Origin of the sequence: Actinomycetospora aeridis (genome assembly GCF_037400275.1) — a bacterium.
In the GTDB taxonomy this organism is placed as follows: domain Bacteria; phylum Actinomycetota; class Actinomycetes; order Mycobacteriales; family Pseudonocardiaceae; genus Actinomycetospora; species Actinomycetospora aeridis.
The window spans coordinates 112,806-162,238 of record NZ_JBBEGL010000009.1 but is presented as its reverse complement, the minus strand read 5'-3'; the positions used below and the strand labels follow the sequence as shown (position 1 = coordinate 162,238).

The window sequence follows — 49,433 nt, the reverse complement described above, 5'->3', positions numbered from 1 at the left end:
CGGCCGGACGCCGCGGATGGAGGCGTCGACGAGCTGGATCGGGTGGAGCATCGGGAGCTCGCCCTCCAGGTACTTCCGGATCTGCAGCAGGCAGCCCGGGTTGGCGGTGACGAGGACGTCGGCGCCGGTGCCCCGGATGTTGTCGGCCTTGCGCCGGCCCAGGTCGCCCGCGGCCTCGGGCTGGAGCATGTTGTAGATCCCCGCCGAGCCGCAGCAGATCTCCGCCTCGGGCAGCTCGGTGAGCTCGACGCCCGGGATCGCGCGCAGCACCCGCCGCGGCTCGGACCGGATCTTCTGGGCGTGCCCGAGGTGGCAGGCGTCGTGGTAGACCACCTTCGCCTCGACGGGGTGTCGGCGTGCCCGCGGGTCGGCGAGCGTCTCGTCGACGACCTCGGAGATGTCGCGGACCTTCGCGGCGAAGGCGGACGCCCGCTCCGCCCACTCGGGGTCGTCGGCGAGCAGCTCGCCGTACTCCTTCATCGACGACCCGCACCCGGCGACGTTCGTCGCGACGGTGTCGACCCCGGCGCGCTCGAACGTCGCGATGAGCTTCTTCGCCCGCGCGATCGCCTCGGACTCGCGCCCCGCGTGCAGGCCCAGCGCCCCGCAGCACGTCTGCTCCCGCGGCGCGATCACGTCCCAGCCCTCGGCGGCGAGGACACGCACGGTCGCCTCGTTGACCGGGTGGAAGAACACGTCCTGCACGCAGCCGGTGAGCAGGCCGACCCGGCCGCGACGGGGACCGACCGCCGGGGTCCGGGCCGGGATGCGGGCGAACGCCTCGCGCACCTTCACCGGCGGCAGCAGCGACTCCATGGCGGCGAGCCGGGACGGCAGCTTCGCCATCACCTTGTCCATGCTCTTCGGCCGCAGCTTCTGGTAGAGCGCGCCGCCGATCGACGCCGCGCGCAGCCGGCGCTTGTAGGGGAACAAGGCGAAGATCGCCTCGCGGAAGAGCCGGTCCGCCCGCGAGCGCGGCACGTTGCGCTCGATCTGCGGTCGCGTCGCCTCGAGCAACCGGTCGTACTGGACGCCCGACGGGCACGCCGTCACGCACGCCATGCAGCCCAGGCACCGGTCCATGTGCGTGGTGAACGCGCCCTCGAGCGGGATCTCGCCCTTCTCGGCCATCTCCATGAGGTAGATGCGCCCGCGCGGGGAGTCCATCTCCTCGCCCCAGAGCGCGTAGGTCGGGCACGTCGGCAGGCAGAAGCCGCAGTGCACGCAGTCGTCGAGCAGCTCCTGCGCCGGCGGGTGGTGGTCGTCGAAGGAGCCGTGGTCGCCCGTCGCCAGGACGTCGGCCCGCTCCGGCGCGGCCTTCTCCCCGCGCTCGGAGGAGAAGTCGGGCCCCGGGCCGGTGGTGGGGTGGGTGGTCATGCGCTCACTCCGGTCGACTCGGGGGTGGGGACCCACGGGGCCAGGCGGCCGCGGCCCAGGCGCTGGTCGGGGTCCAGGGAGGCGGCGACGGCGCGCAGCACCACCGCCGACGCGGGCGCAGGCCCGAACGCGGGGAGGTCGGCCCCGGTCGGGCGCTGGCGCAGGGTCGACGTGCCGCCGGCCGCGGCGACGCGCCGGTGGGCGGCCGCGACGACGTCGGCGTCGGCGGGCAGCGCGACCGTCGCGACGCCCGTCCGCGGGGATGCGGTGACGTCGCCCAGGTCGCCGGCGTCGGCCTCGAGCCCGTCCAGCACGCCCGTCAGGGCCGAGGGGACGACGCCGAACCGCAGCACGGCGCGGCCGTCGGGACGGGCGCGGACCGCCACCGCGTGCGCCTCCCACGCCGCGGCCGCGTCGTCGGGGGCGAGGAGCTCGCCGCCGACGGCGTCGGCGAGGCGCCGGGCCCGGGCGTCGGCACCGCTCTCCGAGCCCTCGACGTCGGCGAGCAGGCGGCCTCCCTGACCAGCGACACCGTGCCATTGGACCGCGACCGCCTCGGCCGGGCTGTCGGCGATCCGGCGGGCGAGGTCGGCCGACGCGGCCCGGTCGCACGGCACGGCCACGGTGGCGGTGGCCTGCGGGGAGGGGTGCAGGCGCAGCACGAGCCCGGCGATCACGCCGAGCGTGCCGTGGGCGCCGTGCAGCACCTTGGTGAGGTCGTAGCCCGCGACGTTCTTGATCACGTGCCCGCCCGAGCGGGCGACGGTGCCGTCGGCGAGCACGATCGTCGCGCCGATCACGAGGTCGCGCAGCGACCCGTACTGCAGCGCGCGCGGTCCGGAGTCGGCGGTGGCGAACAGCCCGCCGAGGGTGGCGCCCTCCGCGGCCCGCGCCGGGTCGACCGCGACACGCTGGTGGTGCTCGCCCAGCTCGGCCTGCAGCGCGGCGAAGGGCGTGCCCGCGCGGACCTCGACGGTCATGTCGCCGGGGTTGTGCGTGACGATCCCGGAGAGCCCGGTGAGGTCGAGGACCGTGTCGGCGGGGGCAGGGGTCCCGGCCCAGTCGGCGGCGGTGCCCGCCCCGGCGACACGGAGGGTGCCGGGACGGTCGAGGACGGCGTCGCGCAGGTCGTCAACGGTGGTGGGCGTGACGGTGGTGCTCACAGGCGCTCGATCACTCCGGCTTCCTCGAGGGGATGGGGCGCGTACTTGCCCGGGCGCTCGCCGCACAGCCGGGGCGTCGGGAAGAGCTTGCCGGGGTTGCACCGCGAGTCCGGGTCGAACGCCAGCCGCACGCGGTGCATGACGCCGAGGTCGTCCGCGGAGAACATCGTGGGCATCGAGCAGGCCTTGTCGGTGCCGATGCCGTGCTCGCCCGACAGCGACCCGCCCAGCTCGACGCAGAGCTCGGCGATGTCGGTGGAGAGCTTCTCCGCGGCGTCGTGCTCGCCGGCGGACTCCGAGTACAGCACCAGCGGGTGCAGGTTGCCGTCGCCCGCGTGGAAGACGTTGGCGACGCGCAGGCCGGCGTCGCGGCCCATCTCGGCGATGCGGGTGAGCACCTCCGCCAGCCGGGTCCGCGGGACGACGCCGTCCTGGACGATGTAGTCGGGGCTGATCCGCCCGACCGCGGCGAACGCGGCCTTGCGTCCCTTCCAGACCTTCTGGCGCTCCTCGGCCTCGGTCGGCACGTGCAGGCGGGTGGCGCCGTGCCGCTCGCAGATGGCCGTGAGGTGCTCGAACTCCGCCTCGACCTCGTCGGCGGGCCCGTCCAGCTCGATGATCAGCGCGGCGGGGGAGTCGACGGTGAGTCCGGCGCCGGTGGCGGCCTCGGACGCCTCCATCGCCAGCGAGTCCATCATCTCGACCGCGGCCGGGATGATCGCCGCGTCGACGATGTCGCCGACGGTGTCGCCCGCCGCCTCGATCGACGGGAAGTCGGCGAGCACGGTGCGCACCGTCTCCGGGGTCTGCAGCAGCCGCACCGTGACCTTGGTGCAGACGCCGAGGGTGCCCTCCGAGCCGATGAAGAGCCCCCGCAGGTCGGGGCCGGCCTGCTCGCCGGTCGGGCCCCCGAGGGTGGCCACCGAGCCGTCGGCCAGCACGACCTCCATCTCCAGCACGTGGTTGGTGGTGAAGCCGTACTTCAGGCAGTGCGCCCCGCCGGAGTTCTCGGCGACGTTGCCGCCGATCGTGCAGACCTGCTGGCTCGACGGGTCGGGCGCGTAGTACAGCCCGTAGGGCGCGGCGGCCTTGGAGATCTCGAGGTTGTAGACGCCGGGCTCGAGCACCGCGCGCCGGTTTTCGACGTCGATCTCGAGGATGCGGCGCAGCTTCTGCAGCGAGATCACCACGCCGTCGGCGACGGGCATCGCGCCGCCGGACAGGCCGGTGCCCGCCCCCCGCGCGACGAACGGCATCCCGTACTTCGCGCAGAGCCGTACCGCGCCGGCGACCTCCTGCGCGTCGCGCGGCAGCACGACCAGCGCCGGGACCTGCCGGAAGCCGGTGAGCCCGTCGCACTCGTAGCTGCGCAGGCCCACCTCGTCGGTGATGACCCCGTTGTCCGACAGGAGATCCGTGAACTCCCGGACCATGGCGGCGTCGAGCATGGCTACCTCCCCGCTTCCGCTGCGGGACGATCCTCGCCCGCGGAGCGCACGACCGCCACCAGACGGGCGGGGTCGGCGAGGTCGTCGAAGATGTGCTCGGCGCCCGCGGCCCGCAGCTCCCCGACCGACGAGCGGCCCGTGGCGACACCCACCGCGATCGCGCCGGCCCCGTGCGCGGCCTCGACGTCCCGCGGGGTGTCGCCGACGACGACCATGGTCGGCACCCGTCCGAAGCGGGCGGCCAGGGCGTCGCGGGCCTGCTCGACGACGCGGACCCGCAGGCCGGGACCTTCGCCGTAGCCGCCGAGCCCGAGGTCGATCGGGCCGTCGGCGAGACCCACCGCGGACAGCTTCGCGGTCGCGCCGACGCGCACGTTGCCCGTCGTGAGGGTCTGGACGACCCCCGGCTCGGCGGCGAGCGCGGCGACGGTCTCGGGGACGCCGGGCAGGGTGTGCGCGACGGCGGGGAGGTCGCCGGCTCGGCGGCGCCAGCCCTCGCTGACCGCGGCGATCATGGCGTGGCCGAAGTCGTCGCCCCGCGCGGTGACCGCGTCGGCGTCCTCGGCGTCCAGCGCGTCGCGCAGCGCCTCGCCGATGAGCCAGTCGGTGTGCCCACCCATCCGGATCGCGTCGAACCGGGCCGGGTGGCCGGTGACCTGCGTGAACGCGGCGCCGAGCACCTCGACCCCGATCGTTCCGCCGAGCAGCAGCGTCCCGTCGACGTCCCAGCAGACGGCGACACGGGGGGTCGGGGTCACGTCATGTCCTCCTCGGCAGCTCGACGACGGCCAGAGGGTGACCGCCGACCACGTCGAGTTCCTCATCCTGCCCGCCGACGAGCTGATCGACCGATCACGCCGTCTGGTACGAAGCGGGCGTGGCGTTCGAGCGCGGAGAAGCAGCGAACGCCACGGTCGCTCCGTCGGGTGGGGCGGTCACCTTCCGCGTCGCCGCGTACGACGACCCCGACAGCGTGCGGTTCGTCGACGCCGTGCAGGCGTTCTACGTCGAGCGCTACGGCGGGGCCGACCGCACGCCCGTCGACCCCGCCGAGTTCGCGCCGCCCCGCGGGATCTTCCTGCTCGGCAGCCTGCCCGGCGTCGGTCCCGTGTGCTGCGGCGTCACGACGCCGCGACGATCGACGCCCGCGACGAGGGCGTGCTGCGTCCGGGCGACGCGGAGATCAAGCGCATGTGGGTCGACCCCGCGCACCGGCGCCGGGGGGTCGCCACCGCGGTGCTCGCCGAGCTCGAGGGCACCGCGCGCGCCGCGGGCTGCGGGCGGACCGTGCTCGAGACGGGCACCGAGCAGCCGGAGGCGCTCGCGTTCTACGGCGCCCGCGGCTACGTGGCGATCCCGCGCTACGGGACGTACCGCGACGAGCCCTCGAGCCTCTGCTTCGCCCGCGGGCTCGCCCCACCTCCGTGACCACCGGGTGGGGTGCGGGGCACCGGCCCGGTGGGCGCTAGCGTCGCGGACGCCCGTCACCCGTGTCGTCCGGAGGCTCCCACCGTGGCCCGACCCCTGTCCGAATCCGTCGAGGCCGGCTGGGCCGAGGCGCTCGAGCCGGTCGCGGACACGGTGTCGGCGATGGGCGACTTCCTGCGTACCGAGGTCGCCGAGGGCCGCAGGTACCTCCCGGCGGGCGCGAACGTCCTGCGCGCGTTCCAGCAGCCGTTCGAGAGCGTGCGCGTGCTGATCATGGGCCAGGACCCGTACCCGACACCCGGGCACGCCGTCGGCCTGTCGTTCTCCGTGGCCCCCGACGTGCGGCCGCTGCCGAAGAGCCTGCAGAACATCTTCCGCGAGTACTCCAGCGACCTCGGCCACCCGCCACCCGGCAACGGCGATCTCTCGCCGTGGGCGGCGAACGGCGTGCTGCTGCTCAACAGGGTGCTCACCGTCGGGCCCGGCGCACCCGGGTCGCACCGCAACAAGGGCTGGGAGAAGGTCACCGAGGCGGCCGTCGCGGCGCTCGTCGCGCGCCCCGACCAGCCGCTCGTCGCCGTGCTGTGGGGCCGCGACGCCCAGACGGTCAAGCCGCTGCTGGGCGAGGAGGTGCCGACCGTCGAGTCCGCGCACCCCAGCCCGATGTCCGCGGACCGCGGGTTCTTCGGCTCGCGCCCGTTCAGCCGCGTCGACGAGTACCTGAGCGAGCTCGGGGACGAGCCCGTCGACTGGCGCCTGCCCTAGGGGCGGCGCTCAGCGCCGACCCCAGCGACGGCGGCGCCGACGCTGCGGAGAGATCATGCCCCAGCTGTGGGGCGGCGTGGTCTCCGGACGGTGACGCCCGGCGCGACGGCGCGCGAACACGAGGCGCCACAGGTCGGAGAACCGTCGCCGGGGGTGCGGGGCCACCACCGGCAGCGGTGCCCGCGGGGCGAGGACCGGCACGGCGGAGGCGGGGACCGCCACGGGCACGGCAGCCGGCATCGCAGCCGGCATCGCGGACGGCATCGCGGTCGACGGCGGACCCCAGCCGGCGACCGACGACGGAGGGCCCCACCCGGATGTCGCGGCGGCGGGTCGCCGGGGCGTCGGGAGCGGACCGGTCGGGGCAGCGGGTGGTGCCGCGGCGGGGGGCGCCGGCGCGGCGGCCACCGACCGGGCCTCGTCCTCGGTGAGACGTTCGGAGACGACCTTGAGCGGCTCAGGAGTTCGCCCAGGGGATCCTGGGCGTCCCGGCTGGCTCACGCGGACCTCCGTTCGTCGCTCTCCCCGACGTCGGCGACGAGGTCGATCCTGACCGACGTACTGTGCAGATGCAAGAACATCTGCACCGCCGAGAGCCGTTGCACGACCCCGGGGGAGGTCGCATGCCCGAGCCGACGCCAGCCCGCGGCGCGAGGTCCGACGACGTCGCGTGGCGCAAGAGCCGCCGCAGCAACCCCAAGGGGAACTGTGTCGAGGTGGCCCCGCTGCCCGACGGCGGGGTCGCGGTGCGCAACTCCCGCCACCGCGACGGGCCCGTCCTGGTCTACACGCGGGCGGAGATGACCGCCTTCCTCCTGGGCGCGAAGGACGGCGACTTCGACGACCTCCTGGCCGAAGGCGCCTGAGACACACCGCTCGTCCCGTCCGGACGGAGACCGACTGTTACGGTCGTCTCACTGTCCGGGCGCGCTCCCGCGCGCCGCGCCGCAGGCTGGTGGAGGTACGGGCGTGGCCCCATCCGGGGAACCCGCGGACGCCGAGCTCCCGCAGGGTCCGGCACCGCGCGACATCCGTGACGCCCCCGGCGGCGGGCCGACCGTGCTGCGCATCATGCTCGGGCACCAGCTGCGTGCCCTGCGTGAGCGCGCCGGGATCACCCGGGAGGCCGCGGGCGACCGCATCCGCGGCTCCCACGCCAAGATCAGCAGGCTGGAGAACGGGCGCACCGGGTTCAAGGAGCGCGACGTCGACGACCTGCTGACGCTCTACGGCGTCGAGGAGGCCGACGAGCGCGACGCCCTGCTCGGGCTCGCCCGCCGGGCCAACACGCCGGGGTGGTGGCACCGGTACTCCGACCTCCTGCCGTCGTGGTTCGAGACCTACGTCGGCCTCGAGCAGGCCGCGAGCCAGATCCGCACCTACGAGCCCCAGTTCGTGCCCGGACTGCTGCAGACCGAGGCCATGGTGCGCCACGTGACCGCCCTGGGGCACGTGTCGATGGCCGACGAGGAGGTCGAGCGGCGCGTCGAGCTGCGGCTGCGGCGCCAGCAGGTGCTCGACGGCGAGGACGCGCCGCGCCTGTGGGCGGTGCTCGACGAGGCGGCCCTGCGCCGGCTCACCGGGGGGCCCGCGGTGATGCGCGAGCAGCTCGACCACCTGCTCGCGGTCTCCGAGCGCCGTGGCGTCGTCGTGCAGATGGTGCCGTTCGGGCACGGCGGCCACGCCGGGGCGGGCGGCCCGTTCAGCATCCTGCGGTTCCCGCGGGAGTCCGCGGTGCCGGACGTGGTGTACCTCGAGCAGCTGACCAGCGCGCTCTACCTGGACAAGCGCTCCGACGTGGATGACTACCTCGCCACGATGGAGCTCCTGTGCGTCCAGGCGCTGCCGCCCGACGAGACCCGGGACGCGCTACGCGCGATGCGCGCCGAGCTCGGCTGAACCCGGGGGAGGGTCAGCGGGCGACCTTGCCGGCCTTGAGGCAGGAGGTGCAGACGTTCATGCGCTTGCGGTTGCCGTTGTCCAGGCGCGTGTGCACGACCTGCACGTTCGGGTTCCAACGACGATTCGTGCGCACGTGCGAGTGCGACACCGACTTCCCGAACCCCGGGCCCTTCGCGCACACGTCACAGACGGCACTCACGGCTGAACTCCTCGACACGCTGACGATTCCCGCACCCACACCGTTCGACGGCGGTGCGCATTGCCGTCCAGCGTAACCGAGCCGTGCGCCGAGCCCGTCCGGCGGGGTCCCGCGCCCGTCGCCGGGTCCGGCCCGTCCACCGTTGTCGGTGCCGGGTGACATCCTCGTCGGTGTGGTCGGCATGGACACATCGCTGCGCACCGCCCTCGGTGACAAGACCGCCCGGCCGCTCGCCCGCCAGCTCGGGCTCGAGACGGTCGGCGACCTGCTGCGCCACTACCCGCGCCGCTACATCGAGCACAACGCGATCACCCACACCTCCGAGAGGGAGGACCGGCGGTTCCGCCCCGGCGAGCACGTCACGCTGCTCGGCCGGGTGGAGGCGGCCCAGGGGCGGCGCATGCGCCAGCGCAAGGGCCACGTCCTCGAGCTCCAGGTGTCGGCGGGCGGCCACCGGTTCACGTGCACGTTCTTCAACCAGCCCTGGCGCGAGCGCGACCTGGCCGTGGGGACGACGGCGCTGTTCTCCGGCGACCTCAAGCGCTACCGCGACATGTGGCAGGTCGTCGCGCCCGAGTTCATCGTGCTCGGGGCGGGCGCCAGCTCCGAGCTGCCCGGGCTCATCCCGGTCTATCCGGCGAAGCGCAAGCTGCGGTCCTGGGTGATCATGATGGCGGTCCGGCAGGTGCTCGCCCTGCTCGACGACCCCGAGGACCCGCTGCCGGAGACCCTGCGGGCCGCCCACGGCCTGGCCTCCCTGGGCGACGCCCTGCGCCGGATGCACCTGCCCGACACCCGGGAGGAGCAGGAGTGGGCGCGGCGCCGCCTGGTGTGGGACGAGGCGTTCGGCCTGCAGCTCGCGATGATCGGCCGGCGGGCGAGCGCCACCACCCGTCCCGCTCCGGTGTGCGCCCGGAGGGACGACGGTCTGGCCGCGGCGTTCGACGCGCGGCTGCCGTTCACGCTGACCGGCGCGCAGCAGAAGGTCGGCGAGTCGCTGGCCGAGGTGCTCGCCGGGGAGGAGCCGCTCAACCGTCTCCTGCAGGGGGACGTCGGGTCGGGCAAGACGATGGTCGCGCTGCGGGCGATGCTCCAGGTGGTCGACGCCGGACGGCAGGCGGTGCTGCTCGCCCCCACCGAGGTGCTCGCCGCCCAGCACGCCCGCTCGCTCTCGGCGATGCTCGGCCCGCTGGGTCGCGCCGGGGAGCTGGACGCCGATCCCGACCACGCCACCCGGGTCGTGCTGCTCACCGGCTCGCTGGGCGCCAAGGCGCGGCGCCAGGCGCTGCTCGACGCGCAGTCCGGGGCTGCGGGCATCGTCGTCGGCACCCACGCGGTCATCCAGCAGAGCGTCGGCTTCGCCGATCTCGGCCTGGTCGTCGTCGACGAGCAGCACCGCTTCGGGGTGCACCAGCGCGACGAGCTGCGCTCGCGCCCGGGCCCCACGACGCCGCACGTGCTCGTGATGACGGCGACGCCCATCCCGCGCACGGTCGCGCTCACCCTCTACGGCGACCTCGACACCTCCGAGCTCGACGAGCTGCCGAAGGGGCGGCAGCCCATCGCCACCACCGCGGTGCCGGCGGGCGTCAAGCCACGGTGGCTGGAGCGGGCGTGGGAACGCGTGCACGAGGAGGTCGCCGCGGGCCACCAGGTGTACGTCGTCTGCCCGCGCATCGGCGAGGAGGGCGGTGACGCCGACCGCGAGCCGGGCGAGGCGCAGCCCGAGCCCCCGGCCGACGACCTGCTCGATCCGCTGGACTCCGGTCCCGACGATTTCGAGGAGGCCCTCCGCGCGCTGCAGCCGCCTAGCGAGGACGAGCAGGAGGAGACGCAGCGCCCGCCGCTCGCGGTCACCGAGGTCGGCCCGATGCTCGCCCAGGGCCCGTTGTCGGGGCTGCGCCTCGAGGTGCTGCACGGACGCATGCCCACCGACGACAAGGACGCGGTGATGCGGGCGTTCACCGACGGCCGGATCGACGTGCTCGTCGCCACCACGGTGGTCGAGGTGGGCGTCGACGTCCCCAACGCCACGATGATGATCATCATGGACGCCGACCGGTTCGGGGTCTCGCAGCTGCACCAGCTGCGCGGCCGCGTGGGGCGCGGCGCGGCGGCGTCGTCGTGCCTGCTCGTCACCCAGGCCGTCGAGGGCTCGCCCGCGCTCGAGCGCCTCGAACGCCTGGCGGTCACGCCGGACGGATTCGAGGTCTCGCGCATCGACCTCGAGGTGCGCGACGAGGGCGACGTGCTCGGCGCCGAGCAGTCCGGGCGACGCTCCGGGCTGAACATGCTCTCGGTGCTCCGACACGGCGACCTGGTCGCCGAGGCGCGCGACGAGGCGCGGGCCGTCGTCGCCGGCGATCCGGCGCTCGCGCATCACCCGGGGTTGGCCGGACTCGTGCGGTCGGTGGTCGGCGAGGACGAGGCAGCCTTCCTCGATCGGCTGTAGGCACCGCTCGTCCGGCCGCAACCGCGGCGTGCCGGCGTCGACGAGGGGTGAGAACGGCCGCTCGTCCTCACCGGATCGGGGCAGTCCCGCGGCGAGCGGTTCAGGTTCCCGGTGACCCTGCCGATGAGCGCGGTGCGACGACCGGCGAGCGCGCTGTGACGGCGTGGCGTGGACGGGGACGGTCACGGATCGGTTACGTTCTGGTCGTCGCCCGGCATCAGCGGGGCGGCGCGCTCGGCCGCTTCGTCCGACTCCCCGTCCGGCGGCCTCCCCGGAGCGCACGTTCTCCCAGGACGGGGCGGGTGACCGACGTCGCGCCGCAGCTCCCCAGCGGCCCGCCGTCCGCGGACCCGGGTCGTCCCCACGGCCCAGATTCGCGCAGCGCTGCCCGGCGGGCGTGGAGTTCCGCATGACGGCTGTGCTGCCCGAGATCGGTGAGGTGACCCCTCGCGGTCCGCAGGGACGTCACCGCGCCCCCGAGGACGCGACGACCGGTTCGATGGGTGCCATCCCTGCCGACCGCCGCACGCGGTCCGGCCACGGGCGGCACGGCCGCCCGGAGGGCGCTCCCCACGGGTCGGCCACCCACCCGCTCTCGCGTGCCGCGCGCACCGCCGGGCTGTCGCTGGCCGCCCTCGGCGCCGTCGCGACCGCCGGCGGCCTGGCGACCCACGGCCTGGTCGGGGGCGACGAGCCGCAGGCCACCGGTGAGCACGCGATCAACCCGCAGCTCGCGTCGGCGAACCTCGCGATCGCGCCCTCCGCCCACGACACGGGCGCCGCGACCTCGTCGGTGCTGCCGGTCGTCAACGACGCCGCCTCCTCGGGTGCGTCGACCCAGCAGTCGATCAAGCACGACTCGCCGGACTCCCGCGCCGCGGCCGCCCGCACGGCCCAGCAGGGCCAGGAGCGCCAGGCGGCGGCGTCCTCGTCGCGCCAGCAGCAGAAGAAGGAGCCGCAGGCCTCCAGCGCCGGCTCGTCGGTGGCGCAGCAGGCCATCTCGGCTGCGCGTGCGCAGCTGGGCGTGCCCTACGTGTGGGGCGGCACCTCGCCCGACGGGTTCGACTGCTCCGGCCTCACGCAGTGGGCCTTCGAGAAGGCCGGCATCGAGCTGCCGCGCACCTCGCGCGCCCAGGCCCAGGAGGGCACCGAGGTCAGCGAGGGCAGCATGCGGCCCGGCGACCTCATCTTCTTCAACAGCCCCGTCAGCCACGTCGGCATCTACATCGGCGGCGGCAAGATGATCGAGGCCCCGCAGACCGGCTCCGACGTCAAGATCTCGGACGTCGAGCGGCGCATGGACGACCTGAACACGATCCGGCGTCTCGGCTGAGGCCGACCCCGCACCTGAAGTAAGAGGGTCCGGGCCCGTCGCCCCGAACGACGGGCCCGGACCATGTGGTGTGCGGAGGCTCCCCAGCTCCCACTCACCAGGTCTGTGCCCACCGGATAGCCCCGTCGCGCGCACCACAAACACGGGTTCCGGGCCGATCGGTCGGTTTTCCGCGCCCACCGGTCACCCTCGGACCGTGCGACGGCGACGGACGACCGCGAGCCCGCTGGGCGCGCTGCTGGCACTGATCGGCGTCCTCCTCGGGGCGTGCGGCGCCGCTGCGCCCGCGCCCGACCCGTGTACGCCGGCCGTCCCGGGTGGCGTCACGCGCGCCGTCGACACGGCCGGCGCCCGGGTCCACGTCACCCTCGCCGGGCCCGAGGACGCCCCGGCCGTCGTGCTCCTGCACGGCTTCCCGGAGACCGCGGCCACGTGGCGGGCCGTCGCGACCGACCTGGCCGCCGACCACCGCGTCGTCGTCCCCGACCTGCGCGGCGCCGGGTGCTCGGGGTTCGCGCCCGCCGGCTCGGACGCCTACGCCGGCGGGGACATCGCCGCCGACCTCGCGCAGCTCGCGGCGACCCTGGACCTGTCGCCGGCGACGGTCGTCGGGCACGACCTCGGCGTGACGGCGGCCGTCGCCTGGGCCCGCAGCCGCCCCGAGCAGGTCTCGCGTCTCGTGCTGGCTGGGGGCGGCGTCCCCGGGTTCGGGCTCGCCGAGCTGGGGCCGCCGCACCTGCGGACCTTCGGCGAGGCGCCGGCGGGTGCGCTCGAGGACGCCCAGCGTCCCCGGGTGCGGGAGTTCCTCGTCGCCTTCACCGGGAGCCCGGCCTTCCCGCTCGACGAGGCGGTCGCCGCCTACACGCCGCCGGGGCGCCTCGACGCCGCGATGGGCCGCTACCGGGCGCTCGGCCGGGACGCGGCGGCGCAGCGTGCCGACCCCCGCCCCCTCGCGATGCCGGTGCTCGTCGTCGCGGGTGGTGCGCCGGACCTCACCGTCCCGACGGTGACGCCCTTGGCGCCCCGGCGACGCGTCGTCGTGGTGCCGGGCGCGGGGCACTACGTCCAGGTGGAGCAGCCGGCGGCCTTCGCCGACGCCGTCCGCGGGTGACCCCATCGGTGATCAACGCGGACTTCCGGCGCATAGAAGCAGCGAACAGCGCGTTCGCTGCACCAGAGCGCGCGGAGGCGAGCTAGGTGCGGAGGCGGTCGCGCAGGTCCTTGGCGCCGCGGACGGCGGCCCGGCGGACGGCGTCGGCGGCCTGGGTGTACTCCGACCCGGGCGGGTTGACGCGCGGGGGAGCGGGGTCGACGGCGCGGGTCTCGCGCGCCTCCGGTGCCTCACCGCCGCGGCGGGACTGCGCCAGGCCCTCGGCGACCCGCTGGGCGTCCTCCCACGCCGAGGCGGCGCGGTCGACGGCGGCCGAGAACTCGGCGCGCCGGGGGCCCGACGGTTCCTCGTCGGTGGCGAGGAACTCCGCGTCGCCCATGGCCTGCACGAAGCGGGCCGTCGCCGGCACCGTGACGTCGGCGAGGGCCGGGCGGGCGGCCACGGCGTACCTGTCGGCCTCGAAGGCGGCGTACTCGGCCTGCAGGGACGCGAACCGGTCGCGGGCGAGGTGCCAGCGCGCCGCGTCGTGCTCCGCGAGGCGCCCGACCCGGCCCTGCGGGTGGCCGTGCACCACCGTGCGCACGCGCGTGACGCCGCGGCGCACCGCGAGCACGGTGGCGACGATCGCGGCGATGATCGCGGCGACCAGGTCGGCCACCGCGGCGAGCAGCGCGACCCCGAGGCCCTCGAGGTCGCCGGCGGCGACCCAGACGGCCAGGAAGATCACGGGGGAGAGGAGCGTGAGCAGGCCGGCGAGGCCGTAGAGCCAGGGCGCGGCGGAACGTCGGGGTCGGTCCACGGTGTCCTCCCGGCCTGTGTCGTCTCCCTCCTTGATACCGCACGACGCTGCCCGGCAGCAGGAGTACCGCGGTAGCCTCCGCCGGCCCGGGTGCCGGGTGGTGCAGGCAGGAGGGGTCCGCTCGATGTTCCGCAAGGTGCTCGTCGCCAACCGTGGCGAGATCGCGATCCGGGCCTTCCGGGCCGCCTACGAGCTCGGCGCGGCCACCGTGGCGGTGTTCCCGCACGAGGACCGCAACTCCGAGCACCGCCTCAAGGCCGACGAGGCCTACCAGATCGGCGAGGTCGGTCACCCGGTCCGCGCGTACCTGTCGATCGAGGAGATCATCTCCGCGGCGCAGCGCTCCGGCGCCGACGCGGTCTACCCCGGCTACGGCTTCCTCTCGGAGAACCCGGGACTCGCCACGGCGTGCCGGGACGCCGGCATCACCTTCATCGGCCCGCCGCCGCGGGTGCTGGCGATGGCGGGCAACAAGCACAAGGCCGTCGCCGCCGCCCGCGAGGCCGGCGTCCCGGTGCTCGACTCGTCCGACCCGTCCGACGACCTCGAGACCCTGCTCGCGGCCGCGGAGTCCATGACCTACCCCGTGTTCGTCAAGGCGGTCGCGGGCGGCGGCGGGCGCGGCATGCGGCTCGTGCAGGAGCACGGCGGGATGCGCGACGCGCTGCAGGCGGCGATGAACGAGGCGTCGAGCGCGTTCGGCGACCCGACGGTGATCCTCGAGCAGGCCGTGGTCGACCCGCGCCACATCGAGGTCCAGATCCTCGCCGACGGCGACGGCCACGTGATGCACCTCTTCGAGCGCGACTGCTCGGTGCAGCGGCGCCACCAGAAGGTCGTCGAGATCGCGCCCGCCCCGCACCTGGGCCCCGAGCTCCGGGAGCGCATCTGCGCGGACGCGGTCAAGTTCGCCGAGGCCATCGACTACGTCAACGCCGGCACCGTGGAGTTCCTGCTCGACGGCGACGGCAACCACCACTTCATCGAGATGAACCCGCGCATCCAGGTGGAGCACACGGTCACCGAGGAGGTCGCCGACGTCGACCTCGTGGCCGCCCAGATGCGCATCGCGTCGGGCGAGACGCTCGCGGACCTCGAGCTCTCGCAGGACACGGTCGCGCTGCACGGATTCGCCGTGCAGTGCCGCATCACCACCGAGGATCCCGCCAACGAGTTCCGCCCCGACATCGGGATGATCTCGGCCTACCGCTCGGCGTCGGGCTCGGGCGTGCGCCTCGACGGCGGGACGGCCTACGCCGGCGCGGAGATCAGCGCGCACTTCGACTCGCTGCTCGTCAAGGTCACCTGCCGCGGCCGCGACTTCACGACGGCCGTGCGCCGCGCCCGGCGCGCGCTCGCCGAGTTCCGGGTCCGCGGCGTCGCCACGAACATCCCGTTCCTCATGGCCCTGCTCGACGAGCCGGACTTCCGCGAGGGCCGGGTGACGACGTCGTTCATCGCCGAGCACCCGGAGCTGCTCGCGGCCCGCGCCCCCGCCGACCGCGGCACGCGGCTGATGACCTACCTCGCCGACGTCACCGTCAACAAGCCCTACGGCGAGCCGCCGCGCCTGGTCGACCCGCGCGAGAAGCTCCCGGCGGTGGACCTGTCCGTCCCGCCCCCGGACGGCTCGCGGCAGCGGCTCGGCGAGCTCGGGCCCGAGGGGTTCGCCTCGTGGCTGCGCGCGCAGACGAGCGTGCCCGTCACCGACACGACCTTCCGCGACGCCCACCAGTCGCTGCTCGCCACGCGGGTGCGCACCCGGGACCTCACCGACGTCGCCCGGCACGTCGCGCGCACCACCCCAGAGCTGCTCTCGCTGGAGTGCTGGGGCGGGGCGACGTACGACGTGGCGTTGCGCTTCCTCGCCGAGGACCCCTGGGAGCGGCTCGCCCGCCTGCGCGAGGCCGTCCCCAACCTCTGCCTGCAGATGCTGCTGCGCGGCCGCAACACGGTCGGCTACACGCCCTACCCGACCGAGGTCACCGACGCGTTCGTCGCCGAGGCCTCCCGCGTCGGCGTCGACATCTTCCGGATCTTCGACGCGCTCAACGACGTCGGCCAGATGCGCCCGGCGATCGACGCCGTCCGCGCCTCCGGCGGCGCGGTGGCCGAGGTGGCGCTCTGCTACACCGGCGACCTCTCCGACCCGTCCGAGAAGCTCTACACGCTCGACTACTACCTGCGCCTCGCCGAGCAGATCGTCGGCGCGGGCGCGCACGTCCTGGCGATCAAGGACATGGCCGGCCTGCTGCGCCCGCCGGCCGCGCGCACGCTCGTCACCGCCCTGCGCGAGCGCTTCGACCTGCCCGTGCACCTGCACACCCACGACACCGCGGGGGGCCAGCTCGCGACGCTGACCGCGGCGATCGACGCCGGGGTCGACGCGGTCGACGCGGCCGTCGCCTCGATGGCGGGCACGACCTCCCAGCCCTCGCTGTCCGCGCTCGTCGCGGCCACCGACCACAGCGACCGTCCGACGGGCCTCTCGCTCGACGCCGTCAACGCGCTGGAGCCCTACTGGGAGCTCGTCCGCAAGGTGTACGCGCCGTTCGAGGCCGGCCTGGCGTCGCCGACCGGGCGGGTCTACACCCACGAGATCCCCGGCGGGCAGCTGTCGAACCTGCGCCAGCAGGCCGTCGCGCTCGGGCTCGGCGACCGCTTCGAGCAGGTCGAGGACGCCTACGCGGCCGCCGACCGGATGCTCGGCCACCTGGTGAAGGTGACGCCGTCGTCGAAGGTCGTCGGCGACCTGGCCCTGCACTTCGTCGGCGCCGGCGTCGACCCGGCGGCGTTCGAGGCCGAGCCGTCGAAGTACGACATCCCCGACTCGGTGATCGGCTTCCTGCGCGGCGAGCTGGGCGACCCGCCCGGCGGGTGGCCCGAGCCCCTGCGCACCCGCGCCCTCGAGGGCCGCACCGAACGGCCCGGGCTCGCCGAGCTCACCGACGACGACCGCAAGGGCCTCGAGTCCGACCGCGCCGCGACGCTCAACGACCTGCTCTTCCCCGGGCCGACCAAGGACTTCCGCGAGCACCGCAGCGCCTACGGCGACACCTCGGTGCTGCGCAGCCAGGAGTTCTTCTACGGGCTGGAGTCCGAGCGCGAGTACGCGGTGGACATCGACACCGGCGTGCAGCTGCTCATCGAGCTCCAGGCGATCTCCGAGCCCGACGAGCGCGGCATGCGCACCGTGCTGATGTCGCTCAACGGCCAGCTGCGGCCGCTGTCGGTGCGCGACCGCGCCGTCGACACCGACGTCAAGGCCGCCGAGAAGGCCGACCGCAGCGACCCGGGCCACGTCCCCGCGCCGTTCGCCGGGGTCGTCACGCTGCAGGTCGGCGAGGGTGACCGCGTCGAGGCCGGCGCGACCGTCGCGACGATCGAGGCGATGAAGATGGAGGCCTCGATCACCGCGCCCACCGCGGGCACGGTGGAGCGGCTCGCGATCGGCTCGGTGCAGCAGGTCGAGGGCGGCGACCTCGTCGTCGTCCTGTCCACGTGACCCGGATCATCGGCGGCTCGGCGGGCGGTCGGCAGATCGCCGTCCCGCCGACGGGCACCCGGCCCACGTCCGACCGGGTGCGCGAGGCTCTGTTCTCGGCGCTCGAGGCGCGCGGGGTGATCGAGGACGCCGAGGTCCTCGACCTGTTCGCGGGCTCCGGGGCGCTGGGCATCGAGGCGATCTCGCGGGGGGCGTCCACCGCGGTCCTCGTCGAGCGCGACCCCCGGGCCTGCGCGGTGATCCAGAGCAACGTCGGCGTGGCCGGTGTGCGCGGAGCGCTCGTGCGGCGCAGCGCCGTCGACGCGTACCTGAAGAAGACCCCGAGCCCCGTCGACCTGGTCTTCGTCGACCCGCCCTACACCGACGCCGTCGACTCGGTGAACGAGGTCCTCGCCCGCCTCCCGCGGTGGACGCGCCGGGACGCGGTCGTCGTGGTCGAGCGCGACTCGCGGTCCCCGGCGCCGGCGTGGCCGGAGGGCCTCGTGCCCGACGACCCCCGGGTCTACGGGGAGACGACGCTCTACCTCGCGACCGTCTCCTGACGCGGCGTCCGGCGGCGCGGAGCACGGCGCCGGACGGCAGGCGGTGATCCTTCCGGAGTCACTTGCGCGGAGACCTCCTCCCGGCCGCGTCCGGCACCTCCTGCCGGGGAAGACCGGGCTCCGCACGGCGGGTCACCCCGTACCCGCCGCCCGTGGACCCGGGAGGAACCGCAGCATGGGTGAAGGTCTGGGCATCGAGTCGATCGACCTGCACGGGTCGGTGGTGATCAACGGCCGCCGGGTGCGGATCGACATCACGACCGAGGACGAGCCGCCGCGCGACGAGCGGGCCGACGACGAGATCGAGGACGTCGAGGACGAGCCGCTCGAGGACGAGCCCGTGGACGAGGACGAGCCCCTCGAGGACGAGCCCCTCGAGGACGAGCCCCTCGAGGACGAGCCCCTCGACGAGGACGACGAGTTCGTGGACGAGGACGACGATCTCGAGGAGGACGAGCCGGTCGACGAGGACGACGAGGCCGAGGACGCGGAGGACGCGGAGGACGCGGAGGACGCGGAGGACGCGGAGGACGCGGAGGAGGCGCCGGCCGAGAAGCCGCGCCGCCGGCGCCGGAGCAGGGCGAGCAGCTGACCCGGGCGGCTCGGCGGCCGGGGATCACCAGCCGTCGGGCTCCTCGAGCCAGGACAGGATCGCCTCGTCGACCCGCACGTCGGAGTAGGTCACGTGCGCCTCGACCTCGTCCGGGAGGTTCGTCCGCCGGCTCCCGGAGCGGGAGGCGTCGACCTCGACCCGGGGCTCGGCGTGGAAGCGCAGCCGGCGGGCCCGGACCGAGGAGCGGAACTCGACGTCGGGCGCCCGGTCCCCGCTCACCCGGTGGCCCGTCGCGCGGGCCGCGGGCGGGAGTTGGACGAGCCGCGGCGTGAGGTGCCCTTCGGGGGGTCGTCGGTGCTCCCGGAGTCGGTGCTCCCGGAGTCGGTGCTCTTCGTGGTCCGGCGCCGCCGGACCACGGTCGGCTCATCGCCGCCCTCGTCCTCGCCCCCCTCGCCGGACGACCCGGTCGCCTCGCTCGCGGTCTCCGTCACCGTCCCGGCCACGTCGCCCGCGGTGTCCGCGAGCTCGCCGGCCGTGATCGCCGCGGCTCCACCGACGTCGCCGACCGCGTCGCCGGCGGCGTCCCCGACCGAGCTGCCGAGCTCGCCGACCGCGGACCCCGCCTGCTGCCCGAGCTCGCCCACCGCCTCGCCGGCGGCGCTCCCGACCTCGCCGACCGCCTCGCCCACGCCCGACCCGACCTCGCGCACGGCGTCCTGTGCGGTCCGCGCGATCGTCTCGAGGATCTGCGGGTTGCGGTCGATGGTCGTCAGGACGCGATCGATGATCCCGGCGACCTCGTCGAGGCGGACCTTCAACGTGGCCTCGGCCTGCACGCCGTCGATCTCCAGCTCGACCGAGCCGAGCTGGGCGTCGACACCGACGTTGAGCTTGAGCAGGTTGAGGACCTCGGCCTGCAGCGACACCTTCGCCCGCAGGTCCTCGACCTTGAGTCCCAGGTGCTCGACCTCGAGCTTCGGCACGTCGAGGTAGACGTCGGGACGACCGCCCGCCTCCGCGCGGCCACCCTCGGCGCGCGGGCGTGTCGCCCCGGAGGCCCGTCGCTCGCCGTCGCGCCGCGCGTTCCGGCGGGACGACGGTGCGGGCGGGGCCTCGTCGTCGGTCGATGAGCTGCTCCGCCGGGTGCGACGCGGGGGACCGTCAGCCATGGGTGCCTCCTCCTCGGGTGCCCGAGGAGGATGGGCGGCGGGCACGGGCACGGAAACGAGCCCGGTCGGCCCAGGCGGTCCCTCCCCACGGCCCAGGCAGCGGCTCTGCCAGCATCGACGGCGTGCGGTGGACCGCCCTCGTCGGGCTCCTGGTGGTGGCGGTGCTCGCCGTGCTCGCGGTGTCCGCCTGCCGCGGGGAGGTCACCCGCGAGCCGTCCGGTCCGCCCACCGCCGAGCAGGTGGACCGGGCCCTGCGCTTCGCGGCCCTCGCGCCGCTGCCGCCGGGCGCGGTCGTCACGCGCCTGGAGACCCAGGGCGGGATCGACACGCAGGTGGTGCTCGCCGTGCGGGTCCCCGACGGGTCGGCCTGGCGCGCCGGGTCCGGGCTCCCCGCCGACGGCACCCAGCAGCGCGTCGCCAACCCCGACGGCGCGATCGTCCACCGGGAGGTCCGCAGCGGCCCCGGCGAGCTGACCGTCACGGCGTTCACCACCTGACGCCACCTGACGCCGACCCGCTGCGTCAGCCGCGGATCGCGTCCAGGAACGCCTCCGCGCCCTCGACGTCCACGTCGCGCAGACGCTTCTTCCGCCACGCGCCCGGGGTCACGGCCGCGTGCACCTCGACGACCCCGTCGGAGCCGGTGGCGCGGTGGGTCTCCCGGTAGCCGCACGCGGCGCTCACCGCGCGGGAGGCCTCGTTGCCCACGGCCGCGGCGGTCACCGCGCGCGTCATGCCGAGCGGCCCGAACGCGAGCTCGAGGAGCATCAGCCGCACCCGCCGCCCGAGCCCGCGGCCCTGCTCGGCCCGGGCCAGCCACGACGAGGTGCGCGCCGTACCCGCCGGGTCGTCGAGCTCGTGGGCGAGCACCGCCAGGCCGAGGACCCGGCCCCCGTCGAGCACCGCGAACGGGGCGCGCCAGCGGGTCGGGGTCGGCGCCTCGCGCAGCCGCCACGCCCACTCCACGAACCGGCGGGCGGCGACGGCCCCCTCGTCCTCGGGCCAGCCCATCAGCTCGCCGGCGCGGCCGGGCTCCACGACGCCGCCCGGCTCGGCGACGATCTCGGCGAGCTCGAGCAGCTCCTCGTCGGTGGGGACGAGCAGCACCGTGCCCCGGTGCGCGACCCGCAGCCCGAACTGCGGGTAGAGCGCCGCGAGGTCGGCGCGCAGGAGGTCGGCGTCCACAGCAGGGCATGGTGCCTGTCTCGATGGTCGAGCTCCCGCTCCGCTCCGTCTCCGTCGTGGGAAGATCGCGACCATGGCGATCGCGGTGTGCCCCGGTTCGTTCGACCCGGTCACCCTCGGGCACGTCGACGTCGTCACCCGGGCCGCGGCCCTGTTCGACGAGGTCGTCGTGGCCGTCGCCGTCAACCCGACCAAGCAGGGCCTCTTCACGGTCGACGAGCGTCGTGAGCTGCTGGCGACGGCGCTGGCCGGCGTCCCCAACGTGCGCACCGACGCGTTCGAGGGCCTGGTGGTCGACTACTGCGCCGCCATCGGCGCGGCCACGCTGGTGAAGGGCCTGCGCTCGTCGATCGACTTCGGGTTCGAGGAGCCGATGGCCCAGATGAACCGCCACCAGACCGGCGTCGACTCGGTCTTCCTCATCACCGACCCGCGCTTCTCGTACGTCTCGAGCTCGCTGGTCAAGGAGGTCGCCCGGGGCGGCGGGGACGTGGCGGCGTTCCTGTCTCCGGAGGTGCACCGCCGCCTGCTCGAGCGCCTGGGCTGAGGGCTGCGCGACACGCCGACGGGCGGGGCGAATCCCCGGCTGTCGTCGACGGCGGCGGCACACTGCTGACCGTGTACCGCGTGTTCGAGGCGCTCGACGAGCTCGTGACCCTCTGCGAAGAGGCGCGCGGGCTCCCCATGACCACCAGCTGCGTGGTGCCGCGCGGCGACGTGCTCGAGCTCCTCGACGACGTGCGCGAGGCCATCCCGGGTGAGCTGGACGACGCGCAGGACGTCCTCGACCACCGCGACAAGCTCGTCGCGGACGCGACCGAGGAGGCCGAGCGCACCCGGTCGGAGGCGCAGGCGGAGGCCGACCGGCTGCTCGCCGAGGCCCGCGAGCAGGTCCAGCAGATGATCGCCGAGGCCGAGCACGAGGCCGAGCGCACCGTGGGCCGCGGCCGCCGCGAGTACGCCGAGCTCACCGAGCGCGCCGAGGCCGAGGCCGAGCGCATGGTCGAGGCCGGGCGGCAGAACTACGAGCGGTCGGTGGACGACGGGCGGACCGAGCAGGCGCGTCTCGTCGAGGCGCACGAGGTCACGCGCGCGGCGCACGTCGAGGCCGAGCGCATCGTCGACGCCGCCACGGACGAGGCCGACCGCCGCCGCGCCGAGTGCGACCACTACGTCGACGGCACCCTCGCCGACTTCTCCGAGACGCTCGAGTCCGTGCTCGACACGGTCGGGCGCCACCGCCACCAGCTGCGGATGAGCGCGCCCGCCGGGTCGGGCGCGGCCGGGCCGCCGCGGGCGCGCGACGACGACGAGACCGGTGAGACCGGGTCGCGCGACAGCGCTCCGCGCGAGGGCTGGCGCCGGTGGAGCGAGCGCCTCGGCGCCTGACCCTGCTCGCGTAGACTGATCGGTCGGGCCGGCACCGGCCCGATCGAGCCAGACCCGGCGGGACACGAGAGATGACAGGCGAGAAGCCGCAACCCACCGTCGACGCGACCAGCCCCTGGGTGGTCGACGTCGCGCGCGAACTGCTGCGCCGGCCCGGGCAGATGAAGACGCTGCGCCGCGACGTGGCCGCCCCCGAGGGCTTCGGGCTCGACATGATCGGCGTGCCGGTCGGCGAGCCGATCCACCTCGACCTGCGCCTCGAGTCGGTGATGGAGGGCGTGCTGGCCTCCGGGCGCGTCGAGGCCGACGTGCGCGGCGAGTGCTCGCGCTGCCTCGAGCCGTTCACCGACCACGTCGACGTCGACCTCACCGAGCTCTACGCCTACCCGGACTCGGTGACCGACGAGACGTCGGAGGAGGACGAGGTCAGCCGGATCGTCGACGAGCGCATCGACCTCGAGCCGGCCGTGCGCGACGCGGTCCTGCTCGAGCTGCCCGTCACGCCGCTCTGCCGCGAGGACTGCCCCGGCCCGGAGTCCCCGGACCCGGAGGCGTGGGCCTTCGTCCCGGCCGGAGAGGCTCGTGAGACAATCGATCCTCGCTGGGCCGCGCTGCAGGAGAAGTACGGCGTCACCGGCCCGAACGAGAACTGAGGAGACTGAACCACCGTGGCCGTCCCGAAGCGCCGGATGTCCCGCGCGAACACCCATGCCCGCCGCTCGCAGTGGAAGGCGTCGGTGCCGCAGCTGGTGGCGTGCCAGAACAAGGCGTGCGCGCAGCCGAAGCCGCCCCACGTGGCGTGCCCGCACTGCGGCCAGTACGCCGGTCGCCGGGCCGTCACCCCGGCCTGAGGCCGGACCTGACGGCGCCATGACGGCGACCAGCATCGAGGCGTCCGGCACTCCCGACGAGCCTCCCCGCGAGCCGACGCTCGGCGAGGTGCTGCAGGTCGACCTCGACCCCGAGCTGGTCGAGCTCGCCCTCACGCACCGCTCGTACGCGTACGAGCATGGGGGGCTCCCCACCAACGAGCGCCTCGAGTTCCTCGGCGACGCCGTGCTCGGCGTCGTCGTCACCGAACGTCTCTACCGCGAGCACCCCGACCTGCCCGAGGGCCAGCTCGCGAAGCTGCGGGCCAGCGTGGTCAACATGCACGCGCTGGCCGGCGTCGCCCGCGAGCTCGGCCTCGGCGACCGCCTGCATCTCGGCCGCGGCGAGGAGCTCACCGGCGGTCGCGACAAGCCCAGCATCCTCGGCGACGCCGTCGAGGCCGTGCTCGGCGCGGTGCACCTCCAGCACGGCATCGAGACCTCGCGCTCGCTCGTCGAGCGCCTCTTCGACGACCTGCTGCGCACCGCGCCGCTGCTCGGCGCCGGGCTCGACTGGAAGACCAGCCTGCAGGAGCTCACCGCGGCGTCCGACCTCGGCGTGCCCGAGTACCGGATGGTCGACGAGGGCCCGGACCACCTCAAGGTCTTCACGGCCACGGTGGTCGTTGCCGGCGAGGAACGCGGCACGGGCGTCGGGCGCACCAAGAAGGAAGCCGAGCAGAAGGCCGCCCGCGCGGCCTACCAGTACCTCGACGGCGGGGACGGCACCTCCACGTCCGGTGCCTGAGCTCCCCGAGGTCGAGGTCGTCCGGCGCGGGCTCGCCGAGCACGTGCTCGGTCGCCGGGTGAAGTCCGTCGAGGTCACCCACCCCCGCTCCGTGCGCCGCCAGGCCGGCGGCGCCGTGGAGCTGGGGGAGCGCCTCTCCGGGCGGGTGCTGCGCGCGGTCCGCCGCCGTGGCAAATACCTGTGGGTGGAGCTCGGCGAACCCGAGGACTCCGGCGGTGAGGTCGAGGCCGCCCTGCTCGCCCACCTCGGCATGAGCGGACAGCTGCTCGTCCAACCCGCCGAGCGGCTCGACGAGAAGCACCTGCGGATCCGGATCCGGTTCGACGACGACGGCCCGGAGCTGCGGTTCGTCGACCAGCGCACGTTCGGTGGGCTCACGGTCACCGACGTCACGGGTCCCGAGGCGCTCCCCGTCCCCGTCGCCCACATCGGGCGTGACCCGCTCGACCCGGCGTTCGACGCCGAGGGTGCGGTGGGCGGCCTGCGCCGGCGGCGCACCGGGCTCAAGCGCGCGCTGCTCGACCAGACCCTGGTGTCCGGCATCGGCAACATCTACGCCGACGAGTCGCTGTGGCGGGCGAAGCTGCACTACGAGCGGCCGACGGCCACGCTGACCCGGCCCGAGGGGCGGCGCCTCCTGGTGGCGGCGGGCGAGGTGATGGGTGAGGCCCTGGCCGCCGGCGGCACGTCCTTCGACGCGCTCTACGTGGACGTGAACGGCGACTCGGGCTACTTCGACCGGGCGCTCGCGGTGTACGGGCAGGAGGACCGTCCCTGCCCGCGGTGCGGCACGCCCGTGCGGCGCGCGCCGTTCATGAACCGCTCGTCGTTCTGGTGCCCGACGTGCCAGCCCCGCCCGCGGCGCCGGCACGTCTGATCGGCCCATGTGAGCGAACTTCGGTGCTACTGCACCGAAGTTCGCTCACATGGTCAGGGCGTCTCGGCGCGGGTGACCTCGAGGTTGCGGAAGGTCGGCGGGCCGTCGCAGACGCCCACCATCTTGCTGGCGAACGCCGAGGTCACGGGGCTGTCGGAGTTCCTCTGGGCCGCCTCGGGGCTGGGGAACTCGACGACCTCGACGTAGGTGTCGGGGCGGTCGAGGTCGCGGCCCATGACCATCCACCGCGCGGTGCGCTCGGCACCGATCTCCGAGATCCAGCCGTCGATGAGCATGTCCATCTGGTCGTACTGGCGGGTGGAGAACTCGATGAGCTGCACGAACGCCCCGGCGCCGGTGGCCTGCGGCGCGTCGCGCAGGTGCGCCCGGAGCCCGTCCCGCAGCTCCTCGCCGTCGGTGTGGCGTGCGCGGCGACCGCGTGGGCGGCCCCGGCCGCGAGGACCTCGTCCTCCTCGCCGGTGAGGGTCAGCGTGCAGTCGTTCTCGCTGGGGACCTCACGACAGTCGAGCATCCTGCGCATGGCGGACCTCCCTGGGGCATCGCACGGACGGCGGAGGACCAGTGAAGTCCCGGGTGACACGGCCGCTCGATACGGAGGCCTCCGTAGACCGAACGGGTGACGACGGTGCCGGGCCGCGGGGAAGTGGTCGACACTCGGTGACCCGCTCACCTCCAGGGGTGCCCATGAGCGCCGAGCGCACCCTGACCGCCGCCCTCGACCTGGCCGCGGCGACCGCCACCGTGCGCACGCCCGCCGATCTCGACAGCCGAGTCTGGCCGGCGCTCGCCGCGCTCGCGGGCGCGGGCAGCGTCGCGGTCACGGGGTTCGACGGGCACGCGCTGACCTGGCCGTGCGGGACCCCGTCCGGCACGCGGCATCGGGCCCTGCTCGTCCTGCGGCGCCGCGGTGCCGAGGCCCGCGTCGTGCTCCACCGCGCCGTCCGTGACTTCTCCGACCGCGACGTCGCCCTGCTGCACCTCGTGCGGCCCCACCTGGCCGACGCGCTGTGGCGCGCCGCGCACGGCCCGCCGGCCCGGGCCCTGACGGCCCGCGAGCAGGCGGTGGTCGCGCGGGTGGCCCGCGGCGCGACCGACGCGGCGATCGCCCACGAGCTCGGGATCAGCCGCCGGACCGTCGGCAAGCACCTCGAGAACGCCTACGCCGCCCTCGGCGTGCACGACCGCACGTCGGCGGCGCTGCGGCTGGCGGTGCCGCCGGCCTGACCAGGTGGTCCGGTCAGTCGTCGCCGCGCAGCGACCGGCGGATCTCCTCGAGCTTGTCGCGCGCCGCGCTGTCGTGGTCGGCCTCGCGCTCGGCCCGCTCGCGCCCCGCGGGGCTGTCGGCGACGAGCTCCTCGTAGCCCGCGGCCGTCGTGGAGCGGCGCTCGATCGTCTCGCGGACGTGCTCGAACGTGGGCACGCCGTCCTCGGTGTATCCCGGTTCCGTCACACCGGCGAGCGTAGCGCCGCGGACACACGTCGGGCCCCGCATCGCGAGGCGACGCGGGGCCCGGACGAGCAGCGGGACTGCTCAGACGTTCTGCGAGGAGTGCTCCATGAGCTGCTTGAACTCCTCGAGCGCCTTCTCGATCTTCTTCTGCGGGTCCGCGAAGAGCTTGGCGACGGCGTCGCCCGCGGCGCCGCCCGGCGTCTGCACGTGGAGGCTGACCTCGACGCCGGTGGTGTCACCGTGCGGGTCGAAGCGCACCGCGCCGCCGGTCTCGACGTGGTTGTTGCTCTGCTCGAGCGACTTCCACGCGATCTTGCGGTCGCGCTCCTCGTCGATGATCTTGGCGTCCCACTCGATGTCCTTGCCCAGCGGGCCCTCGACCACCCAGTGCGTGACGTCGGCCTGGCCGTTCTTCGGCTCCACCGACTTCACGTCGTCCATGATCTGCGGCAGGTGGGTCAGCGGCCGCCACCACTGGTAGCACTGCGCGGCCGGGGCGTTGACCTCGAGGTAGTGCGTTGCGGTTGCCATGTGTCACGGGTTGACAGCGGGCGACGGCCCCGAAACGACGCCATCGGTGCGACACGACCCACGTCCTCGACCGATCCCGTGGACGTTTCGGGCTTCGCGTAGCGTCATCCGGGACCCGGGGCGGGGGAGGAGGACCGGGCGTGCACCTGAAGAGCCTCACGCTGAAGGGCTTCAAGTCCTTCGCCTCGTCGACGACGCTGCGCTTCGAGCCCGGCATCACGTGCGTGGTCGGGCCCAACGGCTCGGGCAAGTCGAACGTCGTCGACGCCATCAGCTGGGTGCTCGGCGAGCAGGGGGCCAAGGCCCTGCGCGGCGGCAAGATGGAGGACGTCATCTTCGCCGGCACCTCGGGGCGTGCCCCGCTGGGCCGTGCCGAGGTCACGCTCACCATCGACAACGCCGACGGCGCGCTGCCCATCGACTACGCCGAGGTCTCGATCACCCGGCGGGTGTTCCGGTCGGGCGCGGGCGAGTACGAGATCAACGGCAGCAGCTGCCGCCTGCTCGACGTCCAGGAGCTGCTCTCGGACTCCGGCATCGGCCGCGAGCTGCACGTCCTCGTCGGCCAGGGCCAGCTCGACGCCATCCTGCAGTCGCGGCCCGAGGAGCGGCGGGCGTTCATCGAGGAGGCGGCGGGCGTCCTCAAGCACCGCAAGCGCAAGGAGAAGGCGCTCCGCAAGCTCGAGGCGATGCAGGCCAACCTCACGCGCCTGTCGGACCTCACCACCGAGCTGCGCCGCCAGCTCAAGCCGCTCGGGCGCCAGGCCGAGATCGCCCGCCGGGCCCAGACCATCCAGGCCGACCTGCGTGACGCGCGGCTGCGCCTCGCCGCGGACGACCTGGTCACGCTGCGCACCACGATCTCCCGCGAGCAGGCCGACGAGGACGCCGCCCGCCGGCGCCGTGACGAGACCGAGCGCGCGCTGGCCGAGGTCGGCGAGCAGGTGACGACGCTCGAGGCGGCGGTCGAGGCCGCGACGCCGGCGCACACCCGCGCCCAGGAGGGCTGGTACCGCCTCTCCGCGCTGCAGGAGCGCCTGCGCGGCACGGTCGCGCTCGCCGCCGAGCGGCACCGGCACGTCGCCGGCGCCGAGGACGCCCCCAGCGGGCCGGACCCCGACGAGCTCGAGCGCCGCGCCGGCGAGGCCGCCGAGCACGAGGCCGCCCTCGAGGCCGAGGTCGCCGAGGCCCGCGCCACGCTCGAGGGGCACGCGGAGGAGCGTGAGCAGGCCGAGGACGCGCTGACCACCGCCGAACGCCGCCTCGCGGCCGCCACGCGCGCCGCCGCCGACCGCCGGGAGGGGGTGGCCCGGCTCGCCGGCCAGGTCGAGACGCTGCGCGGGCGCCTCGCGTCGTCCACCGAGGAGCTCGAGCAGATCGCGGGCTCCCTGGACGAGGCCCACGGGCGCGCGACCACGGCGCGCGAGGAGCTGGCCGCGCTGGAGGACGAGGCCGGTCCGGAGCCCGCCGCCGAGGCCGAGCCCGTCGCGGCGTCCGACGTCCCCGACGACGCGCCCGACCCCGAGGCGGCCCTCGACGCCGCGGTCGAGCGGCACGAGGTGGCCCGGGCGGCGGTCGACGCCGCCGGCGCGGCCCACCGCGACGCCGAGCGCGACCGGGCCCACTGGCAGGCGCGCACCGACGCGCTCGCCCTCGGCCTCACCCGGCGCGACGGTGCGGGCTCGCTGCTCGCCGCCGCCGACCCCGTGCCCGGCGTGCTCGGGTCGGTGGCCGCCCTGCTGCGGGTCGACGCGGGCGACGAGGACGCCGTCACCGCGGCGCTGGGCCCCGCGGCGGACGCGGTGGCCGTGCGCGGCCCCGACGCGGCCGCCGACGCGCTCGACCGGCTCCACGACACCGAGGGCGGACGGGCCGGGCTGCTCGTCGGCGGGGGTGGCGCGGCGCCCGCGCACCCGGGACCGGCGCCGTCGGGCACGCGCTGGGCCGCCGACCTCGTGCGTGCCCCGGACGACCTCGCCGGTGCCGTGGCCCGGGTGCTCGCGGGCACCGTCGTCGTCGACGACCGCGCGGCCGCCCGCGCCGTCGTCCGCGACCACCCCCACCTGCGGGCGGTCACCCGCGGCGGCGACCTGCTCGGCGCCGACTGGGCGGCCGGCGGCCCGTCGGGCAACCAGAGCCTGCTCGAGATGCAGGCGGCCGCGGACGAGGCGGGCGACCGGCTGGCCGCCGCCGAGCGCCACGTGCGCGAGGCCGACGCGGCGCTCGAGTCCGCCCGCGAGGCCGAGTCGGCGGCGCGGGCGGAGGTCGGCGTCGCCCGCCAGGTCCGCGACGACCGGCGCCGCGCCGACGCGGAGGCGCGCCGGGCGGCGGACGCCCGCCGCGCCGCCGACGACGCCGCGCGCGCCGACGCGGCGCGGCGCCACGGTCGGCTCAGCGAGACCGTGCGCGCCGCGGAGGCCGAGGCCCAGCGGCTCACCGAGCGGCGCGCGGCCGTGGAGCGCACGCGCGACGAGCGCCGTGACGAGCTCGACGAGCTCACCGAGCGGCTCGCGATGGCCCAGGACGAGGCCGCCGAGATGGCCGACGGGGCCGCCGACGCCGAGGACCACGCCGCGGAGCGCGACCGGGCGTCCGCGGCGCTCACCGCGGTCCGGGCCGCCGAGGTCGACGCCCGCCTCGCGCTGCGCACCGCCGAGGAGCGCCTGCGCGCCGTCGCCGGGCGCGCCGAGGGCCTGCGCCGCCGCGCCGAGGGCGAGCGCGAGGCACGGGCCCGGGCGGAGGAGCGCGCCCGCGAGCGGGCGCGCGTGGCCACGCTCACCGAGGAGGCCGTGCGCCACGGTCGGGACGCGCTGGCGCGCCTGGAGTCCTCCCTTGCCCGCGCCGCCGAGGCCCGCGACGCCGCCGCGGCGGTGCGCACGGCGCGGGCCGGCGAGCTGGAGACGGCACGCGAGCGCCAGCGTGAGCTGCAGGCGGGCCTCGAACGACTCACCGACACGGTGCACCGCGACGAGGTCGTCCGCGCCGAGCAGCGCACCCGGCTGCAGCAGATGGAGGCGGGCATCGGCGAGCGCTTCGGGATCGCGCTCTCCGATCTCGTCGCCGAGTACGGCCCCGACGTCCCGATCCCGCCGCCTGCGGGCGAGGTCGCCGAGGTCGAGGCGGCCCGCGAGCGCGGCGAGCAGGTCGTCATGCCCCCGGCCGAGCCCTACGACCGTGCCACCCAGCAGCGCCGCGCCGCCCGTGCCGAGAAGGAGCTCGGCCAGCTCGGCAAGGTCAACCCCCTCGCCCTCGAGGAGTACGCGGCGCTCGAGGAGCGCTACCGCTTCCTGTCCACCCAGCTCGAGGACGTCAAGAACAGCCGCAAGGACCTCCTCGAGGTCGTCTCGCAGGTCGACGCCACGATCCTCGAGGTCTTCGCGACGGCGTTCACCGACGTCGCCCGGGAGTTCGAGGCCGTGTTCCCGGTGCTGTTCCCGGGGGGCGAGGGACGGCTGGTGCTCACCGACCCCGACGACCTGCTCGCCACCGGCGTCGAGGTCGAGGCCCGCCCGCCGGGCAAGAAGGTCAAGCGGCTCTCGCTGCTCTCCGGCGGCGAGAAGTCGCTGACGGCGGTGGCGATGCTCGTGGCGATCTTCCGCGCCCGCCCGTCGCCGTTCTACGTCATGGACGAGGTCGAGGCGGCCCTCGACGACGCCAACCTCCGGCGCCTCATCGGCCTGCTCGCCGAGCTGCGGCGCAACTCCCAGCTCGTGATCATCACGCACCAGAAGCCCACGATGGAGATCGCGGACGCGCTCTACGGCGTGAGCATGCGCGGCGACGGGATCACCGCCGTCATCTCGCAGCGCCTGCGGGGCGCGGATGCGCCCGGACCGTTCGCCGGGACCACCCCGACGTGACCACTCAGAGTACTCCTGCGTCGCGTTGAGTAGTGGTCGCTGGCCCGGATCGGGGTCGAGGACGACGCCGACGGGGCCTCCCGACCGGCCCGCGACGCCTCTACCGTGCTGGTGAGGGCGCTGCGGGGGACGGGGGCGGACATGACGGCGGTGCGATCCGGTCCGGCCCACGCCGCCCCGGACGTGCTGCTGTCCCCGGCGCCCCCGACCGGACCCGTGCGCCCCGGCCGCCACGCCCGTCCCGGCCCGGGCACGCCCTCGGGTCCGCTGGTGCCGCTGCGCACGGTGGCGCGCACGCCCGTCCCGACGCCCGCCGCCGAGGGTGTCCTCGAGCTCGCGCCGGGGCGGCTGCTGATCGACACCTCGTACTCCCGCCTGAGTCCCCACCTCGGCCACCGCCGGGTCGCGGTGAGCGTCGACGGGCTCCCGTGGCGCTTCGCCTGGGGCCGCACGCCCATCGAGCTCCCGGCGGGGCGACACCTCGTCGAGATCGAGGTGGAGCACGGACGGGCCGGTCGGCGCGCCTGGGGGCACGTCGCCGACGCGGTGCCCGTGGCGGCGGGCAACACCGTCGAGGTCTTCTACCGGGCCCCCGCCCTGCCGCGCCTGGCCGGCTCGCTGGGCCCATCGCGCCAGCGCACGGCGGGGTTCGCGCTGTGCGCGGCGCTGATCGTGCTCGCCGGCGTCGCCGCCCTCACCGGGGTCGGGCTGCTGGTCCTCGCGGTCGCGCTGCTCGTGGCCTGATCGCTTCCCCCGGGGTCCGACCGCTGCGGTGATCGCCGTTCGCAGGACGTGCGCGGCGTCAGGCGCGGCGCACGTCCTGGGATCGCCGATCATGCGTGCGGCGCCCGCGGGTCCACCCGGCCGCGCGCCGCGGTGACGCGCGGCTGGGAGACTGGCCCGCGTGTCGCTGAGCTCGTCGCTGACCTCCCCGCTCGACCAGACCGCCGCCCCCGCCGGGGCCAGCACGCTGTCGACGGGGCTCATCGCCACCATCGTCGTCGTCGCGGTGGTCGTGATCCTGCTCATCGTGCTCGGTGTCGGGCTCTACCTGCGCCGGCGGCGCCAGGTCTCGCTCGCCGAGGAGCAGGCGGAGGAGGCCAAGCCGACCAAGGGCTCCTACCAGGCGGGCGGTGGCTTCAGCTTCAGCGCCGGCACCGGTGGCTCCACCCTGACCCCGCCACGCGGGCCGGGAGCCCAGCCGGAGGCCCAGCCGGAACCCCAGCCGGAACCCGAGCCGAGCGAGCCCGCCGCGCGCCCCGAGACCGCCGGTCCCCAGGGCACGGCCTCGCCGGGCGCGGCCGAGGCGCCCCCGGCCACGCGGCCCGCCACACCCGAGGTCACCGAGCCGGAGACCACCGAGCCCGAGGTCACCGAGCCCGAGGTCACCGAGCCGGAGACCACCGAGCCGGAGACCACCGAGCCCCCGGCGACCACCGGCCCGGGCACGCTCGACGAGCCCGACGTCGCCGCCGGCCCCCAGGCCACGGCGCCCCCGGAGGCCGCCGAACCGGAGACCGCGGAGCGCGTCACCACGGAGCCGGCCGCACCCGAGGCGCCCACCACCACCGACGCCACCGAGACCGTCCCCCCGTCGACGGGGACCACGGTCGCCCCGGCCGCGCCGCCGGAGGAGATCCCCTCGGCCGAGGGGCGCCTCGAGCGCCTGCGGGGGCGGCTGGGCCGGTCGCGGTCGACCCTGGGCCAGGGCCTGCTCGGCCTGCTCGGCGCCGGGGACCTCGACGAGGACTCCTGGGAGGAGGTCGAGGACACGCTGCTCCTGGCCGACCTCGGTTCGGCGACCACCCAGGAGATCGTCGGCAAGCTGCGCGAGCGCATCGCCGTCCGCGGCGTCCGGACCGCCGACCAGGCCCGCGAGCTGCTGCGCGAGGTGCTCGTCGAGGCGCTGGGACCGGACATGGAGCGCTCGGTGCGCGCCCTCGCCCACGACGACCGTCCGGCCGTGGTGCTCGTCGCCGGCGTGAACGGCACCGGCAAGACCACGACCACCGGGAAGCTGGCGCGCGTGCTGGTCGCCGACGGCTTCGTCGTGCTCCTCGGTGCCGCCGACACGTTCCGTGCCGCGGCTGCCGAGCAGCTCGCGACGTGGGGCGAGCGCGCCGGCGCCGAGACGGTGCGTGGCAAGGAGGGTGCCGACCCGGCGAGCGTCGCGTTCGACGCCGTCCGGCGCGGCACCGAGTCCGGGGTCGACGCCGTGCTGCTCGACACGGCGGGCCGCCTGCACACGAAGACCGGCCTCATGGACGAGCTCGGCAAGGTGAAGCGGGTCGTCGAGCGCCAGGCCGAGGTCGACGAGGTGCTGCTCGTCCTCGACGCCACCACCGGCCAGAACGGGCTGACCCAGGCGCGGGTGTTCAGCGAGGTCGTCGACGTCACCGGCGTCGTGCTGACGAAGCTCGACGGCACCGCCAAGGGTGGCATCGTGTTCCAGGTGCAGCGCGAGCTCGGGGTGCCGGTGAAGCTCGTCGGCCTCGGTGAGGGGCCCGACGACCTCGCGCCGTTCGAGCCCGGGGCGTTCGTGGACGCGCTGCTCAAGTAGCCGCGGCTGTCGGGGTGCGGCCCTAGCCTGCGGGTCATGTCCGGCATCGCACGCCTGCAGCTCACCGCCATCGACACCCCCGACCCGTACGCGCTCGCCCGCTTCTACTCCGCGCTCGTCGGGCTCCCGATCGCCGAGGACCCCGAGGACGACTGGGTCGAGCTCGACGCGGGTGGCGCTCCCACCCTGGCGTTCCAGCTCGCGCCGGCCCGGCGTGCCCCGGCGTGGCCGCAGGAGGGCGCGCTGCAGTTCCACCTCGACCTCGAGGTCGGCGACCTCGACGTCGGCGAGGCGGCCGTGCTCGAGGCCGGGGCCACGAAGGCGGAGACACAGCCGGGGGAGACGTTCCGCGTCTACCTCGACCCCGACGGCAACCCCTTCTGCCTCGTGCTCGCCGGGGAGGGGTGAGACGGGTGTGCTCCGATCGGGCGGGCGATCATCGCGCTCCGTCATGACGCACGTCTCCCGCTGTCCGGTAACGCCGGGCGCGAAACATGATGGTGACACCCGGCGGCGGGCTGTTAACTGCCACGAAACGAACGGCGACCCCGCCGGAAACACGGCCTGCGCATTCTCGCTCTTCGAAATCGCTGCTCGCGAGAAGGGAAGCTGCTGGCCGTGGAACTCGACAGCGGAACGATCGCCTGGATGTTGACCAGCACCGCGCTGGTCCTGCTCATGACGCCGGGCCTGGCGCTGTTCTACGGCGGCCAGGCGCGCTCGAAGAGCGTCCTCAACATGATGATGATGGTCTTCAGCACGTGCGCCACGGTGGGCGTGCTGTGGGTCATCTTCGGCTACTCGCTGTCGTTCGGTGACGACGTCGGCGGTGGCCTGCTCGGCAACCCGGGCCAGTACTTCATGCTCTCGAGCCTGCTCTCCGAGACGGTGCAGACCGACGGGCTGCCGGACATCGCCTTCGTGGCCTTCCAGGCCATGTTCGCGATCCTCACGGTGGGCCTCGTCGCCGGTGCCGCCGCGGACCGCATGAAGTTCAACTCGTGGATGGTGTTCTCCCTGCTGTGGGCGACGCTGGTCTACTTCCCGATCGCCCACTGGGTGTTCGACCTCGACGCCGGCTGGATCGCCAACGGCATCGGTGCGATCGACTTCGCCGGTGGTACGGCGGTGCACATCAACGCCGGTACGGCCGCGCTCGTGCTCTGCATCGTGCTGGGCAAGCGCCGCGGGTGGCCCCGTGAGCCCATGCGTCCGCACAACCTGACGATGGTCATGCTCGGTGCCGGTCTGCTGTGGTTCGGCTGGTTCGGCTTCAACGCCGGCTCGGCCGCGGTGGCGAACTACTCGGCCACCTACGCGTTCCTCAACACGGTCGTCGCCACCTGCACCGCGATCTGCGGCTGGCTGATCATCGAGCAGATCCGTGACGGCAAGGCCACCTCGCTCGGTGCCGCCTCGGGCATCGTCGCCGGCCTCGTCGCCATCACCCCGGCCTGTGCCGCCGTCACCCCGCTCGGCGCCATGGCCATCGGCTTCATCGCCGGCATCGGCTGCGCCTACGCCGTCGGCCTGAAGTACAAGCTGGGCTTCGACGACTCGTTCGACGTCGTGGGCGTCCACCTCGTCGGTGGTCTCCTCGGCACCCTGCTCATCGGCTTCTTCGCCTGGGACGGCTCCCCGTCCGAGGTGTCCGGTGTCTTCTACGGCGGCGGCTTCGGCCAGCTCGGCATCCAGGCGCTCGCCGCCGTCGCCGTGATCGCCTACTCCGGCATCGTCACCGCGATCATCGCCTTCATCGTCAAGGCGATCATGGGCCTGCGGGTCGACGACGAGAGCGAGGCCGTGGGGATCGACGAGGGCGAGCACGCGGAGTCGGGCTACGACTTCTCGAGCCTGCGGACCGGGGGTAGCGGTCTCGGGTCCTCGAAGTCGACGCTGTCTGCTCCGACGCAGGTCACGGCGACCGCAGGCAAGGAGGGCTGAACGAGATGAAGATGGTGACCGCGATCATCAAGCCGTTCGTGCTGGAGGACGTCAAGGGCGCCCTCGAGCAGCTCGGGGTCCTGGGCATGACCGTCAGCGAGGTCCAGGGCTACGGCCGCCAGAAGGGGCACACCGAGGTCTACCGGGGTGCGGAGTACTCCGTGGACTTCGTGCCGAAGGTCCGCATCGAGGTCGTCACCGACGACACCGCCGCGGAGAAGGTCGTCGACGCGATCGCCGAGACCGCCCGCACCGGCAAGATCGGTGACGGCAAGGTCTGGGTGACCCCGGTCGAGACCGTGGTGCGCGTGCGCACCGGCGAGCGCGGGGCGGACGCCCTGTAGGAGCTCGGCATCACGACGGCGCCGGGTCCCCGCAGTCACGGGGGCCCGGCGTCGTCCGTCCCGGCACGAGGTCCACGACGAGACCCGAGCACCACGACCGGAGAGGGGACGCGGCGGATGGCCGTAGCGGACGCGGAGCGCAGCGGAGCCGGACCCGGAGATGCGGACGCGGAGCGCAATGACGGGGGACCGTCGAGCCTCGACGACGAGCGCGGGACGACGAACGGCGACGCCGTGGACCTCGTGCGGGCCCGCGCCGCCCTGCTCGACCCGCCTCCCGGGGCCCGTCGCCTCGGGCCGGCCGCACTGCGCGAGGCGCTCGTCGAGCTGCACGACTTCTGGCTCTCGTCCCGCGCCGCCGCGGTGGGGGTGGGGGAGGGCTCGGCCCTGGTGGCCGTCGGGGCGCTCGGACGCAAGGAGCTCGCGCCGTACTCGGACCTCGACCTCGTGCTGATCCACGACGGTCGGGGGCGGAAGAGCGGCCGGGAGGAGATCTCGCGGGTCGCGGACGCGCTGTGGTACCCGCTGTGGGACGCCGGCATCGGGCTCGACCACTCGGTGCGCACCGTCGGCGAGGCGATCGAGGTGGCCACCACCGACCTGCGCGTCGCCCTGGGCCTGCTCGAGGTCCGCCACCTCGCGGGCGACCCCGAGCTCGCCGAACGCCTCGCCGCCACCGCGCGCCAGGCGTGGCGCGCCGGCATCCGCGGCCGCTTCGACGACCTCGTCGCCGCCACCGAGGCCCGCTGGCAGCGCTCCGGCGAGGTCGCCCATCGCATCGAGCCCGACCTGAAGAACGGGCGCGGCGGGCTGCGCGACGTGCAGCTGCTCGACGCGCTGGCCGCGGCGCAGCTCGTCGACCGCCCGACCGTCGACGTGCAGGACGCGCGGCGCCTCATGCTCGACCTGCGGGTGGAGCTGCACCGGCGGGCGGGGCGGGCGCGCGACGTCATGCAGGCCGAGGACGCCCACGAGGTGGTCGCCGCGGCCGCGGGCGATCTCGGTGTCACCGACCGCTTCGACCTCGCGCGGGCCCTCTCGGGTGCCGCGCGCACGGTCGTGTTCGCCACCGACACCGCGCTGCGCTCCGCCCGCGCCGCGTTGCCCCGGCGGGGCCTCGCCGCGCTGCGGCGGGCGCCGGCCCGGCGCCCGCTCGACGACGGCGTCGTCGAGCACGCCGGCGAGGTCGTCCTGGCCCGCGACGCCCAGGTCTCCCGGGATCCCTCCCTGGTGCTGCGGCTCGCGGCGACGGCGGCGCGCACCCGCCTGCCGATCTCGGCGAGCACCCTGCACCGCCTCGCCGAGGCGGCCCCGGAGCTGCGCGAGCCGTGGCCGCGGGCGGCCCTCTCCGAGCTGCTCGCCCTGCTCGGGGCGGGCGAGGGCATGGTCGACGTGATCGAGGCGCTCGACCGCACCGGGCTCTGGGGGCGGCTCTTCCCCGAGTGGGGCGCGGTGCGCGACCTGCCCCCGCGCGACCGCCAGCACGTGTGGACCGTCGACCGCCACCTCGTCGAGGTCACCCGCCGCGCGGCGGAGCTGACCACGCGCGTCTCGCGGCCGGACCTGCTGCTGCTCGGCGCGCTCGTCCACGACATCGGCAAGGGCCGCGACGAGGACCACTCCGTGGTCGGCGAGCGCCTCGCCGCGGCGCTGGGCCGGCGCCTGGGCCTGTGGCCCGCCGACGTCGACGTCCTCGCCGCGATGGTGCGCCACCACCTCCTGCTGCCGCACACGGCGTCGCGTCGCGACCCGGAGGACCCGGCGACGGTCGAGCGCGTCGTCGAGACCCTCGGCGCCGACCCGGTGCTGCTCGAGCTGCTGCACGCGCTCGCCGAGGCCGACTCGCTGGGCACCGGGCCGGGGGTGTGGACGCCGTGGCGCGCGACCCTCATGGGCGACCTCGTGAAGCGCTGCCGCGTCGTCATGGCGGGCGAGCCGACCCCCGGGCCGTCGCCGCTGTCGGACGAGGCGCTCGCCCTCGCCCGCACCGTGGCCGAGAGCGGCCGCCCCGAGGTGGCGATCAGCGGCGAGGGCGCGCTGACCACGATCACGATGACCGTCGCCGCCCCGGACCGCCCCGGCCTGCTCTCCCGCGCCGCCGGGGTGCTCGCGCTGCACTCGCTGCAGGTCCACACCGCCGATCTCGGGGAGCACGACGGCGTCGCGGTCGACGCGTTCACCGTCTCGCCGCGCTTCGGGCGCCTGCCCGAGGCGTCGCTGCTGCGCGAGGACCTCGTGCGCGTGCTGCGCGGGTCGATCGACCTGCCGGCCCGCCTCGAGGCCAAGGAGCGCGACTACGACCGGCCGGGTCCCGCGCCGGCGCCGAGCCGCGTCGTGTGGTTCGACGACGAGGCCACCGGCGCGGTGGTGCTCGAGCTGCGCACCAACGACCGGATCGGGCTGCTGTACCGCGTCGCCGCCGCGCTCGAGTCCGAGGGGCTCGACGTGCGGTGGGCGCGCGTGTCGACCCTGGGCAGCTCGGTGCTCGACGCCTTCTGCCTCGAGACCGCCGAGCACGAGGGACTCGACCCCGAGCGCCGGGAGAAGGTGGAGGAGGTCGTGCTCGCCGCGGCGGCGAGCGGGCTGACGACCCCGGAACGCTCGCCGACGGCCTGAGCCGGGGCGCTCAGAGGTCGACCGGGCGCAGGTCGAACGGCGACGTCACCCACAGCCGCCGGCCGTCGGGGGAGAGGGTGAGGGACCCGGGCTCGCGGACGTCGAGGCTGCGCACGAGTGCGCCCGACGCGACGTCCAGCACGCCGACCCCCGTCGACCCGTCCGCCTCGGACCGCAGGTACGCGCCGTAGAGGAGCCGGCCGTCGGGCGTGGCGGCGACGGCCCCGACGCGGAAGCCGCGGGCGCCCGGCGGCGCCGGGGCGAGGGAGCGCGAGACGGCGGCCGTGGCCAGGTCGATCTCCTGGACGGTCGATCCACGCCACGGGGAGACGTAGGCGTGGCGGCCGTCGGGGGAGAGGGTGAGCCGGTCCAGGGCGTCACCGACGCCGTACGGGACCCGCGGGGAGGCCGCTCCGGTGGCGAGGTCGTGCCCGACGAGGGCGCCGCGGTCGAGACCGTGGACGACCCGGCCGTCGCGGCGGACGGCGAGCGTGGACGGCGCGCGCCCGACGTCGGCGACCGTCGTGACCGCCCCGGTCACGGGGTCGATCCGCGCGATGCGCCCGCCACGGTCGGTGCTCGTCGACACGACGACCACGTCCCCGACGGGAGCGGTCGCGATCGCGTACACGATGCCGTCGAGGGGGACACGGCGCAGCACCGTCCGGGTCCCCGCGTCGATCACCACGACGGTCCCGTCGCCCCCGCCGCCGCGCGCACCGTGGGCGGCGTAGACCGTCCGCCCGTCGGGCGCGAGGGCCAGCCCGCCCCCCGTCGCGAAGCCGGGGCGGTCCCCGAGCGGGATGGTGCCCACGGAGCCGAGCGTCTCGGTGTCGAGCACCTCGATCTCGCCGTCGGTGTCCGCCAGCCAGAGCAGGCGCCCGTCCGGGGACATGATCGTGTCGAGGGCACTCGCGTCCAGCCGGGCCGCCGACCGGGGCCAGAGGGCGACCAGCGCGACCAGCACCGCGACGAGCGTGAGGGCGGCGCCGGCGACGAGGAACGCCCGCCGCCGGCGTGGGCCGCGGTCCGGCGGTGGCGGCGCCCACGGCGAGTGGGCCCGCCCCGGGCCCGGCGGGGACCACGACGGCGCGTGCGGTGGTGCGCTCCAGGGCGCGGGCGCCGGCGCGGGGACCGGGGCGGGTGCCTCCAGCGCCCGGGCCGCGGCGGCGGCGAGCGCCCCGGCCGAGCCGTACCGCCGGCCGGGGTCGGTGGCCGTCGCGACGGCGACGACGTCGTCGAGCGCGCGCGGCACCTCCGCACGCAGCGCCGACGGCCGGGGCCGCGGCGCGTGGTGGTGGGCCGCCATGAGCTGGACGAAGTCGCCGGTGAAGGGCGGGCGGCCGGTGAGCAGCTCGTGCAGCACGCAGCCCAGCGCGTAGACGTCGACGCGGTGGTCGCCGCCCGCGGCGAACCGCTCCGGCGCCATGTAGGCGGCGGTGCCCGTCACCGCCGACGCGCTGCGGGACCCGGTGAGCAGGTTCGCCGCGATGCCGAAGTCGATGAGGTAGACGAAGTCGGCACGGCCGTCGGGGTCGTCGCCCACGCGCTGGAACAGGACGTTGGACGGCTTCACGTCGCGGTGGACGAGGCCGTCGGCGTGGGCGGCGTCGAGGGCTCCGGCGACCTGGGCGAGGACGGCCACCGCCCGCGCCGGCCGCAGCGGGCCGTGCCGGGCGAGGTGGTCGGCCACCGAGACGCCCTCGACGAGGCGCATGTCGAGGTAGGGGCGGCCGTCGATGGCGCCGTAGTCGTGGATCGGGATGACGTGCGGGTCGCGCAGGCGGGCGGCGAGCTCGGCCTCGCGCAGGAAGCGTCGCTGGAAGTCGGCGTCGTCGGCGAGGCCCGCGGGCAGGCGTTTGAGGGCGACGTCGCCGCGGTCCTTGCGCGTGTCGACCGCGCGGTGGACCTCGCCCATCCCGCCCCGTCCGAGCAGGCCCCGCAGCTCGTAGGGCCCGAACCGCTCGGACACGCGGGGGAGCCTAACGATCCGTCCGGGGCCGAGGGGGCCGTTCGGGAGACGACGGCGGAGGTCCGCCGAGCGCGACCGTTAGGCTGGGGGTTCGTCCTCGGCCGACCGTGCCGGGGCCTTCCTGCGCCGCCCAGCGACAGATCGAGGAGTGCGAGCGCCGTGTTCGACGCCCTGTCCGACCGTCTCACCTCGGTCCTGTCCGACCTGCGCGGCAAGGGTCGGCTCTCCGAGACCGACATCGACACGACGTGCCGCGAGATCCGCATCGCGCTGCTCGAGGCCGACGTCGCCCTGCCCGTGGTGCGGGAGTTCGTCAAGCAGGTCAAGGAGCGGGCGCGCGGCGCCGAGGTCTCCGAGGCGCTGAACCCCGCCCAGCAGGTCGTCAAGATCGTCAACGAGGAGCTCGTCGGCATCCTCGGCGGCGAGACCCGGCGGCTGCGCTTCGCCAAGCAGCCGCCGACGGTGATCATGCTCGCCGGCCTCCAGGGCTCCGGCAAGACGACGCTCGCCGGTAAGCTCGCGCACTGGCTCAAGGGCCAGGGCCACACCCCGATGCTCGCGGCCTGCGACCTCCAGCGGCCCAACGCGGTCAACCAGCTCCAGATCGTCGGTGAGCGCGCCGGGGTCGAGGTCTTCGCGCCCGAGCCCGGCAACGGCGTCGGCGACCCGGTCGACGTCGCCCGCCGCGCCGTCGCCGACGCGCGCAGCCGCCAGTACGACGTGCTCGTCGTCGACACCGCCGGCCGTCTCGGTGTCGACGAGGAGCTCATGCGCCAGGCGGCGGACATCCGCGACGCCGTGACGCCCGACGAGACGCTGTTCGTCCTCGACGCCATGGTCGGTCAGGACGCCGTCCTCACCGCCCAGGCGTTCCGCGACGGCGTCGGCTTCTCGGGCGTGGTGCTCACCAAGCTCGACGGCGACGCTCGCGGTGGTGCCGCGCTGTCGGTCCGCGAGGTCACCGGCGAGCCGATCCTCTTCGCGTCCAACGGCGAGAAGCTCGACGAGTTCGACGTCTTCCACCCGGACCGGATGGCCTCGCGCATCCTCGGCATGGGCGACGTGCTCACCCTCATCGAGCAGGCCGAGCAGGCCTTCGAGGAGGGCCAGGCCGAGGCCGCCGCGGCCAAGATGGGCACCGGCGAGCTCACGCTCGAGGACTTCCTCGAGCAGATGATGGCCGTGCGCAAGATGGGCCCGATCGCGAACGTGCTGGGCATGCTGCCCGGCGCGAACCAGATGAAGGACCAGCTCGCCGGGCTCGACGAGAAGCACCTCGACCGCGTCCAGGCGATCATCCGCGGCATGACGCCCGCCGAGCGGGCCGACCCGAAGATCATCAACGGGTCGCGGCGCCTGCGCATCGCCAACGGCTCCGGGGTCGGCGTCACCGACGTCAACCAGCTGGTGGAGCGGTTCTTCGAGGCCCGCAAGATGATGAAGAACATGGCCGGCCAGTTCGGCCTGCCGGGCATGGGCGGCGGGCGCAAGGGCAAGCGCCAGGCGGCGAAGGCCGCGAAGAACGTGCGCAAGGGCCCGAAGTCGATGCCGGCGATCGCGGGCATCGCCCAGGAGAGCACCGGCCAGGACCGCGGCGAGCGCTCCGTCGGCAGCTACCAGACCCCAGGGCTCAACCAGCTCCCGCCGGCGCTGGCGGGGATGAACGAGCTGCCCCCGGGCTTCGACCCCGGCGCCCTGAGCTTCCCCGGCAACGCCGGCGGCGGCTCCCCGCGCGGCAACGGCGGCGGCAAGAAGGGCACCAAGAAGAAGCGCAAGTAGGTCAGCGCTCCAGCCACTGCCGGCGCCGCCGGTCCGAGGCCCGCGACAGCCAGGCGTCCTGCACGATCTCGGCGAGCTCGTCGCGGGGGATGCGGTCGAGGTGCGCCGCGCGCAGCAGCACCGAGAGGTGCCCGTCGAAGTGCGGCGTGGTGAAGAACGGCGTGGACGCGTCGTGCACGAGCGCGTCCTTGTCCTCCTCGGACTCCACCCAGAACATGATCACGTCGGTGTACTTCTCCCCGGTCTCCGGGTCGCGGGCGTCGGGCCGGGGCGTGCGGAAGAAGACGAACGACTTCCCGCCGACCTGGTAGACGGTGTTGCCCTTCGGCCCCTCGACCGCGGTGACGAACGGCATCCCGGCGGCGAGGGCGTGCACGTCGTCGACGGTGCTCATACCGGCCGCGTGTCCCTTCTCCTCGACGACCCCGGGGCTACCCTCCCGGCATGCCGCCGACGCCGCCTCCGCACCCCCCGCTGCACCTGCGCGGCGTCCTGCTCGACGGCACCGCGGAGGGGGAGCGCGTCGGCGAGCTCTGGGTCACCGCCGAGGGCCGGATCAGCCTCGACCCCGTGCCCGGCGCCGAGACGGTCGCCGACGGCGGGTGGATCCTCCCGGGTCTCGTCGACGCCCACTGCCACGTCGGCATCGGCCCGGACGGCCCCGTCGAGCTCGAGGAGGCCCGCGAGCAGGGACACGTCGACGCCGCGAGCGGCGCCCTGCTCCTGCGCGACTGCGGCAGCCCCGTCGACACCCGCCCGCTCGACGACGACCCGCGGATGCCGGAGATCGTCCGCGCCGGGCGCCACCTCGCCCGTCCCAAGCGCTACATCCGCGGGCTGCCGATCGACGTCGAGCCCGACGAGCTGCCCGCCGCGGTCGCCGAGACCGCGCGCACCAACCCCTGGGTGAAGCTGGTCGGCGACTGGATCGAGCGCGACGCCGGCGACCTCGCGCCGCTGTGGCCCGACGACGTGCTCCGCGCGGCGATCGACGCCGCCCACGCCGCCGGGGCGCGCGTCACCGCCCACGTCTTCGGCGAGGACGCGCTGCCGGGGCTCATCGGGGCGGGCATCGACGGCATCGAGCACGGCACCGGCCTGACCGACGACACGATCGCGATGATGGTCGAGCGGGGCACCGTGCTCGTCCCGACGCTGATCAACGTCGAGAACTTCCCGTCGTTCGCCGACGCGGCCGGTGACAAGTTCCCCCGCTACGGGGCCCACATGCGCGAGCTCTACGCCCGCGCACCGCGCACGATCGCCGCCGCGATCGAGGCGGGCGTGCCGGTGTTCGCGGGCACCGACGCGGGTGGGGGCATCGTCCACGGCCGGATCGTCGACGAGGTCGCCGCGCTGGCCGGCGTCGGGCTCGGGCCGGCGCGGGCGTTCGCGGCGGCGTGCGGCGACGCCCGCGCGTGGCTCGACCGCCCCGGCCTCGTCGACGGCGCCCCCGCCGACCTGGTCGTGACCAGCGAGGACCCCCGCGCCGACACCGACACGCTGCGCTCCCCGCGGCTCGTGCTGCGCGCCGGGACGACGCTCTAGGTCCGCGCCGGCAGCCGCCGCGACAGCGCGACCGCCACCACCAGCACGGCCGCGATGACGAGCAGCGCGTCGGAGAACGCGGCCCCCGCGCCGTCGTGCAGGGGGTTCCACGAGCCCGCGCCGCCCGCGGTGCGGGCCGCGAGCACGGCGCCGAGCACCGCGGCCCCCGTCCCGCCGCCCAGGAAGAACGCGCCCTGGTAGATGCCGAGACCGACGCCGGCGTGCTCGGTCGGCACCGCGGCGGCGACGGCGTTGATCAGCGGCGAGGTGATCGACGCGAGGGCGACACCGACCACGAACGTCACCGCGGACAGGAGCACCGCCGAGCCGCCCGCGGCCGTCGAGAGGGCCGCGACGGCCACGAGGAGCAGGGTCAGGCCGATCCCGACGAGGCGGCGCGGGCCCAGGCGGTCGGAGAGCCGTCCGGCCGCCGACGACAGCGCGGCGACGGCGAGCGCCCCCGGCAGCAGCACCAGCCCGACGTGGCCGACGCCGAGACCGTTGACGGTGGCCACCAGCAGGGGCACCAGCAGGATCGTGCCGAGGTAGCAGAACATCGCGAGGAAGCCGACCGCGACGGCCGTGACGAACGGGCCGTGGGTGAGCAGTGCCGGGGGCACGAACGGGCGGGGCGTGCGCCGGATCCGGACGGCGAACCCGGCCGCCAGCAGCACGGCCAGCAGCACCGCGCCCCACGACGACGCCGCGCCGAGGCCCACCTGCTGGGCGCGCGTCAGCCCGAACAGACCGAGGCCCACCGCCCCGCCGAGCAGCACCCCGCCGACGAGGTCGATCTGACGCCACGACGGGTCGGCGCTCTGCCGGCCGTCGGGGAGCACCCGCGGGGCGATCACGAGCAGGGGGGCGACGAGCAGCGCGGCCCCGAGGAACGGCCAGCGCCAGCCCGCGAGCTCGGCGACGAAGCCCGCGAGCGGCGGCCCGAGCGCCTGGCCGGCCCCGACGCCCGTGCCGACGATCCCGAAGCCGAAGCCCCGGCGCCCCGGCGGCAGCGAGCGCGCCACCGCGACCGAGCCGAGGGCGGGCACGGCGGCGCTGCCCAGGCCCTGCAGGACCCGTCCCACGAGGTGGAGGCCGATGGCCGGCGCGAGGCCCGCGACCACCGAGCCGACCAGGAAGATCGCGATGCCGACGGCGAACACCCGGCGCACGCCGAACACGTCGGCGATCCGCCCGTAGAGCGGCGTGGCGACCGCGAAGCTCAGCGAGAACGCGGTGACCACCCACGCGAGGCCGCTGGGGGAGGCGGCGAAGTCGCGGCCGATCTCGGGGACCAGCACCAGCACCATGCTGTTCGCGAGGACGGCCACCGCCACCGCCACCAGCAGCACCCCGAGCAGCAGGCCCACGCGGACCGGCGGCTCCTCCTCGACGGCCGGGGGCGCCGTCAGCGGATCACTCACACGGACAAGACTGCGCCCTTGAGTGCACTCCAGGTCAAGCTCCTAGGGTGGAGAGAGTGACCACCGCGCCGACGATCGACCTCAACGCCGACCTCGCCGAGGGCTTCGGGATCTGGTCGCTGACCGACGACGACGCGCTGCTCGGGGTGGTCACGTCCGCGAACGTGGCCTGCGGCTTCCACGCCGGCGACCCCCTGACGATGCAGCGGGTCGCGGCGGCCGCGGTCGGCGCCGGCGTGGCGATCGGCGCGCAGGTGTCCTACCGCGACCTCGCGGGCTTCGGCCGGCGCTTCGTCGACGCCGACCCCGCCGAGCTCACCGCCGACCTGCTCTACCAGGTCGGGGCCCTGCGGGAGTTCACGCGCGCCGCGGGCGGGGAGGTCGCCTACCTCAAGCCCCACGGCGCCCTCTACAACGCCGTCGTGCACCACGACGCCCAGGCCGGCGCGGTCGTCGCCGCGGCCGAGCAGGCGGGCCTGCCCGTGCTCGGGCTGCCCGGTTCGCGCCTGCTCGCGCGGGCGGCCGAGGCCGGTCTGACGACGTACGCCGAGGCGTTCGGCGACCGCGGCTACACCCCGGAGGGCACGCTCGTGCCGCGCCGCGAGCCCGGCGCGCTGCTGCCCGACGCGGACGCGGTCGTCGAGCGCGCCCGCCGCCTGGCCACCGACGGCGTCATCGTCGCGGTCGACGGCACCGAGATCCCGACGGAGGCGGCCTCGCTCTGCCTGCACGGCGACAGCCCGGGAGCCGTGACGGCGGCCCGCCGCGTCGCCGAGGCCCTGCGGGACGCCGGGGTCACCCTCGCGCCCTTCGCCTGAGGGGCGGTCTGGCACAATCGTCGAGTTGTCGCGGTCCGTCGCGACGACTGGTGGAGCACGCACGAGCGGGCACGCCGCCCCGGAGGTCCTCCTCGGCAGGGCGGCCCCGAACATCGACCGAGGAGTACCCCAGCAGTGGCTGTCAAGATCAAGCTCGCCCGCATCGGCAAGATTCGCGAGCCGCACTACCGCGTCGTCATCGCCGACGCGAAGAACCGCCGTGACGGTCGCGTCATCGAGACCATCGGCGAGTACCACCCGAAGAGCCAGCCGAGCGTCATCAAGATCGACTCGGAGCGCGCGCAGTACTGGCTGGGCGTCGGTGCCATCCCCACCGAGCCGGTCCACGGCCTGCTCAAGGTCACCGGCGACTGGCAGAAGTTCAAGGGCCTCCCGGGCGCCGAGGGCAAGCTGAAGCCGCAGCCGGAGAAGGTCGACAAGCAGGCCCGCTTCAACGAGGAGCTGGCCAAGGTTTCCGGCTCCGCGGAGTGAGCGAGCTGGCCGAGGCGCTCGAGCACCTCGTGCGCGGCATCGTCGCCCACCCCGACGAGGTCGCGGTCGACCTCGTCACCAACCGCCGTGGTCGCACGCTCGAGGTCCGGGTCCACCCCGACGACCTCGGCAAGGTGATCGGCCGCAACGGCCGCACCGCCACCGCCCTGCGCACCGTCGTGGGTGGCATCGGCGGCCGTGGCGTGCGCGTCGACGTGGTCGACACCGATCGCTGACGCCGTGACCTCTCCCGACGAGCGCGTCGTCGGCCGGGTCGTCAGGGCCCACGGCCTGCGCGGCGAGCTCGTCGTCGAGCCCCGCACGGACAACATCGAGGCCCGGTTCGCGCCGGGCACGGTGCTGTCGGTGCGGGGCTCGCGTGTCCCCCGGGTCACCGTGATCGGCGCCCGCCGGCACGGCGACCGCCTGCTCGTGACCGTCGAGGAGGTCGGCGACCGCGACGGCGCCGAGACCCTGCGCAGCGCGGAGCTCACGGCCCCGGCGCTGGCCGAGGCACCCGACGATCCCGACGAGTTCCACGACCACCAGCTCGAGGGCCTGCGCGTCGAGCTCGCCGACGGCACGCCCGTCGGCACCGTGACCGCGGTCCTGCACGGCGCGGGGGGCGAGCTGCTCGCCGTCGATCGCGTCGAGGGCGGCGAGCTGCTGGTGCCCTTCGTCGCCGCGATCGTCCCGGTGGTCGACGTGGCGGGCGGACGGCTCGTGCTGGACCCGCCGGAGGGCCTGCTCGAGGAGTGAGGCCGGCCGGGCGCGCTCAGTCCAGTCGCTCCTCGTCGGAGGCGATCGACACCGAGACCACGCCGTCGAGCTCCGAGAGCTCACCGGTCAGTCCCGCGACGTCGGCCCGCCCGGTCAGCGACAGCGTGACCGTGGCCGTCCCGTCGCCGGAGCCCTCGCGGTCCACCTGCATCCCGGCCACCGCGAACCCGGTCTCGGTGCAGGCGGTCACCACGCCGCGCAGCACGCCCCGGCCGTCGGTGTAGGTGACGTGGATGGCCCGCTCCCCGGCGCGGCGGCTGATCAGCCGGGAGATCGGGCGGAAGCCGCGGGTCACGACGTAGTGCACGACGACCCCCGCCGCGGCGAGCACCGGGAGCCCGGCGCCCGCGGCCATGCCCACCGCGGCGACCGTCCAGACCGTCGCCGCGGTCGTCAGGCCCCGCACGGCGTCGCGGCGGACGAAGATCAGGCCGCCGCCGATGAACCCGAGGCCGGACACGATCTGCGCCGCGACGCGGGACGGGTCGAGGGAGACGTCGGAGTTCGCCAGCAGGTCGTCGAAGCCGTACTTCGACACGAGCATGAACGCCGCCGAGCCCACCCCGACGAGGGTGTGCGTGCGCAGGCCCGCGCTCTTCGCGGCGAGCTCGCGCTCGATCCCGATCAGCGAGCAGAGCACGAGCGCCAGCCCCAAGGGAGCGAGCAGCGCCCACTGGTCGCCGTAGGCGATGAACTCGTTGAGGCCCATGTCGTCCTCCCGCCAGGAGCCGGGGGCAGGATCGTCCCCGATGCGCATCGACGTCGTCACGATCTTCCCGGGATACCTCGCCCCGCTCGACGAGGCCCTCGTCGGACGGGCGCGGCGCGCCGGTCTGCTCGACGTCCGCGTCCACGACCTGCGCCGCTGGGCCACCGGCGTGCACAAGGCCGTCGACGACTCGCCCTACGGCGGCGGCCCCGGGATGCTGATGACCGCGCCCGTGTGGGGGGCGGCGCTCGACGAGGTGACCGGATCGGGCGACGGCGTCCCCCGCCTGCTCGTCCCCACCCCGGCCGGTGCGCCCCTGACCCAGCACCGCGCCGCGCAGTGGGCCACGGAGTCGTGGCTGGTGCTCGCCTGCGGGCGCTACGAGGGCATCGACGCGCGGGTGCTCGAGGACGCGCGCCGGCGGATGCCCGTCGAGGAGGTCTCGCTCGGCGACTACGTGCTCGCGGGAGGGGAGGTCGCGGCGCTCGTCGTCGTGGAGGCCGTGTCGCGGCTCGTGCCCGGCGTGCTGGGCAACCCGGCGTCGGCGGAGCTGGACAGCTTCGCCGAAGGGACCGGCGGTCTCCTCGAGGCGCCGGCGTACACCCGGCCCGAGCAGTGGCGTGACCTCGACGTCCCCGACGTCCTGCGCGGCGGCAACCACGCCGTCGTCGACCGGTGGCGCCGGGACCGCTCGCTCGAGCGCACCGCGGCCGTGCGCCCCGACCTGCTCGACGCGCTCGTCGCCCGGCACGGAGCCGACGCCTTCGACGCCCGCGACCGCGAGGTGCTCGCGGCGTCCGGGTACGACCCGGCCCCCGGGGCCCGCGCGGCGGCATGGCAGACTGGGGAGGTTGCCGCGGACGGCGGACGACCCGATCAGGGTCGGTGAGTGCCGTCCCGCCGCCCGAGAACCGCTTCTCCTCGGCAGACCGGATCGCCCGCCCGCGGGTCCCGGGCCGGGGCCGTGAGACCGCGAGGACGCTGACGATGAACGCCCTGGACGAGCTCGACGCCAAGTCGCTGCGCTCCGACATCCCCGACTTCCGTGCCGGGGACACCGTGAAGGTGCACGTCCGGGTCATCGAGGGTTCACGCTCTCGTGTACAGGTCTTCCAGGGTGTCGTGATCCGCCGCCACGGCGGCGGCCTGCGCGAGACGTTCACCGTCCGCAAGGTCTCCTTCGGCGTCGGGGTGGAGCGCACCTTCCCGGTGCACTCGCCCAACATCGCGGAGATCGAGGTCGTCACGCGCGGTGACGTCCGTCGCGCCAAGCTGTACTACCTCCGTGAGCGCCGGGGCAAGGCCGCGAAGATCCGCGAGAAGCGCGAGACCACGCCGGCCTCCTGAGCCGACGCGACCCGGTCTCCTAACCTGAAGCGCGTGCGTCCCCAGGAGCCAGGCGGTCCCCCGTTCCGCAGCCACGGAATGGGCGGCGAGACGACGCGTACCGATCCGCCCGGCGGGCGGGGGGCACACGCCCGGCCCGATCACGAGGACGACGACCACGCGGCCGATCCCTACGGCGACGTGCCCCCGCCCGGCGCGGGCGGCACCCAGGCGCCGTACGGGGCGTCCGGCTGGTCCGGGTCCGGCGGCGGTGCCCGTGGCGGTGGCGGTGGCGGTGACGCCTACGGCGACGTCGGTGCGTACGGCAACGGCCACGCCGCCGACGGCTACGGAGCGGGCAACTCCGCGGCCGGCGGCTACGGGAACGGCTACGGGAACGGTGACGGGTCCGGTGTCGTGAACGGCTACGGCGACGTGCCGAACGGCC

At 75.1% G+C, this 49,433-nt stretch carries 49 protein-coding genes and 1 pseudogene; 33 read left to right on the top strand and 17 right to left on the bottom strand.

The features are described from left to right. From WCD41_RS26550 to WCD41_RS26535, 4 genes are all read right to left on the bottom strand, one after another. A partial coding sequence (locus WCD41_RS26550; protein WP_337718202.1) for a (Fe-S)-binding protein occupies positions 1 to 1,377 on the bottom strand: 1,377 nt, incomplete at its 3' end. After that, the gene (locus WCD41_RS26545; protein WP_337718200.1) at positions 1,374 to 2,540 is read right to left on the bottom strand and encodes an FAD-binding oxidoreductase; all 1,167 of its coding nucleotides are present in this window, start codon (positions 2,538 to 2,540) and stop codon (positions 1,374 to 1,376) included. The genes WCD41_RS26550 and WCD41_RS26545, both read right to left, overlap by 4 nt. Next, complete coding sequence (locus WCD41_RS26540; RefSeq protein WP_337718198.1) at positions 2,537 to 3,988, bottom strand: FAD-binding oxidoreductase; 1,452 nt, start codon at positions 3,986 to 3,988, stop codon at positions 2,537 to 2,539. The genes WCD41_RS26545 and WCD41_RS26540 overlap by 4 nt, the downstream gene beginning before the upstream one ends. 2 nt (positions 3,989 to 3,990) lie before the next feature. After that, positions 3,991 to 4,746 (bottom strand): HAD family hydrolase, encoded by a 756-nt coding sequence (locus WCD41_RS26535; protein WP_337718194.1) that lies wholly within the window; start codon positions 4,744 to 4,746, stop codon positions 3,991 to 3,993. Positions 4,747 to 5,098: 352 nt separating this feature from the next. Here WCD41_RS26535 and WCD41_RS26530 point away from each other — a divergent pair, with 352 nt between their 5' ends. Continuing rightward, positions 5,099 to 5,416, top strand: coding sequence for a GNAT family N-acetyltransferase (locus tag WCD41_RS26530; RefSeq protein ID WP_337718192.1), 318 nt, complete (start codon positions 5,099 to 5,101; stop codon positions 5,414 to 5,416). An 84-nt stretch (positions 5,417 to 5,500) separates the two neighbouring features. Next, the gene (locus tag WCD41_RS26525; protein WP_337718189.1) at positions 5,501 to 6,181 is read left to right on the top strand and encodes a uracil-DNA glycosylase; all 681 of its coding nucleotides are present in this window, start codon (positions 5,501 to 5,503) and stop codon (positions 6,179 to 6,181) included. A gap of 9 nt (positions 6,182 to 6,190) precedes the next feature. On the opposite strand, the gene WCD41_RS26520 is transcribed toward WCD41_RS26525, so the two are convergent. Next, entirely contained in the window at positions 6,191 to 6,421 is a 231-nt protein-coding gene (locus WCD41_RS26520) for a hypothetical protein (RefSeq protein WP_337718187.1), read from the bottom strand. A 383-nt stretch (positions 6,422 to 6,804) separates the two neighbouring features. Between WCD41_RS26520 and WCD41_RS26515 the strand changes: the two genes are divergently transcribed. Both WCD41_RS26515 and WCD41_RS26510 read left to right on the top strand, forming a co-directional pair. Further along, positions 6,805 to 7,047, top strand: coding sequence for a DUF397 domain-containing protein (locus tag WCD41_RS26515; protein ID WP_337718186.1), 243 nt, complete (start codon positions 6,805 to 6,807; stop codon positions 7,045 to 7,047). Positions 7,048 to 7,150: 103 nt separating this feature from the next. Continuing rightward, positions 7,151 to 8,080, top strand: coding sequence for a Sco1979 family transcriptional regulator (locus WCD41_RS26510; RefSeq protein ID WP_337718184.1), 930 nt, complete (start codon positions 7,151 to 7,153; stop codon positions 8,078 to 8,080). Positions 8,081 to 8,093: 13 nt separating this feature from the next. Here WCD41_RS26510 and rpmB read toward each other — a convergent pair whose 3' ends face one another. After that, positions 8,094 to 8,282: a 50S ribosomal protein L28 gene (gene rpmB / locus WCD41_RS26505; RefSeq protein ID WP_337718182.1), complete on the bottom strand. Its 189-nt coding sequence runs from the start codon at positions 8,280 to 8,282 to the stop codon at positions 8,094 to 8,096. Between the two features lie 181 nt (positions 8,283 to 8,463). Here rpmB and recG point away from each other — a divergent pair, with 181 nt between their 5' ends. The 3 genes from recG (at position 8,464) to WCD41_RS26490 (ending at position 13,178) form a co-directional block, all read left to right on the top strand. Next, the gene (gene recG / locus WCD41_RS26500) at positions 8,464 to 10,734 is read left to right on the top strand and encodes an ATP-dependent DNA helicase RecG (protein WP_337718221.1); all 2,271 of its coding nucleotides are present in this window, start codon (positions 8,464 to 8,466) and stop codon (positions 10,732 to 10,734) included. 409 nt (positions 10,735 to 11,143) lie between these two features. Then, entirely contained in the window at positions 11,144 to 12,067 is a 924-nt protein-coding gene (locus tag WCD41_RS26495) for a C40 family peptidase (RefSeq protein ID WP_337718179.1), read from the top strand. Between the two features lie 196 nt (positions 12,068 to 12,263). Continuing rightward, the gene (locus WCD41_RS26490; protein ID WP_337718177.1) at positions 12,264 to 13,178 is read left to right on the top strand and encodes an alpha/beta fold hydrolase; all 915 of its coding nucleotides are present in this window, start codon (positions 12,264 to 12,266) and stop codon (positions 13,176 to 13,178) included. Between the two features lie 82 nt (positions 13,179 to 13,260). Here WCD41_RS26490 and WCD41_RS26485 read toward each other — a convergent pair whose 3' ends face one another. Next, positions 13,261 to 13,977, bottom strand: coding sequence for a hypothetical protein (locus WCD41_RS26485; protein WP_337718175.1), 717 nt, complete (start codon positions 13,975 to 13,977; stop codon positions 13,261 to 13,263). A gap of 124 nt (positions 13,978 to 14,101) precedes the next feature. On the opposite strand from WCD41_RS26485, the gene WCD41_RS26480 reads away from it, so the two are divergent. The 3 genes from WCD41_RS26480 (at position 14,102) to WCD41_RS26470 (ending at position 18,616) form a co-directional block, all read left to right on the top strand. Then, positions 14,102 to 17,482, top strand: a complete 3,381-nt coding sequence (locus tag WCD41_RS26480) for a pyruvate carboxylase (RefSeq protein ID WP_337718174.1) — start codon at positions 14,102 to 14,104, stop codon at positions 17,480 to 17,482. Next, positions 17,479 to 18,024, top strand: coding sequence for a 16S rRNA (guanine(966)-N(2))-methyltransferase RsmD (rsmD, locus tag WCD41_RS26475; RefSeq protein WP_337718172.1), 546 nt, complete (start codon positions 17,479 to 17,481; stop codon positions 18,022 to 18,024). The genes WCD41_RS26480 and rsmD overlap by 4 nt, the downstream gene beginning before the upstream one ends. A 175-nt stretch (positions 18,025 to 18,199) precedes the next feature. Continuing rightward, positions 18,200 to 18,616, top strand: a complete 417-nt coding sequence (locus tag WCD41_RS26470) for a hypothetical protein (protein ID WP_337718170.1) — start codon at positions 18,200 to 18,202, stop codon at positions 18,614 to 18,616. Positions 18,617 to 18,640: 24 nt separating this feature from the next. Here WCD41_RS26470 and WCD41_RS26465 read toward each other — a convergent pair whose 3' ends face one another. Together WCD41_RS26465 and WCD41_RS26460 are read right to left on the bottom strand one after the other, a co-directional pair. Next, complete coding sequence (locus tag WCD41_RS26465; protein WP_337718167.1) at positions 18,641 to 18,856, bottom strand: hypothetical protein; 216 nt, start codon at positions 18,854 to 18,856, stop codon at positions 18,641 to 18,643. Next, complete coding sequence (locus WCD41_RS26460) at positions 18,853 to 19,746, bottom strand: hypothetical protein (protein ID WP_337718165.1); 894 nt, start codon at positions 19,744 to 19,746, stop codon at positions 18,853 to 18,855. The genes WCD41_RS26465 and WCD41_RS26460 overlap by 4 nt, the downstream gene beginning before the upstream one ends. 122 nt (positions 19,747 to 19,868) lie before the next feature. Between WCD41_RS26460 and WCD41_RS26455 the strand changes: the two genes are divergently transcribed. Beyond that, on the top strand, positions 19,869 to 20,243 hold the full coding sequence (locus tag WCD41_RS26455; protein WP_337718163.1) for a hypothetical protein: 375 nt from the start codon (positions 19,869 to 19,871) through the stop codon (positions 20,241 to 20,243). Between the two features lie 25 nt (positions 20,244 to 20,268). On the opposite strand, the gene WCD41_RS26450 is transcribed toward WCD41_RS26455, so the two are convergent. Next, positions 20,269 to 20,931 carry a GNAT family N-acetyltransferase gene (locus WCD41_RS26450; protein ID WP_337718161.1) on the bottom strand — a complete coding sequence of 221 codons (663 nt, stop codon included), beginning with the start codon at positions 20,929 to 20,931 and terminating at the stop codon, positions 20,269 to 20,271. Positions 20,932 to 21,004: 73 nt separating this feature from the next. Here WCD41_RS26450 and coaD point away from each other — a divergent pair, with 73 nt between their 5' ends. The 6 genes from coaD (at position 21,005) to mutM (ending at position 24,814) form a co-directional block, all read left to right on the top strand. Next, entirely contained in the window at positions 21,005 to 21,478 is a 474-nt protein-coding gene (gene coaD / locus WCD41_RS26445; protein ID WP_337718159.1) for a pantetheine-phosphate adenylyltransferase, read from the top strand. Between the two features lie 71 nt (positions 21,479 to 21,549). Continuing rightward, complete coding sequence (locus WCD41_RS26440; protein ID WP_337718156.1) at positions 21,550 to 22,320, top strand: F0F1 ATP synthase subunit B; 771 nt, start codon at positions 21,550 to 21,552, stop codon at positions 22,318 to 22,320. Positions 22,321 to 22,391: 71 nt separating this feature from the next. Beyond that, on the top strand, positions 22,392 to 22,973 hold the full coding sequence (locus WCD41_RS26435) for a YceD family protein (RefSeq protein WP_337718154.1): 582 nt from the start codon (positions 22,392 to 22,394) through the stop codon (positions 22,971 to 22,973). 15 nt (positions 22,974 to 22,988) lie between these two features. Next, complete coding sequence (rpmF, locus tag WCD41_RS26430; protein ID WP_133824893.1) at positions 22,989 to 23,171, top strand: 50S ribosomal protein L32; 183 nt, start codon at positions 22,989 to 22,991, stop codon at positions 23,169 to 23,171. A gap of 19 nt (positions 23,172 to 23,190) precedes the next feature. Next, positions 23,191 to 23,937, top strand: coding sequence for a ribonuclease III (gene rnc / locus WCD41_RS26425; protein ID WP_337718152.1), 747 nt, complete (start codon positions 23,191 to 23,193; stop codon positions 23,935 to 23,937). Continuing rightward, the gene (gene mutM, locus WCD41_RS26420) at positions 23,930 to 24,814 is read left to right on the top strand and encodes a bifunctional DNA-formamidopyrimidine glycosylase/DNA-(apurinic or apyrimidinic site) lyase (protein ID WP_337718150.1); all 885 of its coding nucleotides are present in this window, start codon (positions 23,930 to 23,932) and stop codon (positions 24,812 to 24,814) included. Before rnc ends, mutM begins: the two co-directional genes overlap by 8 nt. Positions 24,815 to 24,867: 53 nt before the next feature. On the opposite strand, the gene WCD41_RS26415 is transcribed toward mutM, so the two are convergent. Beyond that, positions 24,868 to 25,155, bottom strand: coding sequence for a hypothetical protein (locus WCD41_RS26415; RefSeq protein ID WP_337718148.1), 288 nt, complete (start codon positions 25,153 to 25,155; stop codon positions 24,868 to 24,870). A gap of 364 nt (positions 25,156 to 25,519) precedes the next feature. On the opposite strand from WCD41_RS26415, the gene WCD41_RS26410 reads away from it, so the two are divergent. Beyond that, entirely contained in the window at positions 25,520 to 26,059 is a 540-nt protein-coding gene (locus WCD41_RS26410; RefSeq protein WP_337718146.1) for a LuxR C-terminal-related transcriptional regulator, read from the top strand. A gap of 13 nt (positions 26,060 to 26,072) precedes the next feature. Here WCD41_RS26410 and WCD41_RS26405 read toward each other — a convergent pair whose 3' ends face one another. Both WCD41_RS26405 and WCD41_RS26400 read right to left on the bottom strand, forming a co-directional pair. Further along, on the bottom strand, positions 26,073 to 26,285 hold the full coding sequence (locus WCD41_RS26405) for a hypothetical protein (protein ID WP_337718144.1): 213 nt from the start codon (positions 26,283 to 26,285) through the stop codon (positions 26,073 to 26,075). Positions 26,286 to 26,366: 81 nt separating this feature from the next. Then, positions 26,367 to 26,816, bottom strand: coding sequence for an SRPBCC family protein (locus tag WCD41_RS26400; protein ID WP_337718143.1), 450 nt, complete (start codon positions 26,814 to 26,816; stop codon positions 26,367 to 26,369). A gap of 140 nt (positions 26,817 to 26,956) precedes the next feature. Here WCD41_RS26400 and smc point away from each other — a divergent pair, with 140 nt between their 5' ends. From smc to WCD41_RS26365, 7 genes are all read left to right on the top strand, one after another. Further along, positions 26,957 to 30,676: a chromosome segregation protein SMC gene (gene smc / locus WCD41_RS26395; protein WP_337718141.1), complete on the top strand. Its 3,720-nt coding sequence runs from the start codon at positions 26,957 to 26,959 to the stop codon at positions 30,674 to 30,676. A 141-nt stretch (positions 30,677 to 30,817) separates the two neighbouring features. After that, the gene (locus WCD41_RS26390; RefSeq protein WP_337718139.1) at positions 30,818 to 31,420 is read left to right on the top strand and encodes a hypothetical protein; all 603 of its coding nucleotides are present in this window, start codon (positions 30,818 to 30,820) and stop codon (positions 31,418 to 31,420) included. A 265-nt stretch (positions 31,421 to 31,685) separates the two neighbouring features. Next, positions 31,686 to 33,236 carry a signal recognition particle-docking protein FtsY gene (gene ftsY / locus WCD41_RS26385; protein ID WP_373695204.1) on the top strand — a complete coding sequence of 517 codons (1,551 nt, stop codon included), beginning with the start codon at positions 31,686 to 31,688 and terminating at the stop codon, positions 33,234 to 33,236. A 36-nt stretch (positions 33,237 to 33,272) separates the two neighbouring features. After that, the gene (locus tag WCD41_RS26380) at positions 33,273 to 33,644 is read left to right on the top strand and encodes a VOC family protein (RefSeq protein ID WP_337718137.1); all 372 of its coding nucleotides are present in this window, start codon (positions 33,273 to 33,275) and stop codon (positions 33,642 to 33,644) included. 240 nt (positions 33,645 to 33,884) lie between these two features. Further along, the gene (locus WCD41_RS26375) at positions 33,885 to 35,180 is read left to right on the top strand and encodes an ammonium transporter (protein WP_337718135.1); all 1,296 of its coding nucleotides are present in this window, start codon (positions 33,885 to 33,887) and stop codon (positions 35,178 to 35,180) included. A 5-nt stretch (positions 35,181 to 35,185) separates the two neighbouring features. Beyond that, complete coding sequence (locus tag WCD41_RS26370; RefSeq protein ID WP_133824904.1) at positions 35,186 to 35,524, top strand: P-II family nitrogen regulator; 339 nt, start codon at positions 35,186 to 35,188, stop codon at positions 35,522 to 35,524. A gap of 117 nt (positions 35,525 to 35,641) precedes the next feature. Then, on the top strand, positions 35,642 to 38,140 hold the full coding sequence (locus WCD41_RS26365) for a [protein-PII] uridylyltransferase (RefSeq protein WP_337718132.1): 2,499 nt from the start codon (positions 35,642 to 35,644) through the stop codon (positions 38,138 to 38,140). Between the two features lie 10 nt (positions 38,141 to 38,150). Here WCD41_RS26365 and WCD41_RS26360 read toward each other — a convergent pair whose 3' ends face one another. Further along, entirely contained in the window at positions 38,151 to 40,112 is a 1,962-nt protein-coding gene (locus WCD41_RS26360; protein ID WP_337718130.1) for a serine/threonine-protein kinase, read from the bottom strand. A gap of 159 nt (positions 40,113 to 40,271) precedes the next feature. On the opposite strand from WCD41_RS26360, the gene ffh reads away from it, so the two are divergent. Then, positions 40,272 to 41,891: a signal recognition particle protein gene (ffh, locus tag WCD41_RS26355; protein WP_337718128.1), complete on the top strand. Its 1,620-nt coding sequence runs from the start codon at positions 40,272 to 40,274 to the stop codon at positions 41,889 to 41,891. Between the two features lies 1 nt (position 41,892). Here ffh and WCD41_RS26350 read toward each other — a convergent pair whose 3' ends face one another. Then, positions 41,893 to 42,285 carry an MmcQ/YjbR family DNA-binding protein gene (locus tag WCD41_RS26350; protein WP_337718126.1) on the bottom strand — a complete coding sequence of 131 codons (393 nt, stop codon included), beginning with the start codon at positions 42,283 to 42,285 and terminating at the stop codon, positions 41,893 to 41,895. Positions 42,286 to 42,335: 50 nt separating this feature from the next. Here WCD41_RS26350 and WCD41_RS26345 point away from each other — a divergent pair, with 50 nt between their 5' ends. Continuing rightward, positions 42,336 to 43,439 carry an amidohydrolase family protein gene (locus WCD41_RS26345; protein ID WP_337718124.1) on the top strand — a complete coding sequence of 368 codons (1,104 nt, stop codon included), beginning with the start codon at positions 42,336 to 42,338 and terminating at the stop codon, positions 43,437 to 43,439. Here the strand turns inward: WCD41_RS26345 and WCD41_RS26340 are convergent. Further along, positions 43,436 to 44,860: an MFS transporter gene (locus tag WCD41_RS26340; protein ID WP_337718121.1), complete on the bottom strand. Its 1,425-nt coding sequence runs from the start codon at positions 44,858 to 44,860 to the stop codon at positions 43,436 to 43,438. The genes WCD41_RS26345 and WCD41_RS26340 overlap by 4 nt on opposite strands. Before the next feature lie 56 nt (positions 44,861 to 44,916). Between WCD41_RS26340 and WCD41_RS26335 the strand changes: the two genes are divergently transcribed. The 4 genes and pseudogenes from WCD41_RS26335 (at position 44,917) to rimM (ending at position 46,929) form a co-directional block, all read left to right on the top strand. Next, positions 44,917 to 45,678, top strand: a complete 762-nt coding sequence (locus WCD41_RS26335) for a LamB/YcsF family protein (RefSeq protein WP_337718119.1) — start codon at positions 44,917 to 44,919, stop codon at positions 45,676 to 45,678. 135 nt (positions 45,679 to 45,813) lie between these two features. After that, positions 45,814 to 46,146 (top strand): annotated as a pseudogene (rpsP, locus tag WCD41_RS26330) (30S ribosomal protein S16); the annotation flags it as partial. 20 nt (positions 46,147 to 46,166) lie between these two features. Beyond that, on the top strand, positions 46,167 to 46,406 hold the full coding sequence (locus WCD41_RS26325; RefSeq protein ID WP_133824910.1) for an RNA-binding protein: 240 nt from the start codon (positions 46,167 to 46,169) through the stop codon (positions 46,404 to 46,406). Positions 46,407 to 46,410: 4 nt separating this feature from the next. After that, a complete protein-coding gene (gene rimM / locus WCD41_RS26320; protein WP_337718117.1) occupies positions 46,411 to 46,929 on the top strand; it encodes a ribosome maturation factor RimM in 519 nt (172 codons plus the stop codon). A gap of 16 nt (positions 46,930 to 46,945) precedes the next feature. On the opposite strand, the gene WCD41_RS26315 is transcribed toward rimM, so the two are convergent. Further along, positions 46,946 to 47,659 (bottom strand): MgtC/SapB family protein, encoded by a 714-nt coding sequence (locus tag WCD41_RS26315; protein ID WP_337718219.1) that lies wholly within the window; start codon positions 47,657 to 47,659, stop codon positions 46,946 to 46,948. Positions 47,660 to 47,699: 40 nt separating this feature from the next. Between WCD41_RS26315 and trmD the strand changes: the two genes are divergently transcribed. Together trmD and rplS are read left to right on the top strand one after the other, a co-directional pair. Next, positions 47,700 to 48,548 carry a tRNA (guanosine(37)-N1)-methyltransferase TrmD gene (gene trmD / locus WCD41_RS26310; protein WP_337718115.1) on the top strand — a complete coding sequence of 283 codons (849 nt, stop codon included), beginning with the start codon at positions 47,700 to 47,702 and terminating at the stop codon, positions 48,546 to 48,548. Between the two features lie 98 nt (positions 48,549 to 48,646). Then, positions 48,647 to 49,006, top strand: a complete 360-nt coding sequence (gene rplS / locus WCD41_RS26305; RefSeq protein ID WP_133824914.1) for a 50S ribosomal protein L19 — start codon at positions 48,647 to 48,649, stop codon at positions 49,004 to 49,006. Positions 49,007 to 49,433: the final 427 nt, after the last annotated feature.

What these genes read in the sequence shown, in the direction of transcription:
- WCD41_RS26540 (WP_337718198.1), bottom strand. Translation starts at nt 3,988, where the DNA reads ATGCTCGACGCCGCCATGGTCCGGGAGTTCACGGATCTCCTGTCGGAC.
- WCD41_RS26520 (WP_337718187.1), bottom strand. Translation starts at nt 6,421, where the DNA reads ATGCCGGCTGCCGTGCCCGTGGCGGTCCCCGCCTCCGCCGTGCCGGTC.
- WCD41_RS26515 (WP_337718186.1), top strand. Translation starts at nt 6,805, where the DNA reads ATGCCCGAGCCGACGCCAGCCCGCGGCGCGAGGTCCGACGACGTCGCG.
- recG (WP_337718221.1), top strand. Translation starts at nt 8,464, where the DNA reads ATGGACACATCGCTGCGCACCGCCCTCGGTGACAAGACCGCCCGGCCG.
- WCD41_RS26495 (WP_337718179.1), top strand. Translation starts at nt 11,144, where the DNA reads ATGACGGCTGTGCTGCCCGAGATCGGTGAGGTGACCCCTCGCGGTCCG.
- WCD41_RS26480 (WP_337718174.1), top strand. Translation starts at nt 14,102, where the DNA reads ATGTTCCGCAAGGTGCTCGTCGCCAACCGTGGCGAGATCGCGATCCGG.
- WCD41_RS26470 (WP_337718170.1), top strand. Translation starts at nt 18,200, where the DNA reads ATGGGTGAAGGTCTGGGCATCGAGTCGATCGACCTGCACGGGTCGGTG.
- WCD41_RS26460 (WP_337718165.1), bottom strand. Translation starts at nt 19,746, where the DNA reads ATGGCTGACGGTCCCCCGCGTCGCACCCGGCGGAGCAGCTCATCGACC.
- coaD (WP_337718159.1), top strand. Translation starts at nt 21,005, where the DNA reads ATGGCGATCGCGGTGTGCCCCGGTTCGTTCGACCCGGTCACCCTCGGG.
- WCD41_RS26435 (WP_337718154.1), top strand. Translation starts at nt 22,392, where the DNA reads ATGACAGGCGAGAAGCCGCAACCCACCGTCGACGCGACCAGCCCCTGG.
- rnc (WP_337718152.1), top strand. Translation starts at nt 23,191, where the DNA reads ATGACGGCGACCAGCATCGAGGCGTCCGGCACTCCCGACGAGCCTCCC.
- WCD41_RS26410 (WP_337718146.1), top strand. Translation starts at nt 25,520, where the DNA reads ATGAGCGCCGAGCGCACCCTGACCGCCGCCCTCGACCTGGCCGCGGCG.
- WCD41_RS26400 (WP_337718143.1), bottom strand. Translation starts at nt 26,816, where the DNA reads ATGGCAACCGCAACGCACTACCTCGAGGTCAACGCCCCGGCCGCGCAG.
- WCD41_RS26390 (WP_337718139.1), top strand. Translation starts at nt 30,818, where the DNA reads ATGACGGCGGTGCGATCCGGTCCGGCCCACGCCGCCCCGGACGTGCTG.
- WCD41_RS26380 (WP_337718137.1), top strand. Translation starts at nt 33,273, where the DNA reads ATGTCCGGCATCGCACGCCTGCAGCTCACCGCCATCGACACCCCCGAC.
- WCD41_RS26375 (WP_337718135.1), top strand. Translation starts at nt 33,885, where the DNA reads ATGTTGACCAGCACCGCGCTGGTCCTGCTCATGACGCCGGGCCTGGCG.
- WCD41_RS26370 (WP_133824904.1), top strand. Translation starts at nt 35,186, where the DNA reads ATGAAGATGGTGACCGCGATCATCAAGCCGTTCGTGCTGGAGGACGTC.
- WCD41_RS26365 (WP_337718132.1), top strand. Translation starts at nt 35,642, where the DNA reads ATGGCCGTAGCGGACGCGGAGCGCAGCGGAGCCGGACCCGGAGATGCG.
- WCD41_RS26350 (WP_337718126.1), bottom strand. Translation starts at nt 42,285, where the DNA reads ATGAGCACCGTCGACGACGTGCACGCCCTCGCCGCCGGGATGCCGTTC.
- WCD41_RS26345 (WP_337718124.1), top strand. Translation starts at nt 42,336, where the DNA reads ATGCCGCCGACGCCGCCTCCGCACCCCCCGCTGCACCTGCGCGGCGTC.
- WCD41_RS26315 (WP_337718219.1), bottom strand. Translation starts at nt 47,659, where the DNA reads ATGGGCCTCAACGAGTTCATCGCCTACGGCGACCAGTGGGCGCTGCTC.
- trmD (WP_337718115.1), top strand. Translation starts at nt 47,700, where the DNA reads ATGCGCATCGACGTCGTCACGATCTTCCCGGGATACCTCGCCCCGCTC.
- rplS (WP_133824914.1), top strand. Translation starts at nt 48,647, where the DNA reads ATGAACGCCCTGGACGAGCTCGACGCCAAGTCGCTGCGCTCCGACATC.